The organism is Pleurocapsa minor HA4230-MV1 (genome assembly GCA_019359095.1).
GTDB lineage: Bacteria > Cyanobacteriota > Cyanobacteriia > Cyanobacteriales > Xenococcaceae > Waterburya > Waterburya minor.
This window is the reverse complement of the sequence record JAHHHZ010000011.1, coordinates 346,029-403,699: the sequence shown is the minus strand read 5'-3', so window position 1 is coordinate 403,699 and position 57,671 is coordinate 346,029. Positions and strand designations below refer to the sequence as shown.

Annotated in this window: 51 protein-coding genes (2 of these 51 cut by a window edge); 18 read left to right on the top strand and 33 right to left on the bottom strand. The window is 40.4% G+C overall.

Features of this window, described 5'->3' with window-relative positions; genetic code table 11:
- Positions 1 to 472: the start of a carotene isomerase gene (gene crtH / locus KME09_04205; protein ID MBW4533119.1), read on the bottom strand. 1,049 nt of this gene lie to the left of the window's left edge; only the first 472 of its 1,521 coding nucleotides appear in the window; it begins with the start codon at positions 470 to 472; the stop codon falls past the left edge of the window.
- A gap of 91 nt (positions 473 to 563) precedes the next feature.
- On the opposite strand from crtH, the gene KME09_04200 reads away from it, so the two are divergent.
- Positions 564 to 1,052, top strand: coding sequence for a gluconokinase (locus KME09_04200; GenBank protein ID MBW4533118.1), 489 nt, complete (start codon positions 564 to 566; stop codon positions 1,050 to 1,052).
- Between the two features lie 154 nt (positions 1,053 to 1,206).
- Here KME09_04200 and KME09_04195 read toward each other — a convergent pair whose 3' ends face one another.
- The gene (locus KME09_04195; GenBank protein MBW4533117.1) at positions 1,207 to 1,539 is read right to left on the bottom strand and encodes a hypothetical protein; all 333 of its coding nucleotides are present in this window, start codon (positions 1,537 to 1,539) and stop codon (positions 1,207 to 1,209) included.
- Positions 1,540 to 1,548: 9 nt separating this feature from the next.
- Here KME09_04195 and KME09_04190 point away from each other — a divergent pair, with 9 nt between their 5' ends.
- From KME09_04190 to KME09_04180, 3 genes are all read left to right on the top strand, one after another.
- Positions 1,549 to 2,085: a hypothetical protein gene (locus tag KME09_04190; GenBank protein MBW4533116.1), complete on the top strand. Its 537-nt coding sequence runs from the start codon at positions 1,549 to 1,551 to the stop codon at positions 2,083 to 2,085.
- Between the two features lie 446 nt (positions 2,086 to 2,531).
- A complete protein-coding gene (locus KME09_04185; protein ID MBW4533115.1) occupies positions 2,532 to 4,307 on the top strand; it encodes a carotenoid oxygenase family protein in 1,776 nt (591 codons plus the stop codon).
- Between the two features lie 107 nt (positions 4,308 to 4,414).
- Entirely contained in the window at positions 4,415 to 10,564 is a 6,150-nt protein-coding gene (locus KME09_04180) for an AAA family ATPase (protein ID MBW4533114.1), read from the top strand.
- A 54-nt stretch (positions 10,565 to 10,618) separates the two neighbouring features.
- Here KME09_04180 and KME09_04175 read toward each other — a convergent pair whose 3' ends face one another.
- From KME09_04175 to KME09_04150, 6 genes are all read right to left on the bottom strand, one after another.
- Entirely contained in the window at positions 10,619 to 11,956 is a 1,338-nt protein-coding gene (locus KME09_04175; protein MBW4533113.1) for an AAA-like domain-containing protein, read from the bottom strand.
- Between the two features lie 205 nt (positions 11,957 to 12,161).
- Positions 12,162 to 12,308, bottom strand: a complete 147-nt coding sequence (locus KME09_04170) for a hypothetical protein (protein MBW4533112.1) — start codon at positions 12,306 to 12,308, stop codon at positions 12,162 to 12,164.
- Between the two features lie 116 nt (positions 12,309 to 12,424).
- On the bottom strand, positions 12,425 to 14,104 hold the full coding sequence (locus KME09_04165) for a hypothetical protein (protein MBW4533111.1): 1,680 nt from the start codon (positions 14,102 to 14,104) through the stop codon (positions 12,425 to 12,427).
- A gap of 415 nt (positions 14,105 to 14,519) precedes the next feature.
- Positions 14,520 to 15,410, bottom strand: a complete 891-nt coding sequence (locus tag KME09_04160; protein ID MBW4533110.1) for a TIGR04168 family protein — start codon at positions 15,408 to 15,410, stop codon at positions 14,520 to 14,522.
- A 69-nt stretch (positions 15,411 to 15,479) separates the two neighbouring features.
- Positions 15,480 to 16,454, bottom strand: a complete 975-nt coding sequence (locus tag KME09_04155) for a sugar transferase (protein ID MBW4533109.1) — start codon at positions 16,452 to 16,454, stop codon at positions 15,480 to 15,482.
- Positions 16,455 to 16,693: 239 nt separating this feature from the next.
- Positions 16,694 to 17,320 (bottom strand): DUF3318 domain-containing protein, encoded by a 627-nt coding sequence (locus tag KME09_04150; GenBank protein ID MBW4533108.1) that lies wholly within the window; start codon positions 17,318 to 17,320, stop codon positions 16,694 to 16,696.
- Between the two features lie 205 nt (positions 17,321 to 17,525).
- Between KME09_04150 and KME09_04145 the strand changes: the two genes are divergently transcribed.
- Positions 17,526 to 18,515 (top strand): undecaprenyl-diphosphate phosphatase, encoded by a 990-nt coding sequence (locus KME09_04145; GenBank protein MBW4533107.1) that lies wholly within the window; start codon positions 17,526 to 17,528, stop codon positions 18,513 to 18,515.
- A gap of 75 nt (positions 18,516 to 18,590) precedes the next feature.
- Here KME09_04145 and KME09_04140 read toward each other — a convergent pair whose 3' ends face one another.
- Positions 18,591 to 19,781 (bottom strand): pentapeptide repeat-containing protein, encoded by a 1,191-nt coding sequence (locus KME09_04140; GenBank protein ID MBW4533106.1) that lies wholly within the window; start codon positions 19,779 to 19,781, stop codon positions 18,591 to 18,593.
- A 188-nt stretch (positions 19,782 to 19,969) separates the two neighbouring features.
- Here KME09_04140 and KME09_04135 point away from each other — a divergent pair, with 188 nt between their 5' ends.
- A complete protein-coding gene (locus KME09_04135) occupies positions 19,970 to 21,301 on the top strand; it encodes a TIGR03279 family radical SAM protein (protein ID MBW4533105.1) in 1,332 nt (443 codons plus the stop codon).
- A gap of 5 nt (positions 21,302 to 21,306) precedes the next feature.
- Here KME09_04135 and sbcD read toward each other — a convergent pair whose 3' ends face one another.
- On the bottom strand, positions 21,307 to 22,536 hold the full coding sequence (gene sbcD / locus KME09_04130; protein MBW4533104.1) for an exonuclease subunit SbcD: 1,230 nt from the start codon (positions 22,534 to 22,536) through the stop codon (positions 21,307 to 21,309).
- Positions 22,537 to 22,592: 56 nt separating this feature from the next.
- Positions 22,593 to 22,829 carry a hypothetical protein gene (locus tag KME09_04125; protein MBW4533103.1) on the bottom strand — a complete coding sequence of 79 codons (237 nt, stop codon included), beginning with the start codon at positions 22,827 to 22,829 and terminating at the stop codon, positions 22,593 to 22,595.
- Between the two features lie 455 nt (positions 22,830 to 23,284).
- Here KME09_04125 and KME09_04120 point away from each other — a divergent pair, with 455 nt between their 5' ends.
- Together KME09_04120 and KME09_04115 are read left to right on the top strand one after the other, a co-directional pair.
- Positions 23,285 to 24,883: a hypothetical protein gene (locus KME09_04120; protein ID MBW4533102.1), complete on the top strand. Its 1,599-nt coding sequence runs from the start codon at positions 23,285 to 23,287 to the stop codon at positions 24,881 to 24,883.
- A gap of 141 nt (positions 24,884 to 25,024) precedes the next feature.
- Entirely contained in the window at positions 25,025 to 25,330 is a 306-nt protein-coding gene (locus KME09_04115; protein ID MBW4533101.1) for a hypothetical protein, read from the top strand.
- A 67-nt stretch (positions 25,331 to 25,397) separates the two neighbouring features.
- On the opposite strand, the gene KME09_04110 is transcribed toward KME09_04115, so the two are convergent.
- Positions 25,398 to 25,712, bottom strand: coding sequence for a hypothetical protein (locus KME09_04110; protein MBW4533100.1), 315 nt, complete (start codon positions 25,710 to 25,712; stop codon positions 25,398 to 25,400).
- Positions 25,713 to 25,949: 237 nt separating this feature from the next.
- Positions 25,950 to 26,282, bottom strand: a complete 333-nt coding sequence (locus KME09_04105) for a hypothetical protein (GenBank protein ID MBW4533099.1) — start codon at positions 26,280 to 26,282, stop codon at positions 25,950 to 25,952.
- 375 nt (positions 26,283 to 26,657) lie between these two features.
- On the opposite strand from KME09_04105, the gene KME09_04100 reads away from it, so the two are divergent.
- Together KME09_04100 and rdgB are read left to right on the top strand one after the other, a co-directional pair.
- Positions 26,658 to 28,010, top strand: a complete 1,353-nt coding sequence (locus KME09_04100; protein ID MBW4533098.1) for a hypothetical protein — start codon at positions 26,658 to 26,660, stop codon at positions 28,008 to 28,010.
- Positions 28,011 to 28,142: 132 nt separating this feature from the next.
- Positions 28,143 to 28,733, top strand: a complete 591-nt coding sequence (gene rdgB / locus KME09_04095; GenBank protein MBW4533097.1) for an RdgB/HAM1 family non-canonical purine NTP pyrophosphatase — start codon at positions 28,143 to 28,145, stop codon at positions 28,731 to 28,733.
- Here the strand turns inward: rdgB and KME09_04090 are convergent.
- From KME09_04090 to KME09_04080, 3 genes are all read right to left on the bottom strand, one after another.
- A complete protein-coding gene (locus KME09_04090; protein MBW4533096.1) occupies positions 28,723 to 28,908 on the bottom strand; it encodes a hypothetical protein in 186 nt (61 codons plus the stop codon). The genes rdgB and KME09_04090 overlap by 11 nt on opposite strands.
- A 38-nt stretch (positions 28,909 to 28,946) precedes the next feature.
- Complete coding sequence (locus KME09_04085) at positions 28,947 to 30,779, bottom strand: ABC transporter ATP-binding protein/permease (GenBank protein ID MBW4533095.1); 1,833 nt, start codon at positions 30,777 to 30,779, stop codon at positions 28,947 to 28,949.
- A 158-nt stretch (positions 30,780 to 30,937) separates the two neighbouring features.
- On the bottom strand, positions 30,938 to 31,564 hold the full coding sequence (locus KME09_04080) for an ATP phosphoribosyltransferase (protein ID MBW4533094.1): 627 nt from the start codon (positions 31,562 to 31,564) through the stop codon (positions 30,938 to 30,940).
- Between the two features lie 54 nt (positions 31,565 to 31,618).
- Between KME09_04080 and KME09_04075 the strand changes: the two genes are divergently transcribed.
- Together KME09_04075 and KME09_04070 are read left to right on the top strand one after the other, a co-directional pair.
- The gene (locus tag KME09_04075; GenBank protein ID MBW4533093.1) at positions 31,619 to 32,041 is read left to right on the top strand and encodes a VOC family protein; all 423 of its coding nucleotides are present in this window, start codon (positions 31,619 to 31,621) and stop codon (positions 32,039 to 32,041) included.
- Positions 32,042 to 32,270: 229 nt separating this feature from the next.
- The gene (locus KME09_04070; protein MBW4533092.1) at positions 32,271 to 32,741 is read left to right on the top strand and encodes a GNAT family N-acetyltransferase; all 471 of its coding nucleotides are present in this window, start codon (positions 32,271 to 32,273) and stop codon (positions 32,739 to 32,741) included.
- Positions 32,742 to 32,949: 208 nt separating this feature from the next.
- Here the strand turns inward: KME09_04070 and fabG are convergent, their stop codons facing one another.
- Complete coding sequence (gene fabG, locus KME09_04065) at positions 32,950 to 33,714, bottom strand: 3-oxoacyl-[acyl-carrier-protein] reductase (protein MBW4533091.1); 765 nt, start codon at positions 33,712 to 33,714, stop codon at positions 32,950 to 32,952.
- 162 nt (positions 33,715 to 33,876) lie between these two features.
- Between fabG and trxA the strand changes: the two genes are divergently transcribed.
- A complete protein-coding gene (gene trxA / locus KME09_04060; GenBank protein ID MBW4533090.1) occupies positions 33,877 to 34,194 on the top strand; it encodes a thioredoxin in 318 nt (105 codons plus the stop codon).
- A gap of 359 nt (positions 34,195 to 34,553) precedes the next feature.
- Positions 34,554 to 35,186 carry a ribonuclease D gene (locus tag KME09_04055; protein MBW4533089.1) on the top strand — a complete coding sequence of 211 codons (633 nt, stop codon included), beginning with the start codon at positions 34,554 to 34,556 and terminating at the stop codon, positions 35,184 to 35,186.
- A 79-nt stretch (positions 35,187 to 35,265) separates the two neighbouring features.
- Here KME09_04055 and KME09_04050 read toward each other — a convergent pair whose 3' ends face one another.
- The 5 genes from KME09_04050 to KME09_04030 form a co-directional block, all read right to left on the bottom strand.
- A complete protein-coding gene (locus tag KME09_04050) occupies positions 35,266 to 36,735 on the bottom strand; it encodes a cyclic nucleotide-binding domain-containing protein (protein ID MBW4533088.1) in 1,470 nt (489 codons plus the stop codon).
- A gap of 75 nt (positions 36,736 to 36,810) precedes the next feature.
- Positions 36,811 to 38,094: a glycoside hydrolase family 10 protein gene (locus tag KME09_04045; protein ID MBW4533087.1), complete on the bottom strand. Its 1,284-nt coding sequence runs from the start codon at positions 38,092 to 38,094 to the stop codon at positions 36,811 to 36,813.
- Between the two features lie 301 nt (positions 38,095 to 38,395).
- Positions 38,396 to 39,559: a low temperature requirement protein A gene (locus KME09_04040; GenBank protein ID MBW4533086.1), complete on the bottom strand. Its 1,164-nt coding sequence runs from the start codon at positions 39,557 to 39,559 to the stop codon at positions 38,396 to 38,398.
- A 51-nt stretch (positions 39,560 to 39,610) separates the two neighbouring features.
- Positions 39,611 to 43,738: a PAS domain S-box protein gene (locus KME09_04035; protein MBW4533085.1), complete on the bottom strand. Its 4,128-nt coding sequence runs from the start codon at positions 43,736 to 43,738 to the stop codon at positions 39,611 to 39,613.
- 112 nt (positions 43,739 to 43,850) lie between these two features.
- Positions 43,851 to 44,084: a hypothetical protein gene (locus tag KME09_04030; protein ID MBW4533084.1), complete on the bottom strand. Its 234-nt coding sequence runs from the start codon at positions 44,082 to 44,084 to the stop codon at positions 43,851 to 43,853.
- A gap of 149 nt (positions 44,085 to 44,233) precedes the next feature.
- On the opposite strand from KME09_04030, the gene KME09_04025 reads away from it, so the two are divergent.
- Entirely contained in the window at positions 44,234 to 44,680 is a 447-nt protein-coding gene (locus KME09_04025) for a pentapeptide repeat-containing protein (protein MBW4533083.1), read from the top strand.
- Between the two features lie 175 nt (positions 44,681 to 44,855).
- Here the strand turns inward: KME09_04025 and KME09_04020 are convergent, their stop codons facing one another.
- The 4 genes from KME09_04020 to KME09_04005 form a co-directional block, all read right to left on the bottom strand.
- A complete protein-coding gene (locus KME09_04020; GenBank protein MBW4533082.1) occupies positions 44,856 to 45,389 on the bottom strand; it encodes a transposase in 534 nt (177 codons plus the stop codon).
- 38 nt (positions 45,390 to 45,427) lie between these two features.
- A complete protein-coding gene (locus KME09_04015; GenBank protein ID MBW4533081.1) occupies positions 45,428 to 45,586 on the bottom strand; it encodes a hypothetical protein in 159 nt (52 codons plus the stop codon).
- A 15-nt stretch (positions 45,587 to 45,601) separates the two neighbouring features.
- Positions 45,602 to 46,240 (bottom strand): histidine phosphatase family protein, encoded by a 639-nt coding sequence (locus KME09_04010; GenBank protein MBW4533080.1) that lies wholly within the window; start codon positions 46,238 to 46,240, stop codon positions 45,602 to 45,604.
- A gap of 123 nt (positions 46,241 to 46,363) precedes the next feature.
- Complete coding sequence (locus KME09_04005) at positions 46,364 to 46,864, bottom strand: pentapeptide repeat-containing protein (GenBank protein ID MBW4533079.1); 501 nt, start codon at positions 46,862 to 46,864, stop codon at positions 46,364 to 46,366.
- Between the two features lie 109 nt (positions 46,865 to 46,973).
- Here KME09_04005 and trpD point away from each other — a divergent pair, with 109 nt between their 5' ends.
- The gene (trpD, locus tag KME09_04000; protein ID MBW4533078.1) at positions 46,974 to 48,020 is read left to right on the top strand and encodes an anthranilate phosphoribosyltransferase; all 1,047 of its coding nucleotides are present in this window, start codon (positions 46,974 to 46,976) and stop codon (positions 48,018 to 48,020) included.
- Positions 48,021 to 48,040: 20 nt separating this feature from the next.
- Here the strand turns inward: trpD and KME09_03995 are convergent, their stop codons facing one another.
- The 3 genes from KME09_03995 to KME09_03985 all read right to left on the bottom strand — a co-directional run bounded on the left by KME09_03995 (position 48,041) and on the right by KME09_03985 (position 49,683).
- Positions 48,041 to 48,394 carry a YkgJ family cysteine cluster protein gene (locus KME09_03995; protein ID MBW4533077.1) on the bottom strand — a complete coding sequence of 118 codons (354 nt, stop codon included), beginning with the start codon at positions 48,392 to 48,394 and terminating at the stop codon, positions 48,041 to 48,043.
- Positions 48,395 to 48,500: 106 nt separating this feature from the next.
- Positions 48,501 to 48,908 carry a hypothetical protein gene (locus tag KME09_03990; protein ID MBW4533076.1) on the bottom strand — a complete coding sequence of 136 codons (408 nt, stop codon included), beginning with the start codon at positions 48,906 to 48,908 and terminating at the stop codon, positions 48,501 to 48,503.
- Between the two features lie 49 nt (positions 48,909 to 48,957).
- On the bottom strand, positions 48,958 to 49,683 hold the full coding sequence (locus KME09_03985) for an HPP family protein (protein ID MBW4533075.1): 726 nt from the start codon (positions 49,681 to 49,683) through the stop codon (positions 48,958 to 48,960).
- A 592-nt stretch (positions 49,684 to 50,275) separates the two neighbouring features.
- On the opposite strand from KME09_03985, the gene KME09_03980 reads away from it, so the two are divergent.
- Positions 50,276 to 51,271 (top strand): hypothetical protein, encoded by a 996-nt coding sequence (locus KME09_03980; GenBank protein ID MBW4533074.1) that lies wholly within the window; start codon positions 50,276 to 50,278, stop codon positions 51,269 to 51,271.
- A 13-nt stretch (positions 51,272 to 51,284) separates the two neighbouring features.
- Here KME09_03980 and KME09_03975 read toward each other — a convergent pair whose 3' ends face one another.
- The 4 genes from KME09_03975 to KME09_03960 form a co-directional block, all read right to left on the bottom strand.
- Positions 51,285 to 51,665 (bottom strand): ABC transporter substrate-binding protein, encoded by a 381-nt coding sequence (locus KME09_03975; GenBank protein MBW4533073.1) that lies wholly within the window; start codon positions 51,663 to 51,665, stop codon positions 51,285 to 51,287.
- A 461-nt stretch (positions 51,666 to 52,126) separates the two neighbouring features.
- Complete coding sequence (locus KME09_03970) at positions 52,127 to 53,941, bottom strand: ribonuclease J (protein ID MBW4533072.1); 1,815 nt, start codon at positions 53,939 to 53,941, stop codon at positions 52,127 to 52,129.
- A gap of 287 nt (positions 53,942 to 54,228) precedes the next feature.
- Positions 54,229 to 55,119 carry a 4-hydroxy-tetrahydrodipicolinate synthase gene (gene dapA / locus KME09_03965; GenBank protein ID MBW4533071.1) on the bottom strand — a complete coding sequence of 297 codons (891 nt, stop codon included), beginning with the start codon at positions 55,117 to 55,119 and terminating at the stop codon, positions 54,229 to 54,231.
- An 80-nt stretch (positions 55,120 to 55,199) separates the two neighbouring features.
- Positions 55,200 to 56,243, bottom strand: a complete 1,044-nt coding sequence (locus KME09_03960) for an aspartate-semialdehyde dehydrogenase (protein MBW4533070.1) — start codon at positions 56,241 to 56,243, stop codon at positions 55,200 to 55,202.
- Between the two features lie 362 nt (positions 56,244 to 56,605).
- Here KME09_03960 and tig point away from each other — a divergent pair, with 362 nt between their 5' ends.
- On the top strand, positions 56,606 to 57,671 hold the 5' portion of the coding sequence (tig, locus tag KME09_03955) for a trigger factor (protein ID MBW4533069.1). It continues 341 nt past the right edge of the window; 1,066 of the gene's 1,407 nt are visible here — the first part of the coding sequence; its start codon is at positions 56,606 to 56,608; its stop codon lies beyond the right edge, outside the window.

Genomic DNA, 57,671 nt, shown 5'->3' with positions numbered 1-57,671 from the left:
CTTCTAAGGAAAGCAACTCCATTGAATTAAGATAGTTGAATACTTCCCAACATTTGCCATAGAATGCCCGAATTCCCTGTTCTTCATGGGGAAAGATGGCAATCAACTCCTGAAGAAATGCTTCATAATCGCGATGAACCTTGAGTTCCAAGCCATCGGGCAAATGGTAATGAATCTGCACGGGGTCGGCAAAAGTTTCAATTTTCATATCCACTGCTGCTAAAGCACGAGTCAAAAGGTTGGTTGTCCCCTTGTCCCCAAAACCAAAAATCATTGATGCTCCCACATCAAAGCGGTACTCGCCACGCTCAAAATAACCACCACTACCACCTGGAATCAAATAACGTTCCAAAACTAGTACTTTCGCTCCTTTGGCTGCTAGTTGAGTAGCCGTTACCAAACCACCAATACCAGAACCTATAACTACCACGTCATAAGATGTTGTAGTAGGTGTTATTGTCATCGCATTCATAAATTAATTAAAAAGATGCTGAAAAAATGCTGAAAGAAAATTAAGCAATGTTTAGATATATAGTTTACCGTCAAAGTTAGGTTTTAAGTGTATGTTTTACGTGATCATGGGAGTTTCAGGCACAGGAAAATCAACTATTGGCAAACTGCTAAGCGATCGCACTGGCTGGGATTTTTATGATGCTGATGATTTTCATTCTCCAGCCAATCTTGACAAACTGAATCGTGGTATTGCTTTAACAGATAGCGATCGCCTACCTTGGTTGAAAGAACTTCAGCAGTTAATCGCTCACGTTCTAGATAGCAAGAAACAGGGTATATTAGCTTGTTCTGCTCTCAAAGCGCAATATCGTCAAATTCTGCAAGGAGGAAGTTCTGAGGTTGTTTTTATCTATCTTAAAGGTGATTATGACTGTATTCAAAACAGGGTTCAACAGCGTACAGGACATTTTATGAATCCTAATCTGCTTCGCAGTCAATTTGACACCTTAGAAGAACCGCAAGATGCCTTAACAATCGATGTCGCTCTTAATCCTGGAGCAATGGTGGAAGAGATTTTGCAGAAGATTACTGATTACTGATTACTGATTACTGATTACTGATTACTGAGGGATGATAACAATTAACGCAGATTTTTTTAGATTAAAGTGGTAAATTGATCGCCTATTAGCGTAACAAACGTATTTGATAGTATTTTGCCCTGACGATTAAGAAATCGTTATTTGATCGCCAATTTTAATTGGCACGAAAACGCCGACGAATATCCGCGGTGTCTAGTTCAGGATACCAAGAGGCGATCGCTTCTAGGGTGGCAGTACTAACTATAGTTGCTCCAGGGGAGATTGTATCATCAGGAAAACCCATGCTGAGATTCTGCTGTAACTCTACAGGAAAGCCAAAGTATGACTCTAACCAATCACACAGTGCTACTGGGGATTCAATCAGATTAGACCTCTTGCATGAATCGAGAGAAAATGAGAAAAGTAGGGTAATGACGCGATCGCGAATAAAAACATGAGCTACGAACAAATCAAAAATTTGAGAGAAAAAGAACAAGGGTAAGAGCATCTTTCTAAGTTGTTTAATAAGTTATTAAACAACTACCAGGTATGTACCCAGATTCAAAAGCAAATTACAATTGCTCAAAGTGATATTTCTCAGTTAAATAATCAGACCTCAGACATCTACAATAGGTTAGAGGATGCTAATCAAACAATCTATCAGCTACAGATACAGAATGCTGAAGCAGTTCAAGAAATAGACCAACTAGAGACTGAATTAGTAGAGACCAAAGTAGAGCTAACTACTGCTTTGAATCTAGTGACAACCCAATTAGATGAAGCCTTAGTAATCATCGAAACGATGAGGACTGATATAGAAGCTCAAGATAGAAGAATAGCAGCACTTGAATCTACAACCTACGAATTTCAAGAAAGGATGCAAACCTATGAGATAGAAAACAGGAATCTCTGGGACGCTGTACAAGACCTAAGAGAAGATTTGGATGCTATTGACCAGGAAACAGAGGAGGAGGCACAGCTACGGGAAATAAAATCTAAATTAACTTCTGCTAAGTTAATTATTGAACAGCACAGGGCAAAACTGAATAAGTGAGTAAGTCTTTGAGAGTACGCTATAGCTGTTGACAAGAGTTCTATCACGGGTTCAAATCCCGTCGAGAGCTTATTTTGCTAGCGATCTTATATCAGGGCAAATAAGGACATTTTACCATCATGCTCTCCCACTCAAGAGTAATGTATTCAATTTAAAGAAAACCTTTAGTCTTAGTTTTTTTGGCGATCGCCTAATGACCATAGAAAAGTTATACAGTTCTACCTTTAGTTGGTACTGCTTTGTAGATTTAGGATGAGTTTTTAGATGAGTTTTATGAGATCGCTAGTGCAAAAGCAAAATTAAAATAAAATTTCTAAACCTTAAATAGAAATATTAATCTAGTGGCAAATTGACAAACAGCATAAATACAACATGATGCACATATTTGATCAGCATCAATAAAGTTTCTCATAGCTTAAATTTCCGAGATTTCAGGAGTATCTGTTATGTCAGTTGATGTTAACAAATTTCGTAATTTTACCGATTCTGATAGTTTGTGTGAAGAGATTAAGATTGAAGGAGATTGGCCAGATAACTTATCGGGTCATATTTTTATTGTTGCTCCTTATCACCGTAGAAGCGATCGCCATTTATTTGCTGGAGAAGGGGTAATTATCAGGTGCGATCTCCAGCCACAAGGAGGAAAAATCCAAGTTCGGCGTCAAAAATTAACTACTTGGGATAGTTTTTGGCACTCAATACAATCGCCAATTAGCGAAATTTTACCCGAAGCTTTTTTTCCTGCCAGGCTTGGTCTAATTGGTATCGCAGAGATTGCTAATACAGGCATTGTTAATTTCGATGGTAGACCAATTATGACCGCAGATGCAGGGCGTTATTGGGAGGTAGATCCCATCAGCCTCGAAACTATCACCCCAATAGGCTACTTTGACGAACATATTGTTTCTATTCCCCTATCCCTTTTTCCCTTGGTGGCAAATACAGCTCATCCTTTTTACGATCCTAATACCCATGAGCTAATTACCTGCGAATTAAAGTCGCAACTCCGTCCAGGAAAATTATTTACCGATATGGTGAGTGCGGTTTATATCACCAGTTGGGATGGGGAAGGCAGTTTAAAGCATTGGGAATTAGAAGGGACGGTTCTTGACGGTAGCCCGCATACAGCAATAGTGACCGAAAAATTGATTATGATTCCCGATATGCCATTTCAGATTGGCGTGGCAACCTTGTTGGGCATCAAAGTTTCGCCTTTACAAGCTTATCCCAAAACGCAAATTTATCTGGTCAACCGCCAAGATCTCCAACCAGATCTTAAACCTGTTCCATCACGCCTGATCACTTTTGAGGGCGACAGTTACCACTTTCTCTGTAATTATCAACACGATGATGACAATAAAATCAATTTAGTTGCCGTACAGCAAGCAACCATTAGTGTCAGTGATGCAATCAAACCAGATGATGTCAGACATTTTAGCGGCGATCGCTATACTTCAGAATATCATGGCATACCTTGGATGTTTGCCTTCGATCCTGGAGTCTTGCGTAAGGTCGTAATTAAAAACGATGCTAAGTCTGCTCAAGTAATTAGCCAAGAGGCTTTCATCCATCCAGGTTGGTTTTCCACGCTGCTGTATACTGCTGACCCCAGAGAGCTTTTTGCGCCTCAAGGACACTCAGCTATCTATCAAGCTTATGGCGGATACCATCAAGATTTAATCTGCCGTCGTCAATATCTAAGTTTCCGTGACCATGTGAATAGAATTTTAACCGACGAACAACTTCCTAAACACGATCTTCCTTCCGTTTTAGCGAAAGTTGATCTGGCTCAAAATTGGCAGGAACTTACCCAGAAGATTAAAACAGAACAAGAACAAAATCCTGATACTCCTGTGTTTAATTTAGGTAAAGAACTGCTCGATTTTTATGTTTGTCCTGATGAGTATATTTTTGATAGTATTCAATTTATTCCTCAAGAACAGAATAAAGGAGCTATTTTTGCTACAGTGTTAGGCCCTCAAGGTTCTGAAGTGTGGCTATTTGCTGCCGAACATCTTAGTCAAGGGCCGATTGCTAAACTTCAGCCTCCGTCAATCAATTTTGGTTTTACTTTACATTCAGAGTATTTTGAACAAATTAGTCCCAGGCAATCTCATTACAATGTGGATAGATGGCAATCTGCTATACGTAGTGCGCTGAAAGTACCGTATGAATTCTTAATGAATCGACCCAGCGATATTCTCAATCGAAAAGTAAATTGAGGCTTCTTGATCAAAACGCAGGGAAAAAAACTAACAACCTAATTATCTCTTCTAGTCAGTTGCTGCTTGCTACTTAATCCTTACCTGAACTATTTGAACAATTTATCATGATAACTTTGCGGGGCTATCAAGTTCTCACCAAAATCTACGAAAGCTTTAACTCAGAAGTCTATCAGGGTATTCACTGTGCAGATAATCAGCCTGTGATCCTCAAAGTATTAAAACAAGACTATCCTACTTCCCAAGAACTTGCCCGCTATCGACAGGAATATAAAACCATTTGCAGCCTTAAGTTTGAGGGGGCAATCAAGGCTTACGGTCTAGAGCCTTATGGTAGAAGCTTAGTGATTATCCTCGAAGATTTTGGGGCTGTATCTTTAAAAAAATGGGTTGAGTCAAAGTCTTTAACACTCCGAGAATTTCTGGCGATCGCGATCGAGATTGTGGAAAATTTGGGTAAGGTTCATGCAGCTAAGGTTATTCACAAAGACATTAATCCAGCCAATATTGTCTTGAACCCCGCCACAGGAGAACTCAAAATCATTGATTTTGGCATTGCTACTATCCTTCAGCAGGAAAATCCACGTCTGAAAGATGCTCATTTGCTTGAGGGTACTTTAGCCTATATTTCCCCCGAACAAACGGGGCGAATGAACCGTAGTTTAGATTACCGCAGCGATCTTTATTCTCTGGGGGTCACTTTTTACGAACTGCTCACCAAACAATTGCCTTTTGAGACAACTGATGCTTTAGAGTTGATCCACTCTCATCTAGCAAAAGAACCATTACCTCCCCATCAGATTAATCCCGATATTCCTGTAGTTATTTCTAAGTTAATCCTCAAATTGATGGCGAAAACTTCCGAGGAGGGATATCAAAGTGCCGATGGTGTTCAAGCAGATTTAGCAGAATGTTTAAGACAACTAGAAACTACAGGCAAAATCACAGATTTTGCGATCGCCACTCAAGATGTAGCTAATAGATTTTATATTTCTCAAAAACTCTATGGTCGAGAGTCAGAAATCTCTATTTTACTAGAAGCATTTGAGCGAGTGGCAGCAACATCAATTTCTCAAACCGAACTAATGCTGGTTATGGGATATTCTGGCGTGGGGAAAACAACCTTAGTACAAGAACTTTATCAACCCATCACTGAGAAACAGGGTTATTTTATCTCGGGCAAATTTGCTCAATTTCAGCGCAATACTCCTTATTCTGCGGTAGTCGATGCCTTGACTGATTTAGTCAAACAACTTTTAGGGGAAAGTACCCTTAGACTCAATCGCTGGCGTAAAAAGCTTTTAAACGCATTAGGCCTAAATGGTCAATTAATCATTAATGTTATTCCCGAAGTCGAACTAATTATTGGTCAGCAGCCAGCGTTATCAGAATTAGCAGCCACAGCAGCTCAAAATCGCTTTAATTTAGTTTTTAAAAACTTTATTCGGGTTTTTTGCTCTGAGAAACATCCTTTAGTGATCTTTTTGGATGATTTACAGTGGGCAGACTCTGCCAGTCTAAAATTGATCGAGCGCATCATGATCGATGCCGATTTTAGCTATCTGTTCTTGATCGGCTCCTATCGCCATAATGAGATTAACGCTATTCATCCCTTGACCATTACCCTAGACAAATTGCGCCGAGAAGGAGCAATAGTCAATCAAATTATTTTAAAGCCTTTGGCTATTAATCAGATTGAGCAATTAATTGCCGATACCCTCAATCAAGCCAGAGAATATGTGCGATCGCTTGCCGAATTAGTCTGGCAAAAAACTAACGGCAATCCTTTTTTTATTAATGAATTTCTCAAAAGCATCTATGCAGATAATTTGCTGGTATTTAATCCTGCTCAATATTCTGTTAATGAAGCTAAAAACCATCGAGGATACTGGCAATGGGATCTTAAAAAAATTGAAAGAATTAGCAGTACCGATAATCTGGTCGAGTTTATGATCGGCAAAATGCGGAAATTGCCTCAATCTACTCAAGAGATATTGAGTCTAGCAGCCTGCATTGGGGCAGAATTTGACTTGGACACTATCTCGATGATCTGTGGCAAATCGGCTGAATCGCTGTTTGAAAATTTAACCCCCACGATTAATACAGGTTTAACTATTCCTCTATCAGAATTAGATGAGCGATTACTAATTCAAAATTATAAATTTGGACACGATCGCATTCAACAAGGAGCTTATAATTTAATTGATGAAGCACAAAAGCGATCTATTCATCTTCAAATTGGTCGTTTACTTTGGTCACATACTCCAGCCGAGGAGTTAGCCGAAAAGATCTTTAAAATTGTCGATCATCTTAATCTAGGACAGCAACTGATTAGCGATCGCTCACAGCGCACTGAAATTGCTCAACTAAACTTATTGGCAGGGCAAAAAGCTAAGGCAGCCAACGCTTATGATGCAGCACTCAAATATCTCAAGCTCGGTCAAGAATTCTTAACGGATGAAAGCTGGTTGACTAATTACAATCTGATCCTGGCTCTTTATTCTGAGGCAGCAGAGGTAGCCTATTTAAATGGCGATTTTGAGCAGATGGAACATTTCGCTTCAGTGGTGCAGCAACAGGCTCAAACCTTGTTAGATCGAGTCAAGGTTTATCAAGTGCAGCTCGAAGCTTACCAGGCACAAAATCAAGACTTAACCGCAATTCAAATGGCTCTAACTCTGCTGGAAAATTTAGAGTTTACCTTTTCCCAGTCGCCTCAATTATTAGACATTCAACAAGAACTAGCCAAAACGCAAACAAATTTGGCTGGCAAAGAGATTGAGGATTTAATTAACTTACCTCAAATGATCGATCCAGAAAAATTAGCTGTCATGCAGATAGCTAGTTCGATTTTCTCTTCGATCTTTATTGCTGCGCCTCAACTACTACCAATACTGGTGTCTAAGCAAGTTAATTTATCGATTCAATCGGGAAATAGTTCCTTATCTGCTTTTGCTTATGTTAACTATGGGCTAATTCTTTGTGGTGTAGTGGGTGAAATTGAAACAGGCTATCGATTTGGACGGCTGGCTTTAAATCTTGCCGATCAATTACGCACACCAGAACTATTGCCTAAAATAATCGCTGTATTTTCTACGGCAATTAGTATCTGGCAAGAACCAGTCAGAAACTCATTAGCATCTCTGCAATCTGCCTATCAAATCGGCTTAGAAATGGGCGACTTATACTATGGAACTACATGCGCCTATATCTATTCGTTTCATTCAGCTTTTGTCGGCAAAGAACTTACTCAATTAGCAGCAGAAATAGCAGCTTACGATCGCGCTTTTAGTAAACTCAAACAGCAAAATACGCTTAATTATCTCAAAATTTACGGTCAAACTGTCTTAAATTTAATGGGTTGCTCTCAAAGTCCCTACCGTTTGCTGGGGGAACTTTATGATGAAGAAGTAATGCTTCCCCTGCACCAGTCGGCAAACGATCGCTATGCTCTTTGTGCTTTATACGTTAACAAATTATATCTGTGTTGTCTGTTTGGCGAATACCATCAGGCAGTAGCCAACGCCAATCAAGCCCAAGAGTATTTAGATGGAGCAACAGCAACCTTACTTATTCCTCTATTCAATTATTATGATACTTTAGCCCATTTAGGTATTTACAGTTCTGTGTCAATTTGCCAGCAGCAGCAAATATTGCTCCGAGTTGCTGCCCGTAAAACTAAAATGCAGGAGTGGGCAGATCATGCCCCCATGAATTATTTGCACAAGTTGTACTTAATCCAAGCAGAACAATATCGCATTCAAGGCTGCTATCTTGAGGCAATAGATTTTTACGATCGCGCCATCGCTGAAGCTAGAGAACATAAATATATCAATGAAGAAGCTTTTGCCAACGAACTGGCAGCCAAGTTTTATTTAGACTGGGGTAAAGTTAAAATTGCCCCAGTTTATTTAAATGAAGCACAGTATCTTTATTCTCTTTGGGGAGCAACCGCCAAGGTTGAAGATTTGCAAACCAAATACCCACAGTTTTTAAGCCTTTGGGGCCCTACTACTTCGACGACAGAAAAGTTGAGAACTACTACTTCCAACACTCGTTCAGGAGAAGTCTTAGACTTAGCCACGATCATCAAAGCATCTCAAGCAATCTCCAGCGAGATAGTTTTGGATAAATTACTCGCCAGACTAATGAAAATTTTGATTGAGAGTGCGGGGGCGCAAATTGGCTGCCTGATTTTAGAAACCGAGGGGAAACTGCTAATCGAGGCATCTGGTTCGGTGGATGCCAATGAGGTGACGGTGGTTAAGTCGCTTCCCATTCGCGGCTGCCTGCCGACATCAATCATTAACTATGTTGCTCGTACCCAAAAAACTGTACTAAAAAATAATGCCACCAGAGAGAGTGATTTTAATCAAGATCCTTATCTTAAATCCCATCCGATTAAATCTCTCTTGTGTACGCCACTAATGGATCAAGGTAAACTGCGGGGCATTGTCTATTTAGAAAACAATCTGATCGTCGGCGCATTTACCCAAGAAAGATTAGAAATTCTGCAAGTTTTATCCAGCCAAGCAGCGATCGCTATTACCAATGCCAAACTCTACACCGAGCTACAGGAAAATCAAAGCCGTCTGGCGCAATTTTTAGAAGCGATGCCTGTGGGAGTATCTGTTCACGAACTCACAGGGGAAGTTTATTATGCCAATCAAATAGCCAAGACGTTAGCGCATGAAAGCAATGCCCCAGCACACATTACAACTGAGCAAATAGCAGAAGTTTATCGAGTCTATCAAGCGGGAACCGAACAATTATATCCAGTAGCAGAATTGCCCATTGCCCGTGCGCTCGCTGGTGAAACGGTCAAAAAAGACGATCTTGAACTGCACTTGACTAATGAAATTATGCCGCTGGAAGTTTCTGCCACCCCAATTTTTGATGAAACGGGCAAGATTAAATATGCGATCGCCGCTTTTGCCGATATCAGCGAACGTAAACACCTAGAAGCGGAACGCATTCAGTTTACCCATAAACTTGAACTCAAGAACATCGCCTTGCAACAGGCAAAAGATGAATTAGCTTTGGCTAACCGCACCCTAGAACAAAAAGTGCAAGAACGCACCTATGAACTATCTCAAACTTTAGAAATTCTTAAAGCCACCCAAGCAGAATTATTGTTTGAAAACGAGTTACTTAAAAATGCCGAACCAGATGCTACTTTTGACTATCAAGTAGGGGGAAGTTTGCCGATGGATGCTCCTACCTATGTCGTGCGCTCGGCAGATCGTAGTCTTTACAAGGCTTTAAAACAGGGAGAGTTTTGTTATGTTCTCAATCCTCGGCAAATGGGCAAATCTAGCCTCATGGTACACATGATGCACCACCTCCAGCATGAAGGATTTAGCTGTGGGGCGATCGATCTGACCCGTATTGGGAGCGAAAATATTACCCCCGAACAATGGTATAAAGGCTTGACTGTCGAACTATGGCGCAGTTTTGGTTTACTCAGAAAGGTTAAGCTAAAAACTTGGTGGCAAGAACGAATAGATATTTCTCCCGTGCAGCGGTTGAGTCAATTTATCGAAGAAGTTTTGCTGGTTGAGGTGGGACAACAAGATCCCGCTATGCCACAAAAAATAGTAATTTTTATCGATGAAATTGATAGTGTCCTGGGCTTGAATTTCCCAGTCAATGACTTTTTTGCTTTAATTCGCTCCTGTTATAACCAGCGTAGTCTTAATCAAGAGTATCAACGTTTAACCTTTGCTTTTTTTGGCGTTGCTACCCCCTCAGATTTAATGACCGATATCCAGACAACTCCCTTTAATATTGGTCAGGCAATCCAACTAGAGGGTTTTAAAGAACATGAAGCACAGCCTCTACTGCAAGGACTCAGCGAAAAAGTAAGTAATCCCCAGACGGTGCTAAAAGAAGTATTAGCCTGGACGAGTGGTCAGCCTTTTTTGACGCAAAAGCTATGTAAACTGATTCGCAGTACTTCATCTTCTATTCCTAGCAACACAGAAGCCGCCTGGATTGAGAACTTAGTGCAAACCAAGATCATCGCCAATTGGGAATCTCAAGATGAGCCTGAACATCTAAGAACTATTCGCGATCGCCTGCTTAAAAGTAAACAGTCCGTCCAACTACTAGAGCTTTATCGCCAAATTTTGCATCAAACAGAGGTTGTCGCGGTTAATAGTTCAGCGGAAAGAGAATTATTGTTATCTGGGCTAGTCGTGAAGCAACAGGGAATTTTAAAAGTCCAAAATCGTATTTATCAATCAATCTTTATTTAATTGAATTAAAATTCCTATTTCCTACTTCCTACTTCCTACTTCCTATTTCCTATTTCAAAAATACCGCCGATATAATTCACAACCTGCGATCGCTTTATCGCCTAATTGCTTAATAACCCCCATACTACTAAGCTTATAAGCGATGATTGGATCTAAGGTAACAGGCTCCCTCGCCTTGAAAACAGTATCAAGCGCCTGGTCTAATTCAGGCTGTCTTTTCAAGGTTGCCCAATGACGTTGCAAGTGATGAGCATAAATTCCCATAGCCGTAGGAGCAGCTTCTAGCAGTTGCGACATAGTTATTTCTTGCCGACTAAGATGATAGAGAGCCAAGTTAACCAGTGCAGGATGTCCACCGACCATAGACATTAGCTGTTTACCTAAAACACCATCTTCCCAGTTGAGTCCATAACGTTGAGCTAACTGCTGTACTTGGGCTAAATTAAAATCTTCTAACTGAATTGGTAACCCGACATTAAACGGTGACTGATTGAGCTGAAGCGGGACATAAATTTCGGTTGAGTGAATTACAATTAGTCGCAGCTTTTGCCAAATAGGCAGTCTTTTTGCCTCTTCATACCACGAACGCAATAAAGGCAAAAAATCTTTCGCTACTTGGGGATGTTCAAAAACCTGATTGACTTCATCCAACGCCAAGACCAAGGGAGTATCAATTGACTCTAGTATGTAATCCTGTAGATAAAGGGTCGAGCTAATTTTACTGCCCATATCTTCATCCCAATACTCATCTAGCATCGGTTTGCGTCCAAGTTGACGGCTAATATTGGCACACAGCCAGCGCAAAAATTGATTTAAATCTTCTAAAATTGCTTGATCGGCTTGCTCAAGATTTAGGCTAACGGTACGGTAGTTGTGCTGATTAGCATAGTCGAGAATTCTTAATAACAGTGAAGTTTTACCCATTTCTCTGGGAGCTTTAATTCTAATTAAGGCCCCTGGTTTCCTAATTTCTCGCTCTACTTGCTCCTCAACAGCAAAGCGTTCGAGATAAAAGGGAGAGTCTAAAGGTACTGAGCCACTAGGGTAGCAGGGTAAAGCATCTGGGTTAATCTGGAAAGATCTAGTTAGATCTTGCTTGGCGGTTTCAGGAGCAGAAACCACTGGATTAGTTGCGACATAAGACTCTAATAACACCCGACAGTTCTTTTTGGTCACGCGCTGACCGATAAGTTGCGAAAGCCGCTGATATAATTCAGGGGCAACAACAGTAGTAAAATAGCCAGGACTATAATCTGCCTCTAGAGCAATTTGGTTGTAGGTTTTGAACTGCCAATTTCCCCGCAAAATCAGAATTTCTGTGGCATGAAGAGGACGATCTTGGTGGTCAATTAGTTGACGGTCAATTGTCTCAAGAAGACGATCGAGATTCATGGCGATTAAACACTAATTTTGGCACTTTAATCTATTCTGCTAATTAAAACAGTTAAATTAGAAGAAGTTAAGCAAATTTTAGGCAATTTATCGTAGCTATAGTGAACAATTGTTACTCTTCTTTACTGATGTTTAGCACTTTTGAGCAACCTAAACTACAGAATAGCATTACCTGCTAGCTTTTTTGCCACAGTAGATATTAAGCTTAATTTTGGCTAGAACGGTCTCTGGCTATGACAATTTTCCATACTTCTGACCAATGTTGCTCGATCAGAGTTCTCATTTTTACCGATTGCCACTCAGGCAGTTTATTTTTATTATTTTTACTGTTATTTTTATTAGGTGCATTCATGTCTTTAGATTAAGAAGATCTAGCTTGGGCAATTTTCACCGACAATTGGCCAAATTGGCGATCGCCAATTTCAACAGACTGTAAGCTGAAAAACAATGTATATTTCTATATTTGTTTTATATTTGAATTAAATTGCCACCTAGGTCGCGAAACTCAAAAGTTCCCACCTCTTCTCGATAAGTGCGCTTGATGTCCCGCAAGATACTAATTGCCATCTTCTCTCCCAGCAGATTACCGCCAGTCTCAATGCCGTTGCCTTGACGGTCAAACGCAGCATTCCAACCAGAAACTGTCCCATCGGTACGCCAGTTCATCCCCGCCCCGTCACGGAACAAGGTAACATTGGCAATCAGTTTGTTAAGCTCACCATGGATAGTCAGCGTCGGGCCTCTAAAATCTCCTAATTGCTGACCATGATCGATTGGCACTTTGGGATGGAAAAATTCACCATCGGCAAAAAATGCTTTGGCAATAGTTGCAGCAGCAGCGACAAATGCCGAATGTCCACCAGGATATGAAGGATGGGTTGGCGAACCTTCGGGAAAAGCCATTGGTAGTAACCAAGTCCCATTTTGATCGCTACGACTTTGAGCTAAGTTTTGTTGCTGATTATGTTTAAGAATGCGATCGAGTACTTTGGTCTCGCGCCAAACGTCCGCACCTTCGCCAAAAAGCCCGTTAAATTTGTCATTATTGAGTGGGCTATCAGGATAGTTACCCAGCGATCCACGTCGGCAAAGCTCAAGACGCTGGGCGTATACTTCTGGTCTTAAACGCTGATGAACCCCCCATTTTTGAAACCATGCGTGCTTGAGAGCAGAGACCCCAGCAAGAACACTCTGAAGCGTAATATCTGGACTGCCCAGACTACCAAACGCCTCGGAACTTGTGATATCTCCATTGGCGTAGGGACTCGCATCTGCTACGTTTGTCTTCAGACCCAGGAGAATAATTGTCGCCCAAAGACCCGCTTGATGTGGAAAATCAAGATGAACCCACTGACCACCATCGCGCAAGGTTGTAATATAGCGCGTACCGTCAATAATGTCTGAACCTGTTGGATTAATTTCCCCATTGTTGACTTTGCTCCAAGTCTCAAAATCCGTTAGGTAATCAAGCCTCTCTCTTGGATAACGCTGCAACTGTCTAATTGGCTGATTGCCAAACTGGAAATCTTGCAGTAGGAACTGAGAAACATGAGGGCCTACATCACAACCTTCATAAGGCCCGCGAAAGATCGTGTCTGGCAAGCATTGAAAACCAAACTGTTGCTCAAACCCCAAGTTATTTAAGTCCTCGCAAGCATCAGCGATTAGCTGACTATGAGCATATTGATCGAAGCGGATATCTCGCGCCAGTGCCATCCAATAACGCTCGACCATATCAATTGCTGTATTGCGACTGGCAAACTTAGGAGCTGCTGCTATTCGTGCGCCATGAGCATCATTGCCGAGTAATTGAAATGAATAGGCATTAAGTGGATTAGTCAGTAAGCGAACCCCGCCACCGAGTTGAACTTCCTCAAAAGCTTCTTGAGTGCCTTGTTGAATCGCCGTCAGTAGTGACTCGTAAGATGATTGTTCCACCAACCCAATTGAATTATGAGCTAGAGCTTTAGTAAAAGAAGCAAACCCTGGAAAACCTAGCTGTTCAAATCGTTCTGCATCTCCGTTGATTGATGGTGACGAAGTTAGGAAAGCATTGAAGGCATCATTTAAGGTCTGTTTACGTTTTAAGGAAGCTCCTTGTTGCCGAGATTCAAAGTCTTCTGGCAAATTTTGATGGTAGTTAATCATTGAAGATCTTCTCGATGGATATGTTGGTTAATCAATAAAATCGCCTAAAAAAAGCGCTTTTTCACTAAAATAGTGAAGATTTTGTTCAAGTTCGATCTTAATGTGGCTTTGAGTCTGGCGATCTCATAAAACTCATCCATAAACTCATCCAAAAAATCATGCCCAAAACTGTAAAGGCTTCGCACTGGCTCTTAGCTTTTAGCTTTTAGCTATTTGTGACAAGTTAAACAAAAATTGAATTAGTCAACTACTACACATAGATAGTGTTTTGTTAATTGCATAGCACTATCTATAGACTTAAATTTTTCTTTTGGGCGATCGCGCACCTTTAGAGTTAAAGTACCTGACAAATATTTTAAAGGCTTATAGCTTATAGCTTATAGCTCAATTAGAAGAGGCTTTTGTGTATTTCAGCTTAAGCTTGATACAGCAATTCTTCCGATTCAATGGCAAAATCTTGGTTAAGCCAGAGTAAAGAAATTGTCTGTACTATTCCTTGGCGCAGGGTTGCTATCGAAAAACTCCGTTTTGTATCCTGAGCAGTTTTAATCACACGAGGTACACAGGCTGCATTGAAATATACGGTTTGTTCTCGTACCTCGACTAATTTTCTTCGTTTACCACGGGGAATTTTTAACTCATGGTGCATATGTCCAAAGGTGACCAGAGGAATAGACTTACCCAAACTTTGGGTCTGGGCGATCGCTTCACTTAAGTCAGGATCGCCATAATCTCCTCCTTCGGCTTTCCAGTCTCGACCACAAATTGATTCTGTCTGTTTGCCTAAACCAGCTGGGCCATTATGGGCAATAAAAATTAAAGTTTGCGAGGCTGTATCTTGGGCAGATTTAACTATTTGCTGAGTTGACTCCTCAAAATTTTTAATCTGATAGCGATCGCGATAAAACTGACTATTTCTCCAGGTCAAGCCACCCCAGCTAAAAGGACGACTACCAACCACCGCAACATCAAGCTGAGGGAAATCTAGCTTACTAAACCCGACGTGGGCTTCACCTAATAAATCTAGCTGCTGCTGTACTCGATCCTCTTGAGACTGATCGTAGGGTGCTTTTTGTTTGCCCCAAGAAGAAGCGCTATACCAAGCATCATGATTTCCCATGATTACTGCTTTGGGAATGGAGACAGCAGCAACTTCACGGACTACTTCTACCGCCTCGTTGCCAAAATCTCCCACAAACAGTACTAAATCTACTTTTAGGTGCTGTAACGCCAAATTGTCTGCTGCTGACCACTGATCGTGAACATCCCCGATGATAGCGATCCTCATCTCTGTCTGCTGGCTCATTAAAACTATATATAGTGTGAGGTCTTTGCTTCTAAATACTTTGACCTATATATTTAAGTATATTTAAGTTTAAACCGCACCGTTGTTTTTACTAAAAATAATCATCAGAGTTTTTAAAATTAGTTTGATGTCGTAGCGCAAATTCCAGTTACGCTGATATCTTAAATCTAGTTTAATCACATCTTCAAAGTTGCGTACTTGAGAGCGACCATGTACCTGCCATTCTCCAGTCATGCCAGGCTTAACGTTGAGTCTCTGCCACTCTGGGATCTGATAGGTTTCCACTTCTTCAGGAGTTGGCGGACGAGTCCCCACCAGGCTCATATCTCCTTTAAGAACATTCCAAAATTGGGGCAACTCATCTAAACTCTTGCGACGCAGAAAATTGCCAACGGAAGTAATGCGAGGATCGTTGTCATTCTTAAAAAAAGCGCCACTTGCTTGATTTTCAATTTGTTGCTTGAGATCTTCAGCATTGGCATACATCGAGCGAAATTTCCAAATCTGAAACTTGCGACCCATCCAGCCACAGCGAGTATGATGAAACAAGATGGGCCCCTGGCTATTGGACTTAATTGCGATCGCCACAGGAATAAAGATGATTCCTGTAATGGTTAGACCGACGATTGCTCCCAAGATGTCTATTAGTCGCTTAACAATCGATCTGACCGAGGGATGAGTTTCAGGAGACTCTTTTGGCGACCATTTTGCCGAGGATTTAATATTTAATACCTCACATAGCCCTGTCATTGATAGAGTAGCCATCACAGGAGGTTGCACTGACTCTAGAATTAATTCAACCTTACTCGCCTGGGCTAGCTTAAAATTGGCAATGAGCGCGCCAATCCCGCTGCTATCAATAAATCTGGTTTGACTAAAATCGAGAAAGATTTGATGATGAGGAATATCTTGTAGCAGTAGCTTACCCACAGTTTGCTTAAAAACTAAAGCTTCTAAAACTGTTAAGCGCTCTGGGATCTCTACAACTGGGCTATCCTCTAAATTGGATAGGGGAAACAAGATTTCTGGTGTCTCGTCTATCATTAATTCTCAATTTTAGTTGTCAGCAAAATTAAACTTGTACTTTAAGCTGTAAAGCTTAATTTTTTGATAAAAATTGGTAAATTTATCTATTTTGAACCAGAAAACTGAATTAAACACTTTAAACTGCTTATCACAGCCCTAGAACTTAATCTGATTAATTAAGCAATTTACCCAAACAATTATATATGATTAACATCTTTTTGTTTTTGTCAACCTAATTTAACATTGATTTAGATATTTTACAGGCGGTTATCTCTTCTGCCAATCGGTTCTCTTCCCTCTTTAGCCTTTGCCTGATCTCTAGTAGCAGCACGACGTAATGCTTGTAAGCGTTCTTCGTATTTTTTGCGTTTGCGACGGCTAGGAGTCATTTCGATCAAAGTTTTTAAAGCGCTTGCTAGACTTTGATAAGCATTTTTGGGAGAGTAGCCAAAACGAAGAGCCAGGGCGATCGCTTTTTCATCTGCCTCAATTGCTTCGGCAACAGTTTTTTCACTACTATTTTTTTGCCAGAGTCGATAGCCAGAGATACCACACAAGGACATGGCGAGTAACAGCAGCAAACCGTCTTGTACCCATAATTCCCCGACAGCACCACCCAAACCAATTGCTAAAGCTGCCATTTCCCAGCCTTCTTTGGGGATGGTGTCATTTTGCACCCGCGCAACTTCGTGCCAAAATAGCAGGTTACGTTGGTCGATCGCTAAACTGTCCCATTTAGCCAAATCAATTTGGATTTCAATCTCGTCTTTGCCAATTTCTTCACTACGGATCAAAGCTGGATTAACTTCGGTTGAGCCTTCAACAATTACCCAGCTTTGCAGCTCAGGGGGAAGTAAGGTTTTCAAACGACGCAGTTCATTAATTTCTGCCCTAGCGGAAGAGGTTGCATAACTCATACGTCTAATAGATTAATATGGTGGTTATTAGTAATTTCCAAGTGTACTCACTATATTCCTATAATATCGAACTTTATCTACTGATTTAAATTGCTTGGATTATGAGTGATTCCCAGATACACTTGATACTTAGCATACTTAACAAATGTTTGAGATTTGAAATTACTACATTATGTCTAGAAAGACCAACAAGTATACGAGTCTACTTTATTTTTTAGGCTTTGGTCTTATATTTAGCCTTATTTTTAATCAGTTAGATCATAATTTAGCTCTGGCAAGCTCACCAGAACTTTTAACCCAAAACCCTAAAACAGCAGGAACAACGCAGGTAAATCTGTTCCAGGCGATCGTGTTGGGATTTGTCCAGGGAGCGACAGAGTTTATCCCCATCAGTAGTACTGCGCATTTAAAAGCCATTCCCGTATTTTTTGGCTGGGACGATCCTGGGGTTTCTTTTACGGCTGTGATTCAGCTTGGGAGTATTGCTGCGGTTATCTCTTATTTTTGGTCAGATTTAAGTCAGATTGTCAAAGGAATAATTAAAGCAATTCGCCATTCTAATTATGAATCTCAAGATTTTTTGTTAGCGGTAGGATTAGCGTTAGGTTCACTCCCACTTATTTTTGCTGGTTTGTTGCTGACAATTTTTGAACCGCCAATTTATGAAACAGTTTTTAGAAGTATGCCCTCAATTGCGATTGTTTCGATTGTGATGGCTTCCTTGTTAGCTTTGGCAGAATATGTAGGGACTCAAAAACGTAATTTTGAAGATTTGACAGTCAAAGACGGGGTTTTAATTGGTTTTGCTCAAGCTTTAGCAATTATACCTGGAGTGTCTCGTTCTGGTTCGACAATGACTGCCAGTTTATTTAATAATATCGATCGCGCCTCAGCAGCCAGATTTTCTTTTCTGTTAGGAATTCCGGCAATTACTGCTGCTGGATTAGTTGGGTTAAAAGACTTAATCGATACTGGTGGAGGTGATGCGGGATTTTTGCCTTTAATTGCTGGCTTAATCTCTTCAACAGTATTTTCTTATTTAGCGATCGCCTGGTTATTAGAATTTCTCAAGAGAAGAAGTACTTGGGTGTTTGTTTGGTATCGATTAGGATTTGGCGTATTTATCTTGGTTGCTCTGGCGCTGGGATGGATTAAAGGATAAATAACGACGCAGGAAGAAAGAAGAACAAGACGAAAAATATTGGTTGAATTGTCACTCAAAACAACCAATTCGTCTTTAAACTGGTAACTTTGTATTGTCGAGTATAGTTTTACTTAAATCAACTCCATTCAGATTAGCTTTTGACAAGTCGGTATTGGTTAAATTGGCATCAAATAAGCTTGCACCACTTAGATCGGCATTCTCAAAATTTACTCCTCTCAAATCAGCCCTACTAAAATTACATCCTCGTAAGCTGCTATTAGCAAAATTAGCTCCCCTAAGTTTGGCATCATGAAAATCAGTACCATCCAAGCGCAGGTTGATTAGTTTTGCGCCGTTCATATCACAGTAAGTAAATGAACAGTCTATTATTCTGGCTTCGGTTAAATCTATTCCATCAAGATTCATACAAGTATTATCTGGCTTTATGCCAATAATTGTTGCTCGGTGTAAGATAGCTCCTTCTAAATGAACATTTGCGTATAAATCTCTATCAAACCTAGCTTTTTCATAGCTCAAAGTTACTTCAGTAAGATTAGCCCCATTTAAGTTGGCGGATGCAATTCTTGCTCCAGTCAAGTTAGCACCACTAAGATCTGCACCACTAAGATGAGCTTCAGCTAAATTAGTAAAACTTAAATCCGTGTTCGATAAGGAAACACCAGCAGTTATGAAATATGCTCCTGCTGCTTGGGGATCAAATCCTTTGGGAAATATAGTATGTGAATCATACAAAGCTCCTTTTAAATTAGCTTCTTTTAAATCCGAACTACTTAAATCTAAATATACTTTTGGTTCTCGAGCATCGTAACCTCTTAAATTTGACTTACTGAGGTTTGCTTGTCGAAAACTAACATTTTTGAGTAATTTTACTTGGCTAAAATCTGCCCCTTCTAAAATTGCTTGCTCAAAATTAGTATTAACCAATTGGCTTTCATCAAATCTAGCTTGAGTGAGGTCAGCTTTAGTAAAATTAGAGTCTGTTAAGTCATTCTTTCGTATATTTGCTTTGTACAGCTTGGAATTTCTTAGTGATGCCCTAGTCAGGTTACAGTTATATATCTGGCAACTGATCAAATCTAAGTTTTCCAAAACAGCATCAGATAAATTAAAACCCCCTAAATAAGCAGGAGAAGAAAATTTAACTTGAGTTAAATCTGAACCAATTAGAATCTCGAGAATCTCGCGCTCTTTAGGGTCAATTATCGATAACAATTGATTAAACTTATCAGTACTAATAATTTGCTTTGTATTACTGGTAGTCATTTAAATTTTTGAAAGTGACTTGAAATATTAAAGTATCTTTTTAGACAAAAACTATAATCTCATAAATATCATAAATATATTTAATTCTGTATTAATTTAGTAATCATTTTTTTAAACACAATTAAACTTATACTCCAAGCGCGATCGCAACTTCTTTCAACAGTTTATTCTGGATATTATCAACTAATATGAGTCAAAGTACCGTTCAACCAGCCAAAATTAGCCGTGTATTGCCAGATTCGATCGCCGCCGAAATTGGGTTTGAAGTTGGGGATGCGATCGTTTCGATTAACCAGACTCAGCCACGGGATTTGATTGATTATCGTTTCCTCTGTAGTGATGAATATCTGGAATTAGAAGTAATCGATACAGCAGGCGATTTGCATCAGATTGAGATTGAAAAGGATTACGATGATGATCTGGGGCTAGAATTTGAAACGGCTTTATTCGATGGTCTAATTCAGTGTAATAATCACTGTCCTTTTTGCTTTATCGATCAGCAACCTCCTGGTAAACGACAAAGTCTCTACTTGAAAGATGATGACTATCGTTTGAGCTTTTTATATGGCAGCTATCTAACTCTCACCAACCTGACAGAAAAAGAATGGCGACGGATTGAACAGATGCGCCTGTCTCCGCTGTTTGTGTCGATACACGCCACTGAACCAGAAATTAGAACTAGACTGCTGAAAAACGAGCGCGCAGGGCTAATTATGTCTCAACTGCAATGGTTTCAGGAGAGACGTTTACAAATTCATGCTCAAGTAGTTGTTTGTCCTGGCATTAATGATGGCGAACATCTAGCCAGAACTTTATTAGATTTAGCTTCTTTCCATCAAGGAGAAATACCTGCTGTTGCTTCCGCTGCGGTTGTTCCCGTGGGCTTAACCCGTTTTCGCCCCGCAGAAGATGAACTAATACCTGTCAGTCAACAACAAGCGATCGCCGTAATTGAACAGGTACAGCAATTACAGGACAAGTTTAAACAGCAGTTTGGCAGCACTTTTGCTTGGTTAGCGGATGAATGGTTTCTCATCGCCCGTCAAGATATTCCCGCAGAATCACACTATGAAGACTATCCTCAAATTGGTAATGGTGTTGGTTCAATCCGCTTGTTCCTTAAACAGTTTCAAAGTACCGCCCAAGAAATGTTACCCAAGTCAATAGATCGACCTCGTCGTTTTACCTGGGTGGTAGGCAATGCAGTAGAACAGGCTTTTCAACCCTTAGTAAACCAACTTAATCAGGTAGAGGGTTTAGAGATTAACCTAGTGGCATTAAATAGCCAATATTGGGGACAGGAAATTACCGTCACGGGTTTATTAACAGGACAGGATATTCTGGCTGGTTTGTCAGCAAAAGATCTAGGAGACGGCGTATTACTACCTTCTTTAATGCTTAAGCATGATGACACCAAATTCCTAGATGATTTGACTGTTGCTGATGTTAGTAATCAGTTAGCAATACCCATTTTGCCTGTCAGCGGTGTGGAAGAATTAATTAATCGATGTGTTGATTAAGCGAATTATCGGGCAACTGTCTCATTCAGTAAATTCTCCGCAGCTTCAAGTAGTTCTTTTTGAATATCTTTTAAATCTTCTTGGTTATTAAGATAGGTAGTTAATGCCTCCAGGGGATTTAAAGTATTGCCGACTCCTAACTCTGGTAAACGAGGGCGGGCTAATTGACTAACTAATTCGGGGCGGATGCTGTGGCTGTGGGCTGATTGTAAAGCGCGATCTAGGGCAGAGGTATTGATTAGATCTAACTGCTGCGATCGCAATTTATATATTAACCGCACCACTTTTTGCTCAATTTCTTGCTGGGCGATCGCCTGTAATACTTGCTCTAAAGGATCTTCTGCTTGAGATACATCTATTTCAATCGTGATAAAAGGACGTGCAGGCAAGGTGCAAAATTCCCATTCAGCTTTTCCCGATTCAACTTCTAAAAAAATATAGCCTTTATCTTCTTTTTCTTCCCCAAAATCTACTCGTTCAATACTACCTGGATAAATTACAGGCGGATCGTTACTAGGGTTGAGGTTTTGATGCTTATGAACATGACCTAAAGCTACATAGTCAAATTCTTCACGAATTAACATTGACATAGGAATTGTAAAGCCTTTACCTACGGCAAGAAACTTCTCTGCACCTAAACTAGCGCGATCTGCCATTAAATGAGCCAGTAAAATTGTGGGCAGATCGGGATCGAGACGGCGTATTTCTGCTTCTAGTACAGGCTGCAATTTTTGAATTAGCATCTCGTTAACTTCAGCTAAAGCTAATCCTTCAGTTTCGGGGCGAGTTAAAAGAGTAGAACGATTTAACCAGGGTAAGGTAATTACTTGCACCGCACCATTTTGAGTATCCAGGCGATGAGTTGCGATCGTATCCCCCACAATAAAGCCAGGCACGACTAAAGTACGGTAAATCGATAAACTAGCACCACCACTTCCTTGAGAGTGCTGATCGTGATTACCTACCAATAGAATTGCTGGGATATTAGCATCGGCTAAACGACGAAACTGGCTAGCAAAAGCCTCATGAACATAGGGAGGAGGAGTAGCATCAGGGAAAGCATCTCCACCAAACAAAACTAAGTCTACAGGTTCAGCGATCGCCCGATCAATACAGATTTTGAGGCTATTAACAAAGTCTTCTAATCTAGTATTGATACCTGTTTCAGGATTAATTTTACCGTGAGAAAATCCACTTCCTAAATGAATGTCCGATAGGTGCAGAATTTTAACCATAAGTCCAAGTTTGTTTTTTAATTGTCGCTAAAACACTTTTACTGTAGTCAATTTGATCAAAACATTGACTCTAATATTTCTGGCGTTAATCCTTGAGATTGGGCTTCTTGGCTAGCTAAATCCATAGTTTGTCTGAATCGATTTAAATTTGTTGATTGAGAATAAGCAATTTGAGAACGCATTAAAGCGGCAATTTTAAATTGCATTTGTTCTTGCTCTTCTTTAGTAGCTTGGTTATAAACTTGAGCTAGATCTGATGATACTTTGATGATTATTTCTTCGGATTTAATCATAATTTTTAGGTTTTTAGACCTTCTAGTTTAAGCTTTCTATGATGATTAGCGGGATAGCCTAATCAAAACTATAGCACTTAGACCCTGACACAGAGGGCGAATTAAGCAGTCTCTCAATATGATGCAGTGGGTAATGTTACTAGTGTCACCGATGAGTGGTGAAAAATAGGAAATAGGAGATAGGAAGTAGTAGGTAGTAGGTAGTAGATAATAGGTAAACACTTTTGATGTTATACCCTTGTGACACTTCTATACTTTTTCTATATTTACTATCCCTCAAAACAAGCTTGATGATCTACTAGTCCTGAAATTGCGGTTTTTGAAAGGTAAACTAGCAACAATATTGTCAAGAGTTATTGTCAGGGTTAAAATTAATCACCAAAAGTTATAGGTTTTATTTACCTTGCTACCTCTGTCATTTGGCTTAATTGATGACACGCCCTAACAACTATCCTATGACCAACAGAGATTTATTTGCTCGCGAAGCCTTGGCGCAGATTCCCAAGATTCTGACTTTATTAGATCGTAATCCTCACAGTCCGACTTATGGTTGTTTCGATCGCACTTTCTGGCAATATAAGGTCATTGATTTTCCAGCAGGGATGTCTCAAGAATTTGTTTATCCTCTGGCGTTGGCTTATAGTTGCGATCGCCCAGGAAATATTTATTATCAGCAACCCATGGTTAAGGAGTGGGTTAAAGCAGGGATTGCATATGCCAATTTAAGTAGTCATAGTAATGGCTCTTGTGATGATTATTTCCCCTATGAACGAGCAGCAGGAGCAGCAGCCTTTTCCTTACTAGCCTGTTTGGAAAGTACTAGCTTGTTGGGTTTAGAGCATTCACAAGAGGTGTTAGATTTTTTCCGCCGACGGGCAGACTGGTTAGCAGAACATCAGGAAAGTGGGCGGTTAACTAATCATCAGGCTTTAATTGTGCTGTGTTTAGAATTAGTGGGTAGGTTGTTACAGACAGATCGCTGGTCAGTTAGCAAGCAAGAACGTTTAGAACAAGTGTATGCTTGGCAAAATCCCGAAGGTTGGTTTATTGAGTATGAAGGTTGCGATCCTGGTTACCATACCCTAACTATTTCTTGTTTAGCGCGATTATACGAATTACAGCCCAATGAGAGGTTGAAACAGGCGATCGCCTCCGCCGTCAAACTGGCAGCCGAATTTGTCCATCCTGATGGCTCTTATGGGGGAGAATATACTAGTCGTAACACCTATAACTTTTTTCCTCATGGTTTTGAGTTGGTGGGAAAATGGCTACCAGAAGCTCTAAATATCAACGATCGCTTTTTACAAGGATTAGCCGCTGGTTTAGGTTCTTGTTATGCTGACGATCGCATTATCGGACATCACACTTGGAATTATCTTCTAGCCTGGCGCGACTTTATCCCCGCTCGTCCACCCCTCCAGCCTCGTACTCAAGGACAGATCCATCTCCAGCAAGGGGGCATTTTAATCGATCGTCGAGATAACACTGAATTATATCTAGCTCTGAATAAAGGCGGGGTATTTAAGCTGTTTCGTGACAATAAACTAGTTGCTTCCGATACACAATTTTCTTTACTGGTACAGGATGGCAATAAACGGCGCAATGCTGTAGGACATTTAGTCGATAATTATCAAATTAAACTAGAGTCAGATCAAATTGCGATCGCTGGTAAACTTGGCTGGGCAAAACAGAAACAAATGAATCCCCTGAATCTAATTATTCTGCGCTTAGTTATGTTATCTCTGGGGCGCTTTTTCCCTAATTTAATTCGTCGCAGCTTACAAAAAATTCTCATCACAGGTAAACAAACTACACCGTTTACATTCTCCCGTCGTCTAGCTTGGCATGATGGACATTGGCGCATTGAAGATAGCTTGACTGCTGAATCTTGGGCTGATGTCATTGCCGTGGATTTAGGTTGCGATCGCACTTCCATCTATGTAGTGATGAGTCGTACTTTTCAACCAGCACAACTGCAACCTGCTTGGGATTTAAGCGATCGACTAGCAAATTTACGTCCTGGAGAGCCACTTAATTTAACACGTCTAATTTGAATTAGCTTCGTTTAAATGAACTAGCTTTTAGCTTTTAGCTTTTAGCTTTTAGCTTTTAGCTTTTAGCTATCATGTTCATGACGATACTGATTTTTTTGATCTAGAGGATATAATTGATTTCTAATTTACCAGGAGTAACTTATGAACAAGAAATTACTTACTACCCTTGGCTGTTCGGGATCTGTTGCCTTTTCCTTACTCGGTGTAAATTCCGTTAGTGCCACCGAATACGTTTTTACTGCTCCCAAAACCGATCAAGAGGTAGCAGAAATTCCTGCCAGCAAAACAGATTATCCTTTTGCTGACTGTAGCTGTGATGGATATGATGCGGAAACTGCAGCCAAAATAGATCGAGAAGGAGACAAGGCTGTCGAGCTTTATGGCTGTGACTGTGCTGGCTGTCGGAACCTAGTACGTAATCTTAATTCCGACCAACCTCAATCATAATTTTCCAGACGAAATAAAAATATTAAGTAAGTTGCGATCGCAATGCGGAGACGCAGCCTCATCACCTTTAATTACAGTTTGGCTTGATTTCAGGGATTCTTTCCCCTGCATTATTAGTGAGATATGCTGTCAAGCTAATTTTTCCTGACTTACTTACTTTAATTCCTCTGGCTGGCTGTATTTTACCCTGACTGGTTTCTATTGGTTCAGGAATAGCAAATGCAGCAGGATTTTGATTACTACTAATAATATTCTCAGAATTTAACGGGGTATCTGGTGCGGGAGGAACTCCACCTTTACCTGCGATCGCCAAACCATTATTTGCTGTACCTCTACCAGCTTCACAAGCTTGAGCCGTATTTTGCTCTGGTTTCGAATACATTATACCAATTTTCAATAGTAAGTGGAGAGATACAATCAAATTGTAGGTTGGGTTTCGTGCCTCAACCTAACGATTAAAAGATTTTGTTGGGTTTCACGCTTGGTTCTACCCAACCAAAAGAGCGCGTCCACATTAATTTGTTGGGTTAAAATATTGCGCCTATTGAATGTAGACTAACATTTTAAGATTTTATTAACCCAGCATTTTAGTCTAGACGCTTTACTACCAAGTCTCTTATTACTTTTGAGAAATGGTATTACTAGGTAATTCTGTCGCCCCCTGAACAGGATTAATGTCGGAAGTATTAATATTAACAGTGCCATCAAAACCACTAGCTTCAGAACTAGCGTTAATATCGTTAGTGAAGTCATTTAAAGGGCGTTCTTCAATCCCAAAGATTCTTTCGCTAGCAATCTTAATATTTCCACCTCTACCCTGTTGTGCGCTAGCAGTAATATTGTTATCCCCATCGGGGAAGGCAACTATTAAATTAGCATTGACATCGACATTGCCACCATTTGCATTACCTGTTGCTATAGCAGCTATGTTGCTGTCATTATCTAGGGACAAACTTTTCGCTATTTCTAGGGTAATATTACCGCCTACTTAAGGGTCTGCGTTTTCTGTCAGCGATTGTGAAGGAAAATTTACAGCCGAAATTGTTCCATTGTCTAAAGATAAAGTATCAGCTTTTAAATATAGCCCTAGGTAAAAACGTTAGGACATCTTTAAAATACACTTCTTATTTCCTATTTCCTATTTCCTGCTTACGAGCCGATCACCCTAATTGTCTATCGCTAATTTTGTACGACTATATTAGGAGCTTTTTTTGCTGTCACGCCTCGATATCACACACTCTTTGCATTTTCTATCACGCTCAAGTTTAAATCCCAAACTTATAAAGGGAGTTAATAGAAATTACTTTTTAAATTTTTGATAAATATTATGGCTTTTAATACAACATCGGCGATCGTTGAAGATTGGAACGGAGGATATAAACTGGAGTTATCAATTGGCAATGATCTAGACGCTCCAAATTGGGCCTTAAATTTCAATTTACCTTATCAAATATCGGCTGCTTATGGCGTAAATCTGATACACAACTCAGACGGCAGCTATACAATGAGCGGGCAAGATGGCTGGGCAAATCTTACCCCAGGACAAACGATTAGTCCGATTTTGATTGTTGAAGATCAAGGGCAATCCGCCCAATTACTAAATTTTCTCGATCAGCAGAGTAGCCCGATCAATACTATCGATAATATTGATAATGTTGACACTTCTTATATTGACACTACTTATGTTGATACTTCTTATATTCCTTCCACTAATAATACTATCGATGTCGATCGCGATTTTGGTGGAGATTTAGCTAGTGCGATCGCAGCTGCTAATAGTGGTGACGTGGTTCAATTGGGCAATAATAGATACTACACTTCAGGTTTGATCATTGATAAAAATATTATCCTGGATGGTCAAGAAAATTCAGTAATTGACGGTGGTGGCACATTCAATTCAATCATCACTCTTTATTCAGGTGCTTCAGGGGCAACTATTCAGGATATAGAAATAACTAACGGTAATAATGGTATTCACGGTTATAGAGCTACAAATTTAACGTTGCAAAATCTTGAGGTTCACAACATCGGCAAGAATGGAATGATTGCAGATGGCAACCAAACTGGTATTGCCTTGGATCATGCTGATGGACTGAAATTAAGCAATACTAGCGTGTATGACGTAGATCGTAAAGGAATTGGGGTTGGCGATACTAATGGTGCGCAAATCACCAACGTTAATGTGCAGTCTGTTAATTTAGCAGCCAATCACGCTCAAAGTCATGATACTTCTGGCATCAAATTTTTTAACACCAACAACGTTATCTTGAAAGATAGCTATTTTGAAAAAATTAACGCTTTTCATATTTGGAACGACACCACCAATGGCACGACGATGGACAATAACAAGGTGGTTAATGTGGGTTCAGACTTCTTAGCCCCTAGCTTTAATACAAACGTTAACATCGCAGGGATTTATAACGAGAAAAGTTCCAATTCTATCGTCCGCTATAATGAGGGAACTGCGATCGGCGATTTTGCAGCGTTTAACGCCACCGAATTTACCACCCAAACCATGACTTATGAAGATAATAATAACTTCTCCAAAGCGGAGTTTGGCACTCAAGATTATTGGGTAAATCAATCAGCCGAAATCTTGATCGCAATCACCGAAAACCCTGATGAAGCTAATTTTAGCTTGTTTGCCGATCAATATTATGCTCAAGCCGTAATTCAGTAAATTTAGTTGTAAGCTGTAAGCTATGAGCTGTCTCATAAAAAGAAGTTTAAAGTTTATAGCTTTCTAGTTCAAGTTTTTAGTTAGTTTTTCATGGTAAGTTGACGAAAAATCTTAAATATATTGATTGCAACCGTGAAAAAGTTAGTTGTCGCTACAGGAAATCCTGGAAAACTTGAGGAAATACAGGAATATTTAGTTGATTTACCTTGGGAGTTGGTCTTAAAACCTGCCGAGATTGATGTAGATGAAACTGGGACTACTTTTATCGCTAATGCTCGTCTCAAAGCTTCAAAGGTAGCAAAGGCTGTAGGTGAATGGTCGATCGCTGATGATTCTGGACTAGCGGTAGATGCCTTAGATGGCGCGCCAGGACTATATTCAGCGCGTTATGGCAAGACAGACTCAGATCGGATTAATCGCTTGCTGAGGGAGTTGGGAGATAGCCAAAATAGACAGGCGAAGTTTATCTGTGCGATCGCTATTGCTAATCCTCAAGGCGAGATTATCTTGGCAACAACAGGAATTTGTCCAGGTGAAATCTTGAACTCTCCCCGTGGGAACGGTGGTTTTGGTTACGATCCGATTTTTTATGTCCCGACACAACAACAGACTTTTGCCGAAATGTCTGCGTCAACTAAAAATAGAATTAGCCATCGGGGAGTTGCTTTTGCTCAGCTAATGCCAGAGTTAAAACAGTTATCAGCCCAGCTGGCTAGTGAATAAATAACCAGCCATAACTCAAACAAGCGATCGCCCATAAACTGCCATAGAGATAACCCAGTCTTTTTTTGTAAGTATTTGACTCAGTTTTTTTGAGCGCCAGATGAATCGTTAGGGCAATAGGAGTTAACCAGAATAAGATTGATAAGGCGATCGTCAGATTATTACTATTTTCCATAATTAAAATTAGCTTGGACTCCTGACTAACGAGCAGTATTACTGACCAAGCATCTGTAACTTATACAAGCTAGCGTATAAACCATCGTTTTCCAGCAATTCATCATGACTACCAAATTCGACTAATTCTCCTCGCTTCAAGACCAAAATTTTATCAACATTGCGGATTGTAGATAGACGGTGGGCGATAATGATTGCCGTACGATTAATCAGAATTTGGTCTAAAGCGGATTGAATTAAAGCCTCGGTGGTGACATCTAAACTAGATGTTGCTTCATCCAAAATCAAAACGTGAGGATTACGAATCGCTACCCGCGCAAAGGCTAAAAGTTGTTTTTGTCCTCCTGAAAGGTTTGTCCCTCTTTCTCGTAACACCGTGTCATAACCATCGGGTAAGTCTTCGATAAAGCGATCGATGTTAACTAATTTGGCAGCCTGCTTAACTTCTTCAAGAGAATAATTATCACCCAAAGTAATATTGCGTTTAACATCTCCTGCAAACAAGAAGCTCTCTTGTAAAATAACGCCAATATAGCGCCGTAAATCTGCTTGGGGAATATCTCTAATGTCAATACCGTCTACCAGAATTCTACCTTTACTGGGTTCATATAGCCGACAGAGTAAACGAATAATCGAGCTTTTTCCTGCGCCTGTAGGGCCAACTAATGCTACTTTTTCTCCTGGTTTGATCGTAAAGTCCAGGTTTTTAATGACGTATTCATCGGGTTTATAGCCAAACCAAACGTTTTCAAAACGGATTTCTCCAGTTAAGGAATTATCTGTATTTGTAGTTAATAAAGTGCGATGTCCTTCGGCTATAGTAATCACCTTATCTCTAATTTCAACAGGTTCGTTTAAAAGTTCGGTAATTCTTTCAATAGCCGTAAATCCAGACTGAAACATCGTGAATTTATCCGCAAACTGACGCAATGGATTAAATAGTCGTTGAGCATAGAGAATAAATGCCAATAGCGCACCATAAGTCATCGTGTCTTGCAGCACAAATATACCTCCTAACCAGAGGACTGCGGCGATCGCCACTAAAGCAATCCATTCCAGGGTGGCGGATACAGCGGAATCGTGAAAAATAGTTTTATCGACTTCTAAACGATAGCGTTCGTTAATTGAGCGATACATTTCACTGTTATATCTCTCCCGTCGGAATAGCTGAACAATATTGATGCCCATTATATTCTCTTGCAGCATCGAGTTGAGTTGAGACAGTTCTTCTCTAGCAGAATAGTTAGCCTTACGATATTGTTGTTGAAAATAGATAATTAGAGCAGTGACGGGAATCAGCATAAAAACCAAAATTGATGCCAGCTTCCAGTTGGTAACATAAATTACTACCACGATCGCCACAATCGAAACAAAATCGCTCACTACTCCTACTGCACCACTAGCAAAGACATTGCCCAAGGCTTCTACATCACTAGCAATGCGAGTAATTAATTTACCAACAGGAGTGCGATCGAAAAAGCTAGACGCTAGAGAAGTAACGTGAGTAAATAAATCCTGGCGAACTTCAGCCGTAATTTCTTGTCCAACCTTTTGGACTAAATAACCTTGAACTGAAGCAAACATCAGCCTGATTACAATAGTTAGCAGCAACAACCCTGATAACAGATTAATTCCTCGACTGACAGATACACCACTCAAAAAACTCCAGGTTGGTTCGTTTTTAAGCAAAGATATGGCTTGACCAACAATCAAGGGTTGAATTGAACCTGCGATCGCCAATGGTATTAATAAGATGAGAGAAATAATCAGAGTTCCCTTACTTTTACTGGCATAGGGAATCAGCTTAAGGAATAATCGCCAATCATTGTCCTGATTTCTAACTTGATTGGGCTTAGTCGAGGCGATGGTCATGAATTTCAATATTAATGGATGCGGAATAACCTAAAGAATCTGCAAATCACCTATTATTACCAGCTTTTATCTCAGAAGCTGATAGCTAAAAACTAATTAATTTGAGTAAAACTAATTCGCACTAATTATTTAAATTATGACAGGATTATCAAGAATTGCTAACTTCTGAGCTGAGATACTAAGTCGTTGATATTATCTCGATTTAAACGATAGCTAAGGGGATGAGCAATCAGTCTGGCACTACTTTCGCATAGCACATCAATTTCAATCAAGCCATTTTCCTTCAGCGTTTTCCCTGTCGAAACTAAATCGACGATCGCCTCAGACATCCCTGTAATCGGCCCCAACTCGACAGAACCAGACAACGGTACAATTTCTATGGGCAAGTCAATACCATCAAAATATTCTTTGGCACAGTTAACAAATTTAGAAGCCACTCTACCGTGGGGAGGCAATTCCACAGAACGACGATAGGAACTACTAGCAGGTACAGCTACCGATAGGCGACAATAGCCAAATTCTAGATCGACGAGATTCGCCACTTCTGGCTGTTTTTCTCGCAACACATCATAACCCACAACTCCTAGCTGTGCTTGACCGTATTCGACGTATACAGGCACATCCTGCGCTCTTACCAGTAAAGCTTTAGCGGTATTTGTCGCCTCGGTAATTTGTAGTTGACGGTTGTTTTTATCGAGGAAAGCACTAAAATCTAAGCCTAAATTCTTAAATAGCTCGATACTGTCTTTTAATAAAGCACCTTTTGGTAAAGCGATCGTTATCATAAAAATTATTATCCAGAATATAAACAGTAAAAGAGCGAGGAAGCTTTAAACTCTATGTTGCAAGGATTAAACCACCTTACTTTATCAGTTTCTTGTTTAAAAACATCCTTTAACTTTTATACTCAAACTTTAGGCTGTAAGCCTCTGGCTAAATGGAAACGCGGCGCATATCTACTCGCAGGTGATTTTTGGCTGTGTTTAAGTCTAAATCACCATCTTGATAGTTCAAGATCTTTAAACTACACCCATATTGCCTTTAGTGTTTCGCCAGAATTTTTGCGAGAGTGCCAGCAAAATGAGCGACTCAATCTCAAACTATGGCAAGAAAATAAAAGTGAGGGAGATTCACTATACATTCTAGATCCTGATAATCATCAATTAGAACTGCACGTAGGTAATTGGCAAACACGACTTCTCGCAACGAAACAAGATCCTTACGCAGACATGATTTTCTACGATCTTCCAGAAATAAATTGAATATTTATCCAATGCACCTCTTGTTATTCGTGAGTTAGAATGTCAGGAAATAACTATATAAATCTTGCATAATTCACCAAAAATTTGCAAAGATCGCGATAGTATTTTAAAAACACTGAAAATCACATCTGATGTCTGGTATTACACCAGATAAAAAATAAATAAGCTAGTTTAAAACGCGATCTTCAGAGTTCTGTTCTTGCAATAATAGCAATAGGTGGTAACCGCAATGGATTGTAGTCATATTCAGTTTTGTGCCGATAAATCAAAAGTAGACTTTGAACAACTGCAACATTTATTTGTCAAAACTGCTTTTTGGGCGCGATCGCGAAATATGGACGATCTAAAAATGGCGATCGCCAACAGCAATCCTGTAGTTACTGTCTGGGATGGCGATCGCTTAATCGGTTTTGCCAGAGCAACTTCAGATGGAGTATACCGCGCTGGCATCTGGGATGTAGTTGTTGACCCCGACTACCAAGGAGTAGGCTTGGGTAGAAAACTGGTGCAAACTGTCTTATCTCATCCGATGGTAAGCAAAGTAGAAAGGGTTTACCTAACTACCACCCATCAACAAAGCTTCTATGAGCGCATCGGCTTTGAGCGCAACGAAACCACAACAATGGTGCTGCACAACTCTAAATCTACCGAAGACTTAGCCCGACGAATCCAAGAACTACCCGTAACAGTTGATTACTGATTACTAATTATTTGCGAAGCTTATCCTTTAGGACTAATTACTGAATTTTTCACTGTTAATTGCTCATTGTGACGCGAAGGACGCGAGCTTGCGAGCTAATCCTTTAGGAATAATCCTTTAGGACTCATTGCTTAAAAGGCTTATAGCTTAGAGCTTATAGCTACGAGCCAATTGACCCCAAACTAAAACCACAAAATCTCCAACGACTTTAAGCCATCACCATCCCACCATCAACGTTAAATACTTGACCTGTAATATAGGCTGCTGCGGGGTCTGAAGCCAAAAAGCGAATTGTCCCCGCCACTTCTTCAGGTTTGCCGTAGCGACCCAAGGGAATAAACTGAATAATGTCGTCTGATTTGAGATCGTGAGTCATATCAGTTTCAATAAATCCTGGGGCAACTGCATTCACGGTGATCCCACGATTAGCTAATTCTTTGGCAACAGTCTTAGTAAAGCCAATTACTCCAGCTTTGGCTGCGCTGTAGTTAGCCTGTCCTGGGTTACCCATTTGTCCTGCTACTGAGGCAATATTGATAATTCTGCCACTACGCTGCTTGAGCATAGTTTTACTCACGGCTTTAGTACAGAGAAACACCCCAGTTAGGTTGAGGTCAATTACGGCCTGCCACTGTTCGGGCTTCATCCGTAGTAGGAGAGTATCTTTAGTAATACCTGCATTGTTAACTAAAACATCAATACGTCCAAATTTATCCAGAGTTGTCTTAATTAAATTATCCACTTCGGCACTCTGGGAAACGTCAGCCTGTACGGCGAGCGCTTCTCCTCCAGCATCAGTAATTTCTTTAACAGTAGCTTCTGCTGCCTCACTAGAGCGAGCATAGTTAATCACTACTTTTGCCCCCTGAGTAACTAATGCCAACGCTGCTGCTTTGCCAATTCCCCTGGAAGCACCTGTAACAATGGCAACTTTATCTTTTAAATGCTGTAAATTCTCTGGCAGTAACTCCATACCTTGCCCCTCTAAAATAAGCTTAAAAAACTAAATAAAATTACTAATTACTACAACTCTATCTAGCTTTCCCATTAACTTAGCTATCATATAGGCTAACCAGTCTCTTAGACTAATTTTCTCTTGTGACCCAGTTAGTAAGCAATATATCAGGCGATCGCTATGTCAGTTAAAAAGCAATTTTCCAGTTTTGAAGATCTCTTAGAAAGTTCTAATGTCCCTGTGTTAGTAGACTTTTATGCTACCTGGTGTGGTCCTTGCCAAATGATGGCTCCCATTCTCGAACAGGTTGGCGCAACTTTACGCGATCGCCTTCAGGTAGTCAAAATTGACACTGATAAGTATCCTAATCTAGCCTCTAAGTATCAAATTGAAGCTCTGCCAACGTTAGTTCTATTTAAAGACGGTCAGCCAGCCGAAAAAATAGAAGGAGTTCAACAAGCGCCACAGCTAATTCAGCATTTAAGTACTTTGATCTAGATTAAGCTATATCGACTTTGACTAAACTGATTTCTACGGGCAATATTAAGCTAAGTAGGTGGGTGTAATTAAATTGGAAATGAGGTTAGGGAGTAACAAGTAACAAGTAACGAGTAATATGCGGAGCGGTATCCTTTAGGACAAATAGCTCTAAGGGTAGGGATTTGATCAATTATTTTGCCTACCTACTTATGAGTTTGGCAGGAAATAGTAACCTAATTAAAAATTAGAATGATTCGTTTTATGGCTAACCTAACCGTTAAATTGTCGTAACTCAAACTCACATTAGAGTAGCCAAAAATAAATAAGGAGAATATTATTTCAGTCAAATATTTATTAAAGAAAATTAGATCGGCAATATGGTTTTAGAGAACGTTCAAGTTTTTGATGAAGATTTAGATAGCGCCAGTTTATCTCGCTATATGGCAGCAGAAGCAGTGGCGATTGATACCGAAACGATGGGTTTAGTTTTAGGACGCGATCGCCTGTGTTTGGTGCAAATTTGCGATGATCTAGGGTTTGTCAGTGCCATACGGATCTCTAAAGGACAAACAGCAGCACCCAATCTAGAAAAGTTACTTACTTCGTGGGATGTTACAAAAGTCTTTCATTATGCTCGTTTTGATGTGGCACAGTTCAACGTGACCTTTGGCATTGAAACCGCACCAATTTTTTGCACCAAGATTGCTAGTAAACTAGCTCGGACTTATACTTCTAATCATGGATTAAAAAGTTTAATTGCTGAATTAGCTGGAGTAGATTTAGATAAAAGTATTACTAGTTCTGATTGGGGAAATATGGATAACCTTTCCCGTGAGCAGTATGATTACGCAGCTAACGATGTGCGATATCTACTGGATGCGAAAGAAAAACTCATGGAAATGCTTAAAAGAGAAGGTAGAGAACAGCTAGCACAGCAGTGTTTTCAGGTAGTTCCTGTATTGGTCGCTTTAGACATGCTGCAATATCAGAACATCTTCGATCACCGTTAAAACTTCCTATTTCCTATTTCCTATTTCCTATTTCCTATTTCCTACTTCCTACTTCCTATTTCCCAGTACGGCTACTATCTTATTTATTGATTTCCCAAGCTTTCTTACAAATTACAAATAATTCAACGCCATATTCATCAGACTGAATTGACAGAGGAAGAGAACGGAATTTAGAACGAGAAAATAGCGATTCTAAATCATCTGCGGAGCGATAGATCGAATGCCACTCCAGAATATGTTCGAGTAAAATACGGTCAGGGTTAGCAGCATGTAGATTACCAAGAATAACAATTCCGTTAGGTAAAAGATGATCGTAAATCCAGTCGAGAATCCGAATAAATTCGCGATCGCGCAAACAATTTGCCATACTAACGCTATAAATCATTTTCTGGGGTGGAATATCAATTTGACTATAGCCTTCAGCGATTAAAAAGAAATTATCTTGAACAAAGGTTAGATGATTTTGCCAACCCCATTTATGAGCGGTGTTAGCAGCCGAAGATATTTCCTGATGATTAAAATCGATGCAGGTGACATGAACATTAGGTGGCTCGGCTCGAAAATACAGATCCAAAATTTCCGCTGCTGAACCACTAGCGATACTAGTGACGGGTACGGGACCTGATTCCGTCCAATTATGAATTAGATGTTTTATGGTTTCAGTAATGATCCCGCCACGGTTTTTAAGAGCTAAACAGGTAGGTCGAGAGCGAATCCAACGGTCTAGATAAATGCCCAAATAGCCATCCCCTTCTGGTTCGTTTTGGGAAAGCAATTCAGTCACATAAGAGTCGCTAACATAACCTCCTGGTCTACGAAAAGCTCGATCTAGGAAACTACTGAGCATGAAAAACGGAAAGGTTTCACGGAAAATAAAAGTCCCAATTGCCTGAGCAATTTTTGGCTCTTCGATAATTTGCTCTCTAAGGGTGCTAATCAACATATTACAGATTTTGTCAATCTGTATTTGAGCATCCAGTTCACTGATTTCTCGGTGACGAATTAACTGTTCGATGCTGCTTAAATTCTTTTTAAATAATTCAGTTTCACCAACTAATTCAGGAGGAATTTCATTTTGTCCAGCCTGTCCCGTACGATGACCATGATATTCTGGTGCCATACGTACCCGTCGCATTAAGTGAGACACCAAAGAAGAAGTTTGATGAAGACGACCAGACAAATTATGTGCCAAAGATTGATAAAAACGATCCGATAAACCAGGTTTAGTAGACAGTAAGACAGTAAGTTGCTCTTGGTTAATCACGCAAACTTCCACATCTTCTTGAGCAATTACACCGCTAGTAGTTGGCACACCCTCAAGAAAAGAAATTTCGCCAAAAACCTCTCCTGGTTCGAGAAAAGCGATCGCCACATCTCTACCCGTAGCCGCTCTTTCAATCCTCACCGTACCTTTACGTACTAAATAGATCGCCTGGGATGGACGACCTTCTTTGAGAATTACTTCATGCTGTTTATAGGTGGCTACCTGGGCTTGCTCTAGTAGAACGCTATAGTCTTCAATAGTCAAATATTTTAATCTACTGTCCATTTAGTTTGGGTTCTCCATGCTGCACACCCCAGGTCATTATTCCCAAATTAATCGCGCTAATCATCATTATGGGGATCAGGATTTACAGTCAGATACGTGAGAAGGTTGTGTCTGATGGTAAAGTAAACTCTTTAGTGCAGCCTGTCTGCTTGTGGGAGACTCCTTGGCTAAATTCCAAAGGCTTTCATAAAAGAAAAAAGATATCCCCGCAAACTTATGCTCGCGAGCGATTTTAACCTGCTGGTATATTCTCCGCCAAGGAATCGGACGACCTTTTAAACCAGAGAGAATGCCGATGCCTACGGGAATATGTTCTCTTGCTGCTTGAATTTCAGGCTGTTCTAATTCGTTAATAAAGCTCTGGTTATCATCACGATATAGTTGCACAACTAACTCTTCAATCAAGCCTTTTCTTTCCCAGCGATGCCAGTCAAGCAAAAAAGAGTTAAGGGAAAAATGCTGAGGGTTGGGAGAAACAGAAACGATGGCGTTAGGGTTATGTTGCTTAATTTCGTGAAATAGAGTCTCTACATAATCTGTGATCTTATCAGCACGCCAGCGCACCCAGTCTGGATCTTGCGGATCTTTTGGCGGTAGTTTATCTTCATGTTCCTCTTGATATAGCTTGACAGTATAGTCGTCATAACCTAATTCTGATGGGTAGCCAAAATGATCGTCTAGCTGAATACCATCAATGTCATAGTTAGAGACAATCTCGACAATTAAATCCGTCATAAACTGCTGCACATCTGGACGCAAAGGATTTAACCACACCCTTTGATGTACCTTCCCTTCCCACCAAATAGTACTGCCGTCTTGCCTGGCGGTGAGCCATTCAGGATGACGTGCCAACTCTGAATCAGCAGGAGCCATAAAGCCAAACTCAAACCAAGGAATGACGCTCATTCCCTGTTCATGTCCTAATTCGACCATTTCCGCTAAGATATCTCGTCCTTGAAGTCCTTCCGTGGGGTCAAGAGACAGTCCAGTAAAAGATTTAGCTATCTCTGAAGGATAGAGAGTATAGCCCCAATTCCAAACCGTAGGATAAAGAGTATTAAAATTAGCTTTGGCGAGTAAGGCGATCGCTTCTTTGGTTTTCTCCTCCTCAAACAAGACATCACTATCAACATTAGTGAGCCAGACACCCCGTATTTCTCTTTTGGGATCGGCTTGGCAAATTTGTTCAACAGGTTGATTTCTAGCTGACTGAGAATGTCCAGGTAAAGGTGTGATAGATACCAGGGTAAAAGCCAAAACAAACAAAAATACCCACCAAGATAAACGACCCTTTTCCTGGCTAAACTGCACTAATTTATTCGCGAAAATATCAAAGGATTTAGCAATACGCTCTTTCATGGATACCGAAAATTTTACAGAATATGGCGATTATAACGGGTTTGATAATTACTGATTATTTGCGAAGCTTATTCTTTAGGACTGATTAATAATTACTGATTACTCATAGTTGTTCACTGCTCATTGTGACGCGAAGCTAATCCTTTAGGACTCATTGTTCATTGCTCGTTGTTAAGTAGGTAGGCAAAATAATTGATCAAACCCCTACCCTTAGAGCTATTTGTTACTCGTTACTCATTACTCATTACTTGTTACTCCCTAACCTCATTTCCAATTTAATTACACCCACCTACTTAATTGCTCAAGGGCAGGTGTTGAAAATATCTAAAACGATTTGAATCGCGCAGACAAATGCCACCAAAGTAATAACTACTAAGGAAGATAAAACATTACAGGCGATCGCCAAAGCTAAGACAAAAGCAGCAGCACCAAGACGATAGTAGGTCAGGATTTTTTTACATTTAGTTTGACCTAACTCACAGCTTGTCCAATGGAGGCTGGAGAGAATCAGCAGACACAGACTAACTGCTAGACAAAATAAAACTTTTTCTCCTCTGGCAGCATCATTGTCTAAACCACTAATCATCTTTTCGACTCCTACTCCAGTAGCAGTTAAACCGACAGCCAATGGTAGGTGAGAATATAGCCAAGTGAGGGCAATTGTCATGTTGCCTTTTTTCATGGCGTGAAGAGGAGATTCATCCACCGTATCAAAATACATCCACCAGAAACTAAAAGCAATGGATAAGCCTAATAGGGCGATCGCAATTGAAGTAGGAGTCCAAGCAAGTTCAGATACTCCACCGACTACAGAAACAATCGATTCGCCTAAAACAATAATCGTAAATAACCCAATTCTTTCGGTGGTATGAGTCAGATTAGGCGGAACTTTAGCTACTTTTTCTCCTGCAGTTAGAGGAATGGCAAAATCAATAATTAACCCCAACCCCCACAGCCCAAAACGCCAGGGTAGAGGCACAAACAACGAAGCCAACCAGAATAAAAGACTGATAGTAAAGCCAACAGCATACCAGTTGGTGAGGGATCTTGCTGGGGGTATATGATAACCTGCATGGAGATATTGACAGATTAATACGCCACGAAAGGCGATGTAGCTGAGGGCAAATCCGACGGATGAGCTACTTAAACCATGATGAATATTAGCTGCCAGACTCGCTGCGATCGCCATTTGCATCAGAGTAATGAGGCGATCTACTAAACCATCATTATCGAAACGTGTGTCATAGAAGACTTCGCCAACCCAGCACCACCACACGGGGACAAATAAAACGCCTAGTTTGGCTAAACCCAGTAAGCTAAAATCTGCATGAAAATTATGGGCTAGTTGAGCGATCGCCACTACAAAAATCAAATCGAAAAACAACTCTAGCCAAGTTACCTTGCGTTCTTCATCTTCACATTCTTCTAGGCGTAATTTTGGGGGTTGAAATATCGCTCTCGTCATGACAATAAGCTCATCAGCATTAGTTACCCATAATTTACCAGAAGTGACTGATTATTGATTTTTCGACAAGCCCGATTGAGCTAGGATGGTTTTATTTAAATTAAACAATAACTTTTCTGTTGTGTAGGGTTTAACCAGAAAGGATTGGATACCAATTGATTCAGCGGTAGTAACATTTTCCTTGGTGGCTAATCCACTAGTGACAATCAGCTTGACATGGGGATTAATTTTTTTTAAGGCACGCATAGCAGTTAGACCATCCATTTCTGGCATAACTAAATCCATCAGCACCACGGCGATCGCTTGGGGTTGTTGAGCATAAATGGCGATCGCTTCAATACCATCATTAGCAGTAATCACTCGGTAGTTGTAGATTTCTAAAGTAGCTTTCGTCACTTCTCGAATTATCGCTTCATCATCCACCACCAAAATTAATTCTTGCTGTCCAGAGGGGATAGTTTCACCAATTATTGCTTCATTGACGGTTATTGTTGCTGAGGCAGGTAAATAAATCTGAAATTGAGTACCATTTTGGCGCTCGCTTTCTAGGTTGATTGTACCTCCATGTTTTTTGACAATACCGATTACCGTAGATAATCCCAATCCCGTTCCCTGACCTGGTTTTTTGGTAGTAAAAAAAGGATCGAAAATGCGATCGACGATCTCTGGCGGAATACCCATTCCCGTATCGGTGACGGTAATTAAAATGTAATTACCCACTTTTAGATGTGAATTGGTGCAAAAATATTGCTCATCTAAACGTAGATTTTCAGCAGAAATGAGTAACTTTCCGCCATCGGGCATAGCATCACGGGCATTAACACAGAGGTTCATCATTACCTGATGCAGTTGGGTGGAGTCACCATCAAGTGACCACAAGTCTTGTGCAACAGAATTTTCAATCGTAATTGATTTGGGAAAGGTTTCTTGAATCAACTTGAGAACTTCCTCTAACACTTCTGCTAGGTTGAGCAATTCCCATTCCGTTTCGATGTCCCGCGAAAATAGTAACACCTGCTCGACGATCTTAGAACCCCGCAGGGCATTGTTGCGGATCAGTTGCAGCATTTGTAAACTAGAATCATCTAAATTGGCAATCCTTAAGGGCAAAAGTTGCGTAAAGCCCAAAATGGGAGTCAAAATATTATTGAGGTCGTGAGCAATCCCTCCTGCCAGAGTGCCAATACTTTCTAAACGTTGCGAGTGTAACAGTTGCTTGGCTAGTTGTTTTTTTTCGGTAATATCGGTATTGACCACCAAAATTGATTGAGGATTACCCTGTCGATCGGTAATTAATGTCCAGCGACTTTCGACTATGATTTCTCGACCATCTTTGGTCAGTTGTTTTAATTCCCCATACCAATTATTTTGCTCAATAACGATGCTTTGAGCTTCTGTAAGTTGAGATAAAGATTCTTGTTGAAAAAGTTCGTGGGCTATGTTTTCTTGTACTTCTACTGCCCGCCAGCCATACATCCTTTCCGCCCCTTGACTCCAGAATAAAATTCGATTCGACAAATCGCAGACGAAAATTGCATCGCTAGCAATATCAATTAAGGCTGCTTGTCGGACATTTTGTTGATGTAATTCTGCTTGTTGAATGGCAATACCCAACTGAGTTGCTAGTTGTTGCAGTAGTTCGACTTCTTCTATTTGCCAGGGTCTTGGTGCCGAGCAATGATGGGCAATTAGTAAGCCCCACAAATGTTCCCTTTGTAAGATCGGCACTACCAAATTAGCTCTGACTTGAAATTGAGCCATTAATTCTTGATAGCATAACTCGACATCAGATGCCTGAAAATCGGCGATCGCTGCTACTCGTCCCTGGCGATAGGGTTCGACGTATTGTTCACCAAAACAAGGGTCGATAATCTCAGATTCTAAAATCGAAATTGATTCCATCACCACTGATTCGGCGACTACTTTCCCTGACCAATCTGGTTGGAAACGAAAGATAATCACTCGCTCTGTTTGCAGGAATTGCCTCACCAAATCTACCGCACTTTGTAAAATTTGCTCGACATCAAGAGTTTGGTGAATGGCTTGGGTTATTTTAGCCAGTAAATGTTCCCGTGCTATTTGTTGCTGAAGAGCTAATTCTGCTTGTTTGCGCTCGGTAATATCAATAGCAGCCCCATAAATCACTTGTTCTTCTGGGTAGGGCTGTGCTGTCCATAACAACCAGCGATAGGAACCATCTCGATGTCGATAACGGTTTTCAAAGTAATTGGTTTCCTTGCCAGCAAATACACTATCACTTTCAGCGACAGAAGGGCTGATGTCGTCAGGATGAATAAATTCAATCCAGGGGCGGGATGTCATTTCCTCAGTTGTCCAGCCGAGGGCTTGTTCAAAACTTGGGCTGACCCAATGAAAATATCCGTTGTTCCCCATGATTATTTGTAAATCCGAAGCAACAGTTAGAAATCTCTCCCGTGCTAGTTCTGCTTGCTTGCGATCGCTAATATCAAAGTTCACTCCTCCGCCCCTGACAGGATTTCCATTCTCATCAAAGTAAAAATGTCCACGGGCTGCCATCCAGTGAATACTACCATCTGGCCATTGAACACGCACCTCAAAATCGAGTTTGCCCGTTTCTCTGGCGTAAGCAAAGGCTGCATCGAAAATTTCCCTGTCTGCTTCCACAATATGCTGCCTAGCAATTGACTCTCCCCATTCCAGTTGGGGTGTCTGATAACCGAAAATCTGATCGTGACGCAGCGATCGCTTAGATGAAACATCTCGGGTTAGATCCAAATGCCAGGTTCCCATTTGCGCAGCTTCAATGGCGATCGCTAAACTTTCCTGAGCCTCTTGCAAAGAGGTTTCTGCCTGCTTGCGATCGCTAATGTCCTGGAAAAGGATGGCAACTTGTCGGTGTTCTGGCTTACCAAAACGGAACGCAAACGCATCAAACCAGCGGTGCATCACTTCGGAACGATTTTCAAAACGAATGGATTGACCCGTCAGCGCGATTTTGCCATAGATTTCAAACCATTGCTCTTCGAGGTCGGGAATCAGTTGACGCGCTGTTTTTCCCTGGGCGTTTGCGAGTCCTGTCTGTTGCTCAAAAATTGGATTAATCTCTAAAAAGCGATAATCAACAGGCTTTTCGTTCTTATCAAAGATCATTTCAATAATGCAAAAGCCTTCGTCAATTGAATTGAACAGGGTGCGATATTTTTCTTCCGATTCCCGCAAAGCTGCTTCGGCACGGGCGCGCTCGACACCTGCCCAAGTTTGCTCTGCGGTTTCTTCAACCAGTTTGACCTCGGTTTCTGTCCACTGACGCGGTGTGGATTGATGAACCGCCAGCAACGCGACAAATCGATCGTTTTTGATCAGGGGTACATCAATATGTGCAGCAATATCGATCGTGCTGTATCTTGCCTTCTCAGCGTCTGTATACTTAGGATCGTTGGCAATGTCAGTCACAATCTGGGTTTGCCCTGTCTTGTGATTGTCGCTCAAGTTGCGTCGGTATTCTTCCAAACGGTATCGTCCGCTTAATTGGGCAACACCATTCGTGTAATTTTTATGAACGATGACCTCCTCGTCACCCGATAATACTTCAATATAAATAACACGGCTTGCTCCCAAGTATTCGCCCAAGACACGAGCAGCGATCGCTTGAATCTCATCAGCATCAGTCAGTGGACGTAGCGCATTGGAGAGAGAGACGCGAAACGCATCTAATTTGGCTGCTCGCTGCGAAATCTCTTCTGCTATTAGGCGATAACGTTCTTGGCTAGCTCTGAGATTTACCTCTAATGCCTGTCTTTCCGTTTCTGCTTGTTGGCGATCGCGAAGCGCGGTCTGCCGTTCGCTAATATCAATCACTACTGAGCGACTCATCACGAAGTTCCCTGCTTCGTCTTCAATAGCTGTGGCACTCAAGGATACAGGTAAAAGGCTGCCATCTTGACGAATCAACTGTAATTCAAGGTCGTTAATCCAGCCTTGCTGCTTGAAAATCGGAAAATTCTGTTGAAAAATTAACAAGCTTTCTGAAGTAATTAGATCACAGAACTTGCGACCCAAAACTTCTTCTCGGCTATAGCCCAACATTTTGAGTTCGGTATCGTTAATACGAATAAATTTTCCCTCTGAGTCCAAAGAATGATATCCGCAAGGTGCTTGATTATAAAGTTCTTCTAACTCTTGGGATAAAGAATTCATCTTAGATAAATGTCTATATATAGCTACCTAATTCAGATTCTGCTTGTTATCTAAATTTCATCAATAATACCTCAGAATGCCTTAAAATTAAAGCCTTTTTCTCTGCTTCATCTCAATTCGTCATTGAAACTTGACAACCTTCTGACTCCTGACCATTCATTAAAAATTGAACAGAGCGATCGCCGATCTTGTAGGTTGGATTAAGACACAAAACCCAAAGGAGAATTACTCCAGTCACGATCGTAAACACCACTATGTACGTAACGATGAAAACTGGAATATTATCAATCTTTAGAGCGATCGCGCTTTCGTAGGGTGGGCGATCGCTTTTGGAGTGAGATCTCACTATAGCCCAAAGCTTAGTATATTTTTGGTTTTACTCCGTTCTACACAACATACAAATCTGACTGTTTGGAGTAAGTCTGACCAGATCTTGGTTGCACTATTATTTAGTACATTAATTATTTTAGGTGTTGAATTATGGATAGAGAAGAATTGCTTAGACTCTACGCTGGGGGAGAAAAGGATCTCACTGGAAAAAGCTTTCGAGGTACTCGTTGGCGCGATAGGATCGCTAGAGGTGGTATTTACAGGGAGACTAACTTCAGCGGTGCCTACTTCGATAGCAGTCACTTCATCGGAGTTGACTTGAGTTTCGCTATTTTCAATAGAGTTCGGATGTATGAAAGCACTATCGGCAATAGCTATATGGAAGGGGCTGATTTCAGTGATGCTATTTTCGGGCAAGCCACTTTTTATGATGTCGATCTGAGTCGAGCCATCTTCAGAAACGCTGTTTTCGAGGAAGCTGGTTTCAAAAATGCCAACCTCAGCTATGCCGATTTGAGAGGGGCTACTGGGTTGACGACTTACGAATGTAAAAATGTCATTTTCCACGAAACCATTATGCCTAACGGTGCTGTCTATACTGGACGAACTTAAAGCATTCGCTTCATTTTCAGCGATCGCGCCTTCGTAGGGTGGGCAAAATCAACCAGAGCAAACTAACATTTCAGGCAGAGCTATGTTGCCCACCAATCAATAAATTTAGAAGATTGAATTTCGGTGGGCATCATCACATTGTTTTACCATCATGATAAATTTTAAAATGCCCACCCTACGAATCTATATTTTTGCAAACACAACACCAGTCTTGGGTATATCTGTCTTTACCTACCCATTTAGAAAAGCTTGAATACTCCCACAGATGGGGGCAAGAAACCAGCCCATGTTTGACAGGATTGTAATGAATATAATCAAGATGCTGTTGTAAATCTCTTTCATCTTTAATTAAATGTTCCCAAAAACGTCGTTGCCAAACATCACTTTCTCTATGCTTATGCCGTGAAGCCGAAATTTCCCAAGATGAGCTTTGATTTGCCTTAAAAGCTCTAGTAAACAAGACTTTTAATCTTGATATCCTTTGAGAATAATCTGAATCATCAGATGGTAAGCGCCAGATGAAATGAAGATGATCGCTTAGAATGACCGCAGCCATAATCTCAAATGGTTTTTGCGCTTTAACTTTGGCGATCGCCGAACGTAAAATATTGATATTACTTGGTTCTTTGAATAAAGGACGACGACAATAAGTTACCAAGGTCAAAAAATAAGTGCCACCAGGAACATATACTCTTCGATAATTGGGCATGAAAATTAAGTTTCAAGCAAGAAAGATTTCCATGGTATTCAGGCTTTTTCTTTTTGTCCACTAAGAATCGAATTGTAATAAGGATTGCGATCGAGAACAATAAAAGGATCGTGAGCGATCGCATCAATTATATTAGAAAAAGGAATTACGCGATCGGCAGGTGTTTTGCTACTTTGATTAAGATTAAGAACAATCATTACCTAACAGAACCATTAATTTAACCTTACTTGAGATTCAGTCTGACTTAAATGGGAAGTATCAGCGAAAAACTCTAAATTCCAATTGTCAGCATCTCGCACTACCTTAGTTAAAGAACACAAAGCAATCTTAGAATCAGGAATATCTGCCACTAAGCCTTGGGTCACACCAAATACAGATGCACCATGTCCCACGATTAAAATATCTTCATCGTATTTAGACAATAGCTGCTTAACAGTTGCTGCTGTGCGTTGATTAACATCAGCTTTAGTTTCAGGATATTGAGGATAAATCTGAGATTGATAACTCCAATTGATCGTAGGATATGCCGTTGCCAACAACTCTTGAGAATGAATTTCAGGTGATTCTGTCATCCATTGGCTATTGTGCCATTCACCTAATCCTGCTTCTAGCTTCATCGGTAGATTGATAACTTGAGCTACCTCGTGAGCGGTTTGAATGGTGCGCAAAAAAGGAGAGACAAAAAGATGTTTAATGTTCTCTGATTTAAGTCTTTGTCCTAATTCTGCTGCCTGTATAAAACCATCGTCTGATAAAGGAGGATCATAACGCCTCGTAGCAGTATTGAACCATTCAGGATTAACAAAGTCGAGGCGGTTACCATGTCTGGCAATCCAAACTGTTTGAGGCATTATTTATGGCTGAAGATTAAGGATTCAAGAATATTTCTATTGTCGGTGAATATTAAGCAAATTTCTATACTGTTTGTAGTTTTGGATATGTAGTCTGATAGATAAAATTAACCCTAACTCAGGTTATTTACATCCTAATGATTCACGAGTATCTACCCCAGTTTGCGGATTTACTCCAGTAGCATTTTCGCAAAGTTGTTTAACCTGCCATTTTTCTAGAACTGCAAAGGTAAAATCTGCTCCGTTGATAGTTGCGTCTTGAAAGGTGGAAAATGACAAAATTGATTCTTGAAAATTGGCATTAGTCAAGTCTGCACCATCAAAGTTGGTTAAATAGCCAAAACCATAGCTAAAATCTGCCCCAGAGAGATTAGCCTTAGCTAAATTAGAAGCATTAAAGACTGCTCCTCTAATATCTGCGTTACTGAAGTTTGCTCCTGACAAATCGACTCTGGCAAAATCTACGCTCTGCAAAACTTTCCCTGAAAAGTCTTTATTGGTTAAGTCAGATTCGCTATAGGTTGAAGGAGTTACAGAAGAAGAACTCCCAGCTAAAGCGGGAACAGGCAAAATTAAGCAAATTAACAGCAACAAAAGTGCGCTTAGTCGGAGAAAATATTTCATGGATTAAATTTATTTTTCAGCAAACTGAGCTAAAAAGAATATTGTTTCTAATTGTAAATCCTCTTCTGTACCTAGTGCGAGAAATTCGTTTAAATTCGCAAAAATAATCATGAATAACCCAAATCCTCTAGATTTCACTAGTTTGCTGCAACAGCTATTAGAGCAACAATCCCTTTCCCAGTCTCAAGCTGCGCAACTAATGGAAGGATGGTTAAACGAGCAAATTCCTGAAGTGTTATCGGGGGCAATCTTGACAGCTATTCAAGCTAAGGGAGTCTCTGCTACGGAATTAGCAGGGATGGCGCAGGTATTAAAAAATCAATCTTTGCAACAGCAATCAATTAAATATGCTTACCCTGTAATCGATACCTGTGGCACAGGAGGAGACGGCTCATCTACCTTTAATATTTCTACAGCTGTGGCGTTTGTGGCAGCAGCAGCGGGAATTAAAGTGGCAAAGCATGGTAATCGTTCCGCTTCTAGTAAAGTGGGTTCAGCAGATGTTTTGGAATATTTAGGAGTTGATTTAACTGCTACCCCAGAGAAAGTCACCGCAGCCGTAGAAAATGTGGGAGTTACTTTTTTGTTTGCCCGTGGCTGGCATCCTGCAATGAAAAGTGTTGCACCTTTACGCAGCACCCTCAAAATTAGAACGGTATTTAATCTTTTAGGGCCATTAGTTAATCCTCTTTGCCCTACAGGTCAAGTAATTGGAGTATATGACAGTAAGTTTATTTATAGCATGGCGGAAGCTTTAAATCTGTTGGGAGTCAAAAAGGCGATCGCCCTGCACGGTAGAGAAAAGCTCGATGAGGCAGGATTAGGCGATCTTAGCGACTTGACGATAGTTAACCAGGGTAAAATTAGACCTGATACGATTAATCCGCAGACATTAGGTTTAAAATCTGCATCCCTGAGCGCATTACAAGGTGGAGACGTTGACGAGAATGCGACGATCCTACGCAATGTACTGCAAGGAAAAGGAACAACGGCACAGCAAGATGCAGTAGCTCTTAACGCTTCTCTTGCTCTACAGGTTGGGGAACTTGTCCCTTTTGGTGATTATCTTCAAGGAGTTACCATTGCCCAAGAAATCATCAGCAGTGGAGCTGCTTGGTCTAAATTAGAGGAATTGGTCAACTTCCTCAAAAGTTGAAGTATTGACAGGAGGAAAGTCTAAACCTGGGTAATTTCTTGGTTGTAATGTTCTAACTCAGGGCTTTTTGCTCCATAAACGCCAGTGATTTGCTGTTGACAACAGGCGATCGCAAATTCATTAAACTCTACTGGCTCGATGCCAAACATGGATTTAAAATTATCTGGCTGCACTCGACAAAAACGCGGACGCTGCTCGTATATTTGGCATTGGCGATCGTCGTGGTCATAATTTATACACCAGCCATCTTCCCCCACCATACTCAGATATGTTTCTAGCTCCTCTGGTGAGAGATACTCCTCTAGATCTGGTCGTTCTTCGGGGTCAAGGTTACAGCAAGCACCACAGCCTGAAACGCATCGCCATTTACCAATTTGCTCATCTTTAGTGGTTAATTTTGCTTTTTTCACTACCTTTATACTTTTAAGCGCCTACTAATAATTAATAACTATAATAATTAATAACTATTTTAATTAGATCTTAATTTCTATATTGATCATCACAATACAACGTCCAGCCAACTCCAAGCAAACTAGCTGTCAAAGCGGCGATCGCGCCAATTACCCACCAACCCATTTCTCCTAACCAGAGAATTAGGCGATCGCTCAATGCCGTGATTCCTTTAGAGGCTATATAGGCAGTAATCGCACTTACGATAATGACACCAAACAACTCTAACAAAATAGATGTAATATTTTTCTGATATAAATTTTCTTCAAAGTAAATATCCCAGATCACCATACACATAGCTATATCGGCAACCGTTAAAAATACTTGCTTAGCATAGTCTAGATTAGCTTTTGGTGCTGCTGCCACTACGGCACTACCAAAAACTGTAGCCAGGATAATCAAACAGGATTGCTTTCTTTTTTTGCTTAAAGTGGTCATGATCTAAATAGTTTTGCCATATTTTAGCCAATGTTGGCAATCCTCATCATTAAGCTTTGGGATAAGATCTCCCTGGCATTAAGTTATTAAATCCAATCGTACAAAACAACAAAATTATTGAACCAAGAAGAACAGGCGTAACAATAAAACTTACTTCAGCTTTGCTCATTACTCCCACTAAAGCAACTGCCCCACCAGGAGGATGCAGCGTTTTTGTCAACTGCATTAGTTTAATTGCCGTTGCCACAGCTAAAGCCATTACCCAAGGCTCTGAACCAAATAAAAAAACCATCAATACACTAACTACCGCACCTAAGAAGTTACCGAAAATAAGATTACCAGGTTGAGCTAAAGGTGAATTTGGTACGGCAAAAACTAATACTGCTGCTGCGCCAAATGGGGCTGCAATCAAAGGATAACCAGAATTAACGCTTAAATAAGCTAAAGTGGCAATACCCAGAAAACTGCCAACATAAGAGAACAAAATTTCATTCAGCGAAAATCTAGGTTGATGATTTGAACCAAGATTGATTTTGGCAAGATACTGTCTCAAATTACGCCAGAAATGCCGAGACTTATGTGTTTTACTTGGGTTAACGCCGTCTCTTTTGAGTTGATCAAGTTCTTCCCTTAACTGATTAATTTGCTGTTGTTGAGCTTCTATTAGCTGTTGCTGAGGACTACTGCTATCAATGATTGAGGTTGAGCGATGCGATAAGACTAACTTTCCTGATGAATCACCTTGAGTAGAGTTTTGAGCGGTTTGTTGTGACATTTTAAAAACGGCATTGATAAAAACTCGACTGTATTAGACCAGCTTATAGAAACTAGTCATTTTGGTAATTGTAAATTAAATTAAACGCTTTTATAAGTTGTCAATGTATTTTTAGCAATATTATTATGTCTTAAATGCATCGATCATTATATTTATTTTTCAAAAAATCTCAAACTAGTTCTCAATTTTTTAATAATCAAAGTTATTTTTAAAACTTTCAAAAAGCATATTTTTAAATAAAAACCAATCAATATGTAATTTATTCAATGTTTCGATGATTTTAATTCATAATTTTACGGAGTAATCAAACTTTAGTAGCAAAAGATACTTTTGAAAAAGTAGTTTAAGTTAAAACTAACTTGTAAGAGTGAAATAAGCGGTTTTTTAAGCTTTTAAATTCTATAAAAATAGAATTTAAGCGAAGTTTTGAGCGAAAAATAATGACTAAAAAATGCTGCCAGCATATAGCTGAACAGCATCAGTTTTACTTGCTTTTGATTATTAAATACTTTGCTTACATAAATTTGCTGAGTAATTAAGAGTGTGGTATTAACTCATATTTTGCAGTAATTGCTAGCAAGAGCAAATCATCATGGAAACTATCGTTTTAAGTTTGTTAGGTACAGTTACGGGAGTTTTTCTCGGAAGATTGAAATTAATTAATGCTAAATTTACTCGCTCGCTCGGCCGTAGTTTATATCGTTTTGGCTTACCACTACAAATATTTGTAATCGCTCACAATACTACATTAATTAAAGACATTTGGTTTCCGCCTATAATTACCATTTTGGTATTGTTATTAGGGTTAATTTTAGCTAATTTAAATTTATTTTATGGTCAACAATTAAGTCAGGCAATCTTGACAAAAGATCTGGTAAAAAACTTATTTTCTTTATTTAGCTATCAAACTAAGCAAGTTGATTTGCCAATACCAGAACATTCTTCTGGTCAAGGTAGTTTTATTTTGGCTTCTACTTTAGGCAGTACGGGTTATTTAGGCTTAAGCATCGTCCCTCTTTTCGTCAATTCGGTATATTCAGGTTGGGCTGTGCTATACAGTGTTACCCAAATCTTATTTGGTAGTTTTGGAATGGGGGTTTTGCTGGCTAATTACTATGGTAGCTCTCAACAAAAAATTAGTTGGTCAATTCAGCTACAGCAATTACTTAAAGTCCCTGCTTTATGGGCGTTTGTACTGGGATGGTACAGTCGTAGTGTTGACTTTACCGTAACAGTTGATTCGGGGCTTAAATTTGCAGTTTTGCTAGCGATCGCCAGTGCCTTTTTACTAACGGGAATCCAAATTCAAGAAATCAAAAAAGTTAATTGTTTCAACTGGGCAATTATGCCTACTCTACTCAAAATGCTAGTTATACCAGGATTAACAGGATTATGTTTAACTTGGTTTGGCTTTACAGGAGATGCCCGTTTGTCGATGGTGTTGATGTCTGGGATGCCAACGGCTAATACTAACTTAATTTTGGCGGAAGAGTATAATCTCGATCGCCAAGTAACAGCTAGTACGATTGCCCTCAGCACCATATTTTTACCCGTGATGATTTTGCTATGGCAATATCTTTTACAGTAGTTTGACAGTATGTTTAAGGTTCAACTGGCACAAAATCATAACCCACCCCAGAGCGATCGCCTGATTCTACTTGAACTAGAACACCTTTAAGGTTGCGATCGCCTGAAGGTAAAAATTTGACTATGCCTGTAGCACCAGTAAAAGTAAAATCAGGATTGGCTAAAGTTGCCTGTAGCTGCTGGCGAGTGGGTTTTAACTCTGACTCCAAACCGACAACCATTGCTTTCGTTGCATCATAAGCCATCGCGGTGCGCCACCCAACATCACCACCCCATTGTGATTGAGCTGACTCAATAAAGACTCGATCCGTATTATCCCCTGAATGCCAAGCTACCGATAAAGTCATGCCGTTAGCATTTGCTGAACCTTGTTGTAGAGTTTCAAAGTTATACATCGTTTGATTTCCCAGTAAAGGTAATCGTTTTTTATTGGCTTGAACTACAGCGATCGCTTGATTGACATTGTAAATTGAAGTTTATATTTTCTATTGTCTGTTCACAAATAACAACTATTTTAACCGACTATTTTAGTCTACAGCTAACAGCGAGCGCTTGGGAAGTAGGAAGTCAATACTTCTCGTTTAACAAATGCAGATTAATCTATGAGGCTAGAAAAGTAACGAGTAACGAGTAACAAGTAACGCTACCTACTATTCACTACCTATTTGCGAAGCTTATGCTAAAGCACTAGCTACGCGTCGTCCTTTAGGACTACCTACTACTTAACTAATCAATAACAAAGCTTAAACGAGAAATATTGAGTAGGAAGTAGTTTGACAAAAAAAACGTTGCCTTTGTTCACCATAGGCAACGCTTTAGTCTAGATATCAATTCAAAATCGATAGATTAGTAGAGCTTATTTACGGCTAGAAATTACAGGTGCAGAAGTTGAGCTAGCTGTGCTAGTTGTGCCGATCGAACTAGAACGTTTTCTTCTTCTGGCTGTTGTGGTTTTAGCAGGTTGTTTTTCAGGAATTTGCATCATAAATACTACCAAAGGACGGCTTTTTAATTCCCGCTTCAATAAACGCTGTAAACCACCTTCAATTTCTAGACGTACTCCCGTCCAGTCAACCTCAGTTTCACCGTCTTTAGTTTCACTAAAATCGTTCCAGCGATCGCTTAAAATTCTTTCGACAGTTCGATTGACCAACTGTTGCAGTAAAGATTGCTCGATGGAAGTGACCACCCCCCGTAGGTGTAAAGCAGGAGTAGCGACTAATTCACCAGACCAGTTGATTGCAGCAGCGACAGTAATTACACCATCTTCAGCCAACTGCTGTCTTTCTTTCATCACGTTGTCTTGCACGATACCTGCACGGTCTACAAGTTCGATACCAGAAGGAACTTCTCCATTAACGCCAATGCTGTCTTCTGTAAGTTCAATGATATTGCCGTTTTTGATGATGACAATGTTTTCTTTCGGAATACCCATTGCCTGAGCCATGCCTGAGTGTTCTACCAACATCCTGTGTTCACCATGAACAGGGACAAAGAACTTGGGTCTGGTTAGATTAAGCATGAGCTTGTGGTCTTCTCGCGCACCATGACCTGAAACGTGAATTCCTTCTTTACGTCCATAGACTACTTTTGCTCCCTGCATCATCAGGCGATCGATGGTGTTAACCACGCCGATAGTGTTGCCAGGAATGGGATTAGCGGAAAAGATGATCGTGTCTCCTTCCCTCACACTAATTTGTCGATGTTCCCCTTTAGAAATACGGGTCATCGCTGCTAATTCTTCACCCTGAGAGCCAGTACAAAGAATTAAAACTTTTTCGTCTGGTAAACGATTGACTGAGCGTAAGGGTTCAAAAATATCGTCACGACACTGGATATACCCTAGTTTACGAGCGTGGGCAATCACGTTTAGCATCGAACGTCCGACGACTGCAACCTTGCGACCATGCTTACGAGCTAAGTCTAAGACCATATTGACTCGATGCACTGAAGAAGAGAAGGTGGTCACCATAATCCGCCCCTCTGCGCCATTAAAGATGCGATCTAGGTTGGGATAGACGGATCTCTCTGAAGGGGTATGTCCTGGAACTTCAGCATTGGTAGAATCGCTCAGCAAGCACAGTACACCCTTGGCTCCATGCTCGGCTAGCTTCTGAAGATCGAAGTGTTCACCATCTACAGGAGTGTGGTCAATTTTAAAGTCTCCTGAATGGATGATTGTGCCAATTGGTGTATGGATGGCAACGGTAAAGCTGTCGGCGATGGAGTGGGTATTGCGGATATATTCAGCGCGGAAATACTGACCGATCTGGACAATGTCTCTGGGAAGAACGCTTTTTAAGGTAGTGCGATCGCTAACTCCCGCTTCTTCTAATTTATCGCTCAGCAAAGACATTGCTAGTCGCGGCCCATAAATTACAGGGATATCAAACTGCTTGAGGTGATAAGCAATACCGCCAATATGATCTTCATGACCATGAGTGACAATCATGCCCTTAATCCGATGAGAGTTCTCTCTCAAGTAGGTCATATCGGGTAAAACGATGTTGATGCCGTGCATTTGATCTGAGGGAAAACCCAATCCTGCATCCAGCAGAATTATTTCATCTTCGTATTCAAAGACACAAGTGTTTTTACCTATTTCATGCAGTCCACCCAAGGGAATAATTTTGACAGTTGGCTTTTTGCTTTTTTTGACTATTTTGCTCATGTGGTTTATTTGTATGTGGTTATTCGCGCTTTTTTATTTACTCAATAAAAACTGTAAATTCGCCTTAGAATTTCTATTGAAGAGAGTTTTCTAAGAACTGAACTATTACTGGGGACAATTAACTTTTTTTCTTGACTAACTGCTAACTGTGATCTAACTACGACTAGCTGCCGATCGCGGCCAGCTTTAATGTTTGTTGATGAATAAAGACCTGCTGTTGATTAGAGAATCCAAATCTTAGCTACTGATTACAATAATAGTCAATCAAAGAGTGCTGTTAACGCTATCTAAATTAGGTTTAATTCTGGCAAAATTAACTTTAACTTTTCTAATAAATCTAATTGTAACTCACATAATGGTGTTCGTAACTTACCTACCTGCCATCCTTGCAACCTTAAAGCAGTTTTGACAGGAATTGGGTTAGTGGTCATAAACAACGCTTGAAACAAAGGAAATAACTGTAACTGGATTTTGGTAGCCTGTTGATTATCCCCATTATGAAAGGCTGCAATCATTGACTGCATTTGCTTGCCGACTAAATGAGAAGCAACACTTACTACTCCAGAACTACCAACGGTCATCATCGGCAATGTTAACGCATCTTCTCCTGAATAAATCGCAAAATTAGCGGGGGTTAAACATTTGATTTTACAGGCTTGTTCTAAATTACCACTAGCTTCTTTAATTGCCACTATATTACTAATTTGCGCTAGGTTGGCTACAGTTTCTGCCTCCAAGTTACAACTAGTCCTGCCAGGCACATTGTAAAGCATCATTGGTAAATCGGGGCAAGCCTCGGCGATCGCTTTAAAATGCTCGTATAATCCTGCTTGGGGTGGCTTGTTATAGTATGGTACGACCTGCAATGAACCATCTAGGTTAAGTTTTGCTGCCTTGACTGTAGCAGCGATCGCTTCTGTTGTCGAATTCGATCCTGTTCCCGCGATGATTTTAGCGCGATCGCCCACCGCCTGCTTAATTACTTTAAATAGCTCATACTCTTCTGACCAACTTAAAGTTGGAGATTCTCCTGTAGTGCCGCAAACTACTAATCCATCACTACCGTGTTCTACCAAGTGAACCGCCAATTTTTCGGCAACTGCATAGTTGACACTGCCATCTTCAGCAAATGGTGTGACCATTGCCGTTATTACCCTACCAAACGGTTCTTCACGCATTTATCTGACTCATTATGATTACTATTTTCAATTTGTTCTCAATCTGTTCTCAGTCTGTATTTTCCCAGCTAGCTAGTTTCTTAAGCGCTCACCGCCGAATTAGGGACTGTTAATAAATTCTTTTGCAGTAATAACTCAGCAATTTGGATTGCATTCAAAGCTGCTCCTTTGCGAATTTGATCGCCACAAAGCCACAGTTCCAAACCGCGATCGCAAGAAATATCCTGACGAATTCGACCCACTAACACTGGATCTTTGCCTGTAGCATCAATCGGCATCGGGAAATAATTACTTTGCCAGTCTTCGACTAGCTTGACTCCTGGTGCTGCTGCAATCAACTCTCTAACTTGCTTAACATCAAAAGGTTGCTCAAACTCCAGATTAATAGCTTCAGAGTGCGCTCGTAATACGGGTACGCGGACACAGGTGGCGGTAATCGCAATATCTGGATCGCCAAATATTTTCCTGGTTTCATTAATCATTTTCATTTCCTCTTCGCAATATCCCTGCTCATTTAGAGGCGAATTATGGGGAAATAAATTAAAGGCGATCGGATAGGGTAAGACTTCCGCTTGGGGTTGCTTACCGTTTAAAATATCCTGAGCTTGAACCATAGCTTCTGTCATTGCTCTAGCTCCTGCACCAGAAGCAGATTGATAGGTAGCCACCACGATGCGCTTAATACGCTGAACCTGATGCAGAGGATAAATTGCCACCCCCATCAAAATCGTGGTGCAGTTAGGATTAGCAATCAGGCCCTGATGGTTAGCAGCCGCCGCAGAATTAATTTCAGGCACAATTAGAGGTACGCGCTCATCCATTCTAAAAGCGCTAGAGTTATCAATTACCACCGCTCCCGCAGCGATCGCTTGATGCGCCCATTTTTTAGAAGTAGAACCCCCCGCAGATGCCAAGACAAGATCGATATCTTTAAAAGAATTCTCGCTCACTACCTCAACGGTTATTTCCTGACCATTGAAAGCAATTTTACTCCCCGCCGAACGAGAAGATGCCAGTAACTTAAGATTTTTTAGAGGAAACTGGCGTTCGGCAAGTAAATCTAGTAGTTCCTTACCAACTGCTCCAGTCGCTCCTAAAATCGCTACATTCACTTTTTTAGACAATTATCTTGACCTCCTTCGGGCTTATCAATTTTAGTAAAGTTTGACGATCATCTGGTTTCAGACAAAATTATTTTGGCTTTAATTTCAGCAGTCTAATTGCTTAGTTTAACTACATCTAAAAAATAACCCGATAATTTGCTAGTCAATAAAAGATGTAGCTCGCTCAATAGATATATTATTATGACTATTGGTTCATGGAGAAAAACTGAGGCAAATTGTTCTGGTTATTTACATTTCGATACGCAAACTATTGTTACTACAGTAATTAACTAAGTGCATTGCAAGTTTTAACTTTAGCTTAAGTTTATCCCTACCTAGATCCACCCTAAAATTAACCCAGTAGTTTTGAGATATTAGCATCGATGAAAGTAACCCAGGAGAGACTTCCTGAAAGTCAAGTTGGTTTAAATATAGAAATTGCTCCAGAAGCGTCTCGAAATGCCTACGAAAAAATGGTGCAAAACCTTGCCCGTTCCAGCAATATTCCTGGGTTTCGTAAAGGAAAAGTACCCCGTCGCATTTTGTTACAAAGAATCGGTAACGATCGCATTAAGGCAGCAGCCCTCGAAGAATTAATTCAAAAATCTTTACAAGATGCCATTGAACAGGAATCGATTAAGGCTCTTGGTCAACCCAATTTACGCTCCAATTTTGATGAACTGTTAGGACAATATAATCCAGGGGACGCGATTAGCTTTTCTGTTGCCGTAGATGTTCCTCCCAGTATAGAACTGTCTGACTACAATAATCTCAGCGTTAAAGCAGAAGAAATAGTCTATCAGCCCGAAAAGGTTGATGATTTTATCAATCAGCGTCGCGAGCAAAAAGCCGATCTTGTTCCCGTAGAAGAACGTGCAGCTCAAATGGGAGATGTGGCATTCGTTGATTTTAAAGGCATTCTCCCAGAAGAGGAAAATAAGGAAATCGAAGGGGGCAGCGCCACTAATTTCCAGGTGGAAATAGCCGAAGGCAAACTAATTCCTGGCATGGTAGAAGGCATTGTGGGCATGAAGCCTGAAGAAACTAAGGATGTGTCCGTTACCTTTCCTGAAGATTATCCCCAAGAAGATTTAGCGGGTAAGCCAGCCATTTTTAGTATTACGCTGAATGAGCTAAAAACCAAAGAGCTACCAGAATTGGACGATGATTTTGCTCAAGAAGTCAGTGATGATGAGTTTGACACCTTCGCAGCCTATAAAGAGTCGATCGAAAAACAGTTTAAAGAACAAGCCCAAAACCAAACCAACAATAACATCAATGAGGCGATCGCTGCTGCCTTGATGGAACAAAACCAGATCGATCTGCCAGAATCTTTGGTGCAGGAAGAAACAACTAGCGTGTTGACGAAAACCCTGATGCAAATGCAGCAAATGGGCTTGGATGTCAAACAGTTGTTTAACTCGGATAATGTTCCCATGTTGCGAGATA

Bases quoted from the DNA above. Each gene is read 5' to 3' on its own strand.
- KME09_04195 (MBW4533117.1), bottom strand. From the start codon at position 1,539: ATGCTCTTACCCTTGTTCTTTTTCTCTCAAATTTTTGATTTGTTCGTA.
- KME09_04160 (MBW4533110.1), bottom strand. From the start codon at position 15,410: ATGAGCCAGCAGACAGAGATGAGGATCGCTATCATCGGGGATGTTCAC.
- KME09_04120 (MBW4533102.1), top strand. From the start codon at position 23,285: ATGACCAACAGAGATTTATTTGCTCGCGAAGCCTTGGCGCAGATTCCC.
- KME09_03975 (MBW4533073.1), bottom strand. From the start codon at position 51,665: ATGTATAACTTTGAAACTCTACAACAAGGTTCAGCAAATGCTAACGGC.
- KME09_04165 (MBW4533111.1), bottom strand. From the start codon at position 14,104: ATGATTAACTACCATCAAAATTTGCCAGAAGACTTTGAATCTCGGCAA.
- trxA (MBW4533090.1), top strand. From the start codon at position 33,877: ATGTCAGTTAAAAAGCAATTTTCCAGTTTTGAAGATCTCTTAGAAAGT.
- KME09_04110 (MBW4533100.1), bottom strand. From the start codon at position 25,712: ATGTATTCGAAACCAGAGCAAAATACGGCTCAAGCTTGTGAAGCTGGT.
- KME09_04185 (MBW4533115.1), top strand. From the start codon at position 2,532: ATGTCAGTTGATGTTAACAAATTTCGTAATTTTACCGATTCTGATAGT.
- KME09_04115 (MBW4533101.1), top strand. From the start codon at position 25,025: ATGAACAAGAAATTACTTACTACCCTTGGCTGTTCGGGATCTGTTGCC.
- KME09_04080 (MBW4533094.1), bottom strand. From the start codon at position 31,564: ATGATAACGATCGCTTTACCAAAAGGTGCTTTATTAAAAGACAGTATC.
- KME09_04075 (MBW4533093.1), top strand. From the start codon at position 31,619: ATGTTGCAAGGATTAAACCACCTTACTTTATCAGTTTCTTGTTTAAAA.
- KME09_04140 (MBW4533106.1), bottom strand. From the start codon at position 19,781: ATGACTACCAGTAATACAAAGCAAATTATTAGTACTGATAAGTTTAAT.
- KME09_04015 (MBW4533081.1), bottom strand. From the start codon at position 45,586: ATGATTGTTCTTAATCTTAATCAAAGTAGCAAAACACCTGCCGATCGC.
- KME09_04100 (MBW4533098.1), top strand. From the start codon at position 26,658: ATGGCTTTTAATACAACATCGGCGATCGTTGAAGATTGGAACGGAGGA.
- KME09_04180 (MBW4533114.1), top strand. From the start codon at position 4,415: ATGATAACTTTGCGGGGCTATCAAGTTCTCACCAAAATCTACGAAAGC.
- KME09_03980 (MBW4533074.1), top strand. From the start codon at position 50,276: ATGGAAACTATCGTTTTAAGTTTGTTAGGTACAGTTACGGGAGTTTTT.
- KME09_04050 (MBW4533088.1), bottom strand. From the start codon at position 36,735: ATGGACAGTAGATTAAAATATTTGACTATTGAAGACTATAGCGTTCTA.
- KME09_03970 (MBW4533072.1), bottom strand. From the start codon at position 53,941: ATGAGCAAAATAGTCAAAAAAAGCAAAAAGCCAACTGTCAAAATTATT.
- KME09_04200 (MBW4533118.1), top strand. From the start codon at position 564: ATGTTTTACGTGATCATGGGAGTTTCAGGCACAGGAAAATCAACTATT.
- KME09_04135 (MBW4533105.1), top strand. From the start codon at position 19,970: ATGAGTCAAAGTACCGTTCAACCAGCCAAAATTAGCCGTGTATTGCCA.
- KME09_04040 (MBW4533086.1), bottom strand. From the start codon at position 39,559: ATGACGAGAGCGATATTTCAACCCCCAAAATTACGCCTAGAAGAATGT.
- KME09_04090 (MBW4533096.1), bottom strand. From the start codon at position 28,908: ATGGAAAATAGTAATAATCTGACGATCGCCTTATCAATCTTATTCTGG.
- KME09_03985 (MBW4533075.1), bottom strand. From the start codon at position 49,683: ATGTCACAACAAACCGCTCAAAACTCTACTCAAGGTGATTCATCAGGA.
- KME09_04070 (MBW4533092.1), top strand. From the start codon at position 32,271: ATGGATTGTAGTCATATTCAGTTTTGTGCCGATAAATCAAAAGTAGAC.
- KME09_04170 (MBW4533112.1), bottom strand. From the start codon at position 12,308: ATGAATGCACCTAATAAAAATAACAGTAAAAATAATAAAAATAAACTG.
- KME09_04145 (MBW4533107.1), top strand. From the start codon at position 17,526: ATGTCTAGAAAGACCAACAAGTATACGAGTCTACTTTATTTTTTAGGC.
- trpD (MBW4533078.1), top strand. From the start codon at position 46,974: ATGAATAACCCAAATCCTCTAGATTTCACTAGTTTGCTGCAACAGCTA.
- KME09_04125 (MBW4533103.1), bottom strand. From the start codon at position 22,829: ATGATTAAATCCGAAGAAATAATCATCAAAGTATCATCAGATCTAGCT.
- KME09_04020 (MBW4533082.1), bottom strand. From the start codon at position 45,389: ATGCCCAATTATCGAAGAGTATATGTTCCTGGTGGCACTTATTTTTTG.
- KME09_04155 (MBW4533109.1), bottom strand. From the start codon at position 16,454: ATGATAGACGAGACACCAGAAATCTTGTTTCCCCTATCCAATTTAGAG.
- KME09_04085 (MBW4533095.1), bottom strand. From the start codon at position 30,779: ATGACCATCGCCTCGACTAAGCCCAATCAAGTTAGAAATCAGGACAAT.
- KME09_04035 (MBW4533085.1), bottom strand. From the start codon at position 43,738: ATGAATTCTTTATCCCAAGAGTTAGAAGAACTTTATAATCAAGCACCT.
- KME09_04055 (MBW4533089.1), top strand. From the start codon at position 34,554: ATGGTTTTAGAGAACGTTCAAGTTTTTGATGAAGATTTAGATAGCGCC.
- KME09_04010 (MBW4533080.1), bottom strand. From the start codon at position 46,240: ATGCCTCAAACAGTTTGGATTGCCAGACATGGTAACCGCCTCGACTTT.
- KME09_04045 (MBW4533087.1), bottom strand. From the start codon at position 38,094: ATGAAAGAGCGTATTGCTAAATCCTTTGATATTTTCGCGAATAAATTA.
- KME09_04005 (MBW4533079.1), bottom strand. From the start codon at position 46,864: ATGAAATATTTTCTCCGACTAAGCGCACTTTTGTTGCTGTTAATTTGC.
- sbcD (MBW4533104.1), bottom strand. From the start codon at position 22,536: ATGGTTAAAATTCTGCACCTATCGGACATTCATTTAGGAAGTGGATTT.
- dapA (MBW4533071.1), bottom strand. From the start codon at position 55,119: ATGCGTGAAGAACCGTTTGGTAGGGTAATAACGGCAATGGTCACACCA.
- KME09_04175 (MBW4533113.1), bottom strand. From the start codon at position 11,956: ATGAATCTCGATCGTCTTCTTGAGACAATTGACCGTCAACTAATTGAC.
- fabG (MBW4533091.1), bottom strand. From the start codon at position 33,714: ATGGAGTTACTGCCAGAGAATTTACAGCATTTAAAAGATAAAGTTGCC.
- KME09_03990 (MBW4533076.1), bottom strand. From the start codon at position 48,908: ATGACCACTTTAAGCAAAAAAAGAAAGCAATCCTGTTTGATTATCCTG.